Genomic DNA, 56,868 nt, shown 5'->3' on the forward strand with positions numbered 1-56,868 from the left:
AGCGGCAGAGACACTGGCCGCAGAAGGCACCCCGATGGATGATCACCGGGCGAGTGCGAAATATCGGACCGCGATGCTGCGGTCCTCATTGGAACGCTTCTATGCCGAACAGGAGGCAGCACGATGAGCCACCTCTCACAGCGACCCACCGACCCCATCGTCGGCGAGTCCCATCACCACGAAAGCGCCTTCGGTCACGTCACCGGAGCGGCCCTCTACACCGATGACCTCGTGGGACGCCTCGCAGGAGTCCTCCACGCCTATCCCGTGCAGTCCACCCAGGCGCACGCGAAACTGGGCAAGGTCGACATCGAGCCCGCCTATCAGGTGCCCGGAGTCGTCCGCGTCATCACCGCGGCAGACGTCCCCGGAGTCAACGACCAGGGCGTCAAACACGATGAGCCGATGCTGCCCGTCGACGAAGTGATGTTCTTCGGCCAGCCCATCGCCTGGGTCCTCGGCACCGACTTGGAGGCGGCGAAGGCCGGAGCCGCGACAGTGGTCGTGGACTACGAGCCACTGCCCTCGCTGGTCACTGTGCGTGAGGCGATCGATGCGCAGAGCTTCCACGGTGTCCAGCCCGTCATCGACAAGGGTGACGCGGACGGCGCCTTCGCCGATGCCGCGCACGTCTTCGAAGGCGAGTTCGAGTTCGCCGGACAGGAGCACTTCTACCTCGAGACCCAGGCCTCACTGGCCCACGTCGACGAGAGCGGACAGGTCTTCGTCCAATGCTCGACGCAGCACCCCACCGAGACCCAGGACATCGTCTCCCACGTCCTCGGAGTTCCCGCCCACGAGGTGACCGTGCAGTGCCTGCGCATGGGCGGCGGCTTCGGCGGCAAGGAAATGCAGCCCCACGGCTACGCCGCACTCGCGGCCCTCGGCGCGAAGCTCACCGGTCGCCCGGTGCGCCTGCGACTCAACCGCACGCTCGACATCACCATGACCGGCAAGCGCCACGGCTTCCACTCCTCGTGGAAGATCGGCTTCACCGACGAGGGCAAGATCCTCGCCCTCGACGCGACGCTGACCGCCGACGGCGGGTGGAGCCTCGACCTGTCCGAGCCCGTGCTCACCCGCGCCATGTGCCATATCGACAACGCCTACTGGGTGCCCAACATCCGGGTGGCCGGACGCATCGCGAAGTGCAACAAGACTTCACAGACGGCCTTCCGCGGATTCGGCGGACCCCAGGGCATGCTCGTGATGGAGGACATCCTCGGCCGAGTCGCCCCGAAACTGGGACTCAGTGTCCGCGAACTGCGCCGCCGCAACTTCTACTCCGCCGGCCAGGACACCCCCTACTACCAGCCCGTGCGCCATCCCGAACGGATGGAAGCCGCCTGGGACCAGCTCCTGACCTCCGCCGAGGTGGAGACTCGGGAAGCTGAGATCGCCGAATTCAATGCCCGGAACGAGAACGTCAAACGCGGGCTCGCTCTGACCCCGGTGAAGTTCGGGATCTCGTTCAACCTCACCGCCTTCAACCAGGGTGGGGCCCTCGTGCTCGTGTACAAGGACGGTTCCGTCCTCGTCACCCACGGCGGCACCGAAATGGGGCAGGGCCTGCACATGAAGATGCTGCAGGTCGCGGCCACCACCCTCGGTGTGCCCCTGTCCACGGTGCGGCTTGCGCCCACGCGCACGGACAAGGTTCCCAACACCTCGGCGACGGCGGCGAGCTCCGGCACCGACCTCAACGGCGGTGCGGTCAAGGACGCCTGCGAGCAGATTCTGGGCCGCCTGACGCAGGTCGCCGCCGGGATCCTCGGGGCTCCGGCACACGAGGTCAGCGTCAGCCGCGGCATCGTCAGCGCCCTGTCATCGAAGAAGACGGTGACCTGGGAAGAGCTCATCAATGCCGCCTACTTCCAGCGGATCCAGCTCTCGGCCTCCGGGTTCTACCGGACCGAGGGACTGCACTGGGACCTGTCGCTGATGACCGGCGAACCCTTCAAGTACTTCGCCTACGGCGCTGCCGCGAGCGAGGTCGAGGTCAACCGCTTCGACGGCTCCTACCGGCTGCGCCGCGTCGACATCGTCCATGACGTCGGGGACTCGCTCTCACCGCTCATCGACTTGGGCCAGATCGAAGGCGGCTTCGTCCAGGGCGCCGGGTGGCTGACCTTGGAGGACCTGCGCTGGGACGAATCTGACAAGCCCAGCCGGGGACGCCTGGCGACCCAGGCCGCAAGCACGTACAAGATCCCGAGCTTCTCCGAAGCACCCGAGGTCTTCAACGTCTCGCTGCTGGACAAGGCCCACGAAGAGGGCGCGGTCTACGGTTCGAAGGCCGTGGGTGAACCCCCGCTCATGCTCGCCTTCTCCGTCCGTGAGGCCCTGCGCGATGCCGTGGCCGCCTTCGGTGAGCCAGGCCGATCCGTGCAGCTGAACTCGCCGGCCACGCCCGAATCCGTGTTCTGGGCCATCGAATCGGTGCGCTCGCCAGTCGCCAGCGATGCTTCCGTGCCTGGTGATGCTGCGCAGGGGAGCCCAGAAGGCATCAGTGTCCCGTCATGACCTGGATGGACACAGCAGCCGAGCTTCGCAGGGCTCGAGTGCCGGCCGTCCTCGTCACTCTCGCCTCGGTCCGCGGGCATGCCCCGCGTGAGGCCGGCGCGAAGCTGATCGTCACCGCCGATGACCTGCATGGGACCATCGGCGGCGGCAATCTCGAGATGACGGCCGTTACTCGAGCCCGCGAGATCCTCGCGGCCGAGTCGGACTCCGAACCGGAGATGCTCACGCTGCGGCTCAACGACAAGGCACCGGCCAAGTACGGACGTCAGTGCTGCGGGGGAGAGGTCAGCGTTCTGCTCGAACCGCTGCCCGTTCCCGCCTCGGTGGCGATCTTCGGTGCCGGCAACATCGGACTCGAACTCACCCGGATCCTGGCCCGCCACGACATCGACGTCCACGTCAGCGACTCCCGTCCCGAGCACCTTGAGGAGCTCGACCGACTGGAGCCGTCAGTGGCGCAGATCCACCGCGAGTTCGCCGTCGTCGGCGAGGAGGTGCTCGTCGGGCTGCCCGCGGGCGCCCACGTGCTCATCATGACCCACGACCACGCCGAGGATCTCCACCTCTGCGATGCCGCACTGACCCGCGGCGACCTCGGCTCCATCGGCCTCATCGGGTCGAGCGCCAAATGGCAGCGCTTTCGGAAGAATCTCGTTGCCGAGGGCCACACACCCGAGACCGTCGACACCATCGACTGCCCCATCGGCCTCCCAGACCTGCCCGGCAAGCAGCCAGCGACGATCGCGCTCAGCGTCGCCGCCGACCTCCTGCGCCGCATGGGCTGAGCCTCTCGACAGACCGACTTTTTCACCTTTCAAGGAGTACCCCTATGTTCATCTACCGCGCCCGTGTCTTCGACACACCGACCGACCCCTTCAGCGGGGGAAGCCTGCGCTCTGAGTCAGACGTCGCACTCGTCGTCGATGACGGACTGATCATCGCCCGCACCGATTTCGCGAGTGCGACCGCGGACCATCCCGACGCCGAGGTGGTCGACCTCCGTGCTGGTGTCCTCATCCCCGGACTCATCGACACCCACGTCCACTACCCGCAGATCCGTGCCATCGGCTACCTCGGCAAACCCCTGCTCGACTGGCTCGACCACTGCGCCCTGCCCGAAGAGGCGAAGCTGGGCGATCACGACTATGCCTCGGCCCTGGCCGGCGAGTTCCTCACCGGACTGACCTCGGCGGGGACCACCTCGGCGATGGTCTTCGGTTCGCACTTCGCCACCGCGATGGACACCTTCTTCACCCAGGCCGCCGAGGTGGGTCTGCGGATCACATCGGGACTGGTCACCAGCGACACGATCCTCCCGGAACCGCTGCTGACGAGCGTGGAGAGATCCGTGTCCGAGAGCCAGGACCTCATCGATCGTTGGCATGGGAAGGGCCACCTTCGGTACGCGGTGACTCCGCGCTTCTCGTTCTCCGCCGGTCAGGAGCTGCTGGCGGCCGGCGGGCAGCTGGTGGCCGACAACCCGGGCATCTGGGTGACCTCGCACCTCAACGAGAACCGCGACGAGATCGCCGGTGTCGCCGAGAAGTTCCCCGAGGCACTCGACTACCTCGACACCTACGATCGGGCCGGCCTGCTCAATCGGCAAACGATCCTGGCCCACAACGTCCACCCGAGCGACCGCGAACTGGCACGGATGGCTGAAGTGGGGGCCGCCTCGGCGCACTGCCCGACCTCGAACTCGAACCTGGCCAGCGGTTTCTTCCCGCTGCGCCGACACATCGAGGCCGGGGTCCGTGTGGCACTGGGCTCCGACGTGGGCGCGGGAACCGGATTCTCACTGTTCAAGGAGGGTGTCCAGGCCTACTTCATGCAGCAGCTCGATCCCTCCGGCGGTCTGCCGCTGAGTTCGGCACATCTGCTGCACCTGGCCACTGCGGCCGGCGCCGAGGCACTGGAACTGAGCGACCAAGTTGGGGACCTGTCCGAGGGCAAGCGCTTCGATGCCGCCTACATCCAGCCGACCGAGGGTCAGCCCCTGGCCGTGGGGCTTGAGCACGCCAGCAGTGATAACGACGCTCTGGCGAAGATCTTCGCCATGGGGACCCCGGCCGACATCGCCCAGGTGTGGGTCGACGGTCGGCTCGTCAAGGGCTGAGGATCAGCGGTGGTTGTCTGAATCGCTGGTGACCACCTGTTTCACGCTGGCGGTGTCGACGATGTCTCCGCAGTCGATCGCGGCTTGGATCTCCTCGGCCTGCTCATCGGGTACGAGCGGGATCTCCTCGCCGTCGCAGTCGACGAACTTCCCATCGATGAACTGATCGCCCTCGCGCAGATCCTTGAGGTTCGAGGGCGTGAGGAAGCGTGCCGGTTTCGCGGCGTAGACGGAAGCGTTGGTCGAGTTGCCGAAGCGCAGCTCGTTGAACAGGAGGTTGAGCAGCACCGCCATGATCGCGGCCGAGGAGATTCCCGAGTGGAAGATCGTCTGCACCCAGGACGGAAAATGCTCGTAGAAGTCGGGCTTGACCACGGGGACGAGGGCGAAGGCGAGGGACGCGGAGACGATGATGAGGTTCATATTGCCCTCGAACTTCACCTCCTTGAGGTTGCGGATGCCTGATCCCGACACGGTTCCGAAGAGGATGAAGCCGGCGCCGCCGAGGACGGGCATCGGCACCGCAGCGACGACCTGACCGAGCACGGGCATGAGCCCCAGGAGGATGAGGATGACGCCGCCCGCGGAGACGACGAAGCGGGAGCGGACTCCTGTCAGCGCCACGAGGCCCACGTTCTGCGCGAAGGCCGATTGGGTGAAGGAGCCGAAGAAGGGTGCGATGACCGAGGAGGCCATGTCGGCGCGCAGGCCGGCCGCGACCCGCTTCTTGTCGACCGGGGTGCCGATGATCTCGCCGACGGCCAGCACATCGGCCGCGGTCTCGGTCTTGATGACGAGGATGACGATGAGCATCGACCCGATCGCTGCGAGGTCGAAGGTCGGTGCGCCGAAGGGCAGCAGACCCGGGATCGCCACGGGGGCACCCTGCCCGACCTCGGAGAAGTCGGTCATGCCCATGGCGGCACCGATGCCCGTGCCGATGATGAGACCGAGCAGAATCGACAGCCGCGAGATGGCGGCCGAGCCGACCTTGCTCAGCAGCAGGATGACGGCGAAGGTGATGAAGGCCAGGGCGATGTTCTGCACTGAGCCGTAGTCCGCAGCGGCCTCATCGTCGCCCATGGCCCAATTGGCGGCCGTCGGGATGAGCGTGAGTCCGATGGCAGTGATGACCACCCCGGTGACCACGGGTGGGAAGAAGCGGATGATCCGCGCGAAGAACGGGGCGACGACGAAGCCGATGACGCTGGCGACGATGACCGCGCCGAAGATGTCGCTGAGACTGCCGCCGCCGGTGAGAATGGCGAGCATCGTCGCGACTCCGGCAAAGGAGACGCCCTGGATGAGCGGCAGCTTCGACCCGACGAGGGGAAAGCCGATGCTCTGGATGAGTGTGGCGATGCCGCCGACGAAGAGGCTGGCGGTGACCAGCGCGACGAGCTGATCGCCGTCGACTCCGGCCGCCTTGCCGATGATGAGGGGCACCGCGATGATGCCGCCGTACATCGTGAGGACATGCTGGAGCCCGTAGGCGAAGAGCTTGGGCACAGGGAGCCACGCGTCTTCGGGTCGCTTGGACCCGGGCGGGAGGGACTTCGTCGTCGAATTCTCGGTCATATCTCAGCCTTCCGGAGTAAGCCTCATTACTCTTCCGTATCGTGGATTCGATCTTCCACAAAGTGTGATCTCCACTACGTTCTGCCTCTTTTTCTGCGAAGTCAAATAAGGGATTCGGGTAGCTGATTTCGAATTTCGGGGCAAGTTGTCGGCACTCCGCTGCCGTCGAGAATTTCTGAGTATTCCGCCTCGGTGGGTTGACCTCGTCTCAGTTGCCTGCCTATGCTTGATTTCATCAAACGGAAATGAGTTTCCACAATACGGAAAACATGAATCCACACTCGCAGCGACGCGAAGGAGAATCCCATGACGACATTCGATTTCACCAATGCCGACAGCTACATCCTCAACTGCTCCACCCTGCTCACCGAGCTGCCCGTGATGGAGCGGGCGCAGGCGGCCAAGGATGCCGGCTTCAGCCAGGTCGAGTTCTGGTGGCCCTTCGACGGCAACCCGAGGCCCACCTCGGCGGAGGTCGATGAGTTCATCGCCTCACTCGACAAGGCCGGAGTCGAACTCAAGGGCCTGAACTTCTGGGCCGGGAACATGGCCGCCGGCGACCGGGGCATGGTCTCGATCAAGGGCGCCGAGGCCGACTTCGCGGCCAACGTCGACATCGTCGTCGAGATCGGCCGTCGCACCGGCTGCCGCGCCTTCAACGCCCTCTACGGTCTGCGCACCGAAGGCCAGACGCCCGAAGAGCAGGACGAGGTGGCCGTGGCCAACCTCAAGCTCGCCGCCGACGCCGTGGCCGCCATCGACGGCACCGTGCTCGTCGAACCCGTCTCCGGAGCCGAGGACTACCCGCTCAAGCGCGCCTCCGACGCCGCCGCGGTGGTCCAGCGGGTCCGTGCTCAGGGCGTTGCCAACATCGCCGTCCTCGCCGACTTCTTCCACATGTCGATCAACGGCGACGACGTGGCCGCGGTCATCGAGGCCGACGCCGCGAAGTTCGGACACATCCAGATCGCCGACGCCGCCGGCCGCGGAGCACCCGGAACGGGCGAACTGCCCCTGCAGGACTGGATCAACCGCTCCTACGAACTCGGCTACACCGGCTCCATCGCCCTCGAATACAAGCAGGATCGCGCCACCGCATTCGAATGGCTCGCGAACTGAAACCGTCTCCACCTCCGACATTCCTCACCAGATAGGACACGAACATGAGCAAGACAATCGCATTCATCGGACTCGGAATCATGGGTCTGCCGATGGCCAAGAACCTCGTCAGCGCCGGCTTCACCGTCCGCGGCTACAATCGCTCGCCCGAGAAGGCCGCCGAGCTCGCGAAGGCAGGCGGTCAGGCCGCAGGCACCATCGCCGAGGCGGTCGACGGTGCCGATGTCATCATCACCATGGTCCCGGACTCGCCCGACGTCGAAGACGTCCTCACCCGTGAGGACGGCATCCTCGCTCACGCCAAGTCCGGCGCGTACTGGATCGACAACTCGACCATCCGCCCCGACGTCGCCAAGAACCTCTCCGCTCAGGCAGCTGAGAAGGGGCTCAAGCCTCTCGACGCACCGGTCTCCGGTGGCGAAGCTGGCGCGGTCAGCGGTGCGCTGTCGATCATGGTCGGCGGAGACCAAGCCGACTTCGACGCCGTGGTCGATGTCTTCGATGCCGTCGGCAAGACCATCGTCCTCGTCGGACCCTCGGGCTCGGGGCAGACCGTGAAGGCCGCGAACCAGCTCATCGTCGCCGGCAACATCGAACTCCTTGCCGAAGCAGTCGTCTTCCTCGAGGCCTACGGAGTCGAGACCACCTCGGCGCTGCAGGTCCTCGGCGGGGGACTGGCCGGATCGAAGGTTCTTGAGCAGAAGGGCCAGAAGATGCTCGACCGCTCCTTCGATCCCGGGTTCCGCCTGGCACTGCACCACAAGGACATGGGCATCGTCACCGCAGCTGCCCGCGAAGCCGGCGTCGCGATCCCACTCGGATCGGCCGTCGCCCAGCTTGTGGCCTCGACCGTCCAGCAGGGCAACGGGGGACTCGACCACTCGGGTCTGTTCACCGTCGTCGAGCAGCTCTCGGGCAAGAAATAATCCCCACCACTATCCGGACCGGCGACAGCGTCGTCGCCGGTCCACTGAACTTCGGTCCTTGACTGGGCCACTGAAACGAAGGAAGAACAATGACACGTATGCGCGCAGTTGACGCAGTGGTGCTCATCCTCGAAAAGGAAGGCGCCACGGAAACATTCGGCCTGCCGGGCGCGGCCATCAACCCGCTGTACTCGGCGATGAAGGCCCACGGCGGAATCCGCCACACACTGGCCCGCCACGTCGAAGGGGCCTCCCACATGGCCGACGGGTACACACGGGCAGCGGCCGGGAACATCGGCATCTGTCTCGGCACCTCGGGACCGGCCGGCACCGACATGATCACCGGACTCTACGCCGCAGCCGCGGACTCGCAGCCCATCCTGTGCATCACCGGACAGGCTCCCGTCGCGGTCCTCGACAAGGAGGACTTCCAGGCCGTGGACATCGCCTCCATCGCGAAGCCCGTGACCAAGATGGCCAAGACCGTGCTCGAGGCCGGTCAGGTCCCCGGGGTCTTCCAGTCGGCCTTCCAGCTGATGCGCTCGGCCCGTCCCGGACCGGTGCTCATCGACCTGCCGATCGATGTCCAGCAGACCGAGATCGATTTCGACATCGACACCTACGAACCGTTGGTGCCATCGAAGCCGGCGGCAACCTCGGCGCAGGCGGAGAAGGTCCTCGACCTCATCGCAGCGGCGAAGCACCCGCTCATTATCGCCGGCGGCGGCATCTTCAACGCCGATGCCGCGGACAAGCTCGTCGAATTCGCCGAGGCGACCTCGATCCCGGTCTCGCCGACCCTGATGGGCTGGGGCGCGATTCCGGACGACCACCCGCTGCAGGCAGGCATGGTCGGCATCCAGACCCACGTGCGCTACGGCAATGCCTCGTTCCTGGAATCCGACCTGGTCATCGGCATCGGCAACCGCTGGGCCAACCGTCACACCGGTGACCTGGGGGTCTATCGCAAGGGCCGGAAGTTCGTCCATATCGACATCGAGCCGACCCAGATCGGGCGCGTGTTCTCACCCGACTACGGTGTCGTCTCCGATGCCGGAGCCGCCCTCGATGCTCTGCTCACGGCCGCACGCGGTCGCAGCGGCGGCGCGAGCCTGCCGGACTTCACCGGCTGGGCCGGCGAGTGCACGGATCGGAAGTCCACCGAGCACCGCAAGACCAACTACACGGACATGCCGATCAAGCCGCAGCGCGTCTACCAGGAGATGAACGCTGCCTTCGATGAGGACGTGACCTATGTGTCGACGATCGGCCTGAGCCAGATCGCCGGGGCGCAGATGCTCCACGTGTACAAGCCGCGCCACTGGATCAACGCGGGTCAGGCCGGACCCTTGGGCTGGACCGGACCGGCCGCGCTGGGTGTGGCGAAGGCCAAGCCGGATGAGACCGTGGTCGCGCTCTCCGGTGACTACGACTTCCAGTTCATGATCGAGGAGCTCGCCGTCGGTGCGCAGCACAAGATCCCGTACCTGCATGTCGTCGTCAACAACTCCTACCTAGGCCTGATCCGTCAGTCACAGCGCGGCTTCGACATGGACTACGAGGTGTCGTTGGCCTTCGAGAACATCAACTCCTCGGGTGAGGCCGCGAGCTACGGCGTCGACCATGTGGCCGTCGCACAAGGCTTGGGCTGCAAGGCGCTGCGCGTCGAAGACCCCGAGCTCATCGGCGAGGGGCTGCGGGTGGCGAAAGAGCTCATGAGTGAGCACCAGGTGCCAGTGGTACTCGAGGTCATCCTCGAGCGCGTCACGAACATCTCGATGGGGGCCGCCCTCGACGCGATCAACGAGTTCGACGTCCTCGCCCAGACTCCGGCAGATGCGCCCACCGCGCTGACGCCGATGGGTGAACTGGCCGCGGCGAAGTAGTTGGGGCGCGGCCGGCGCGGCGCGGTTCAGTAGCCGCGCCAGATGTCGGCTGCACCACATTTGGTATACCATAGTCCCGGGAGCGTCGGAGGGTTGGTTCCGACACTCCCGGGACTTGTCTGACATGCTTGGCGAGACACGTCGCAGCAGACATCGGGCATCGATGCCGTGGAAACGACCGGGATCGATGCCGAGCAGAGAACTTGGCCTGCGGGCCGATGAAACGAGGAGGATGCATGAACGTCGATGACGCCGGTACACAGGGTCCTGACCAGGACTTCGACCTGATCATTCGGGCACAGCGGGCAGTTCTGCCCGAGGGCGTGAGCGCGGCCGAGATCGGCGTTCGTGCGGGCAAGATCGTCGAGGTCGCCACCGGGGGAGCGGTGCTCAGCGGTGCCGCCTCGGCGGATGCGAAGGTTGTCGACGTCGATGAGTCGCAGGTTCTCCTGCCCGGGCTCGTCGATTCGCACGTGCATGTCAATGACCCGGGCCGCAGCGAATGGGAAGGCTTCGCCAGTGCCACCCGCGCCGCAGCCGCCGGCGGGGTGACGACGATCGTCGACATGCCGCTGAACTCCCTGCCGCCGACCGTCAACGTCGAATCCCTCGACATCAAGCGCGAAGTAGCCGCATCCAAGGCATTCATCGATGTCGGCTTCTGGGGCGGGGCGATCCCCGGCAATACCGGTGACCTCAAGCCCCTCTTCGACGCGGGCGTCTACGGTTTCAAGTGCTTCCTCGAAGACTCGGGAGTCGATGAGTTCCCACCGCTGGAGCCAGATGAGCTGCGCGCCGATCTGGCCGAGCTCGCGAAGTACGACGGCCTGCTCATCGTCCACGCCGAGGACCACTCGGTCATGGCCGAGGCCCCGAAGAACTCGGGCCGCAAGTTCAGCGACTTCCTCGCCTCCCGCCCGCGCGAGGCCGAGAACGTCGCGATCGCACGGGTCATCGAGGCCGCCCGCGAGACCGGTGCCCGCGCCCACATCCTGCACCTGTCATCGGCAGATGCGCTGCCGCAGATCGCCGCGGCCAAGGCCGAGTGCGTGAAGCTCACCGTTGAGACCTGCCCCCACTACCTCGTGTTCACCGCCGAGGAGATCCCGGACGGAGCGACGACGCACAAGTGCTGCCCGCCGATCCGTGAGGAATCCAACCGCGAGGCCCTGTGGCAGGGCCTGGTCGACGGCACGATCGACTGCATCGTCTCCGACCATTCGCCCTCGACGGCCGAACTCAAACTGCTCGACACCGGCGACTTCGGGGCAGCCTGGGGCGGAATCTCCTCGCTGCAGCTGGGTCTCTCCCTTGTATGGACCGAGGCTGCCAAGCGCGGCATCGACCTCGCCGAGGTGGTGGCCTGGATGTCCAGTGCCCCCGCCTCCGTCGCTGGAGTGGAGAACAAGGGCGCGATCGCACTCGGCAACGACGCGGACTTCGCAGTCTTCGCTCCCGACGAGGAGTGGACGGTCGCAGCCGCCGAGCTCTACCACCGCAACCAGATCAGCGCCTACGACGCCCGCACCGTCCGCGGCGCCGTCAAGCAGACGATCCTCCGCGGCGCCCCCGTGAACTTCGACGAGCCCCAGGGCCACCTCCTCCGCGCCCGCTGAGGCGCGCCTCGCAAGGGGCTTCATCGTTACAGCAACCTTCCGGGCGCTGAGCAACCTTTAGCGGGGTTGCTCAGCGCCCGGAAGGTTGCTCAGTTTGATGACGCGAAGCATTCGGGTTGCTGAGGTACGAAGTTGTTGCTGACGATACGACCACCTCTGTGCACAGGTTTATCCACAGAATCGCGGAATATGTTGCTGTTTGCTGTTGAATGATGCAATTTAGTTGTTATGTATGCGCACATCACCGCCGCACGTCTGGTTCGCTTGGGATTCTCTCGAGAGGAAATCCGGCGAGCGCTGCGCTGCTGCCTGCGCAGGGTGGCGCGAGGCCGATATGTCACCGAGTTCGTCTGCGCTGATGCAGCTCATAGCGAGCTTTGGGAATCGATCAAGAGCGGTTCCAGCAGTGAGTTCGTCCAATTCGGGGATATCCGGGACCAGGTCGAGAGACTCAAGGTACTTATCCGGGCTCGAGCAGAGCATCTTCAGGAGGGTCTGCTCAGTCGGAGTACTCCACGTGGAGGAGAAATCTTCAGCCACCTGTCCGCAGCGCTCATCCATGAACTGCCCGTGAGCTCCCTCAGCGAGCATCGGGTGGAAGTTGTACGGCCAAAGGTCAGCCGCACTTATACCAATCTGCGGGTCCGGCGTCGTTTGATACCTCAAACCCAGATGGTCAAGATCGGCATATATGCAGTGACCTCACTGGAGCGGTCGCTCATCGACGTAGCGCGTGACTATCCGCTGAGCGTCTCAGTGCCGATGCTCGACCATGCTTTGCGCTGTGGCTCTGCAGATCTCGACGATGTGAGGACGGTTGTCTCTGCCTGCGTTGAGATAGAGGGTTCGCGAAATGTGGAGAACGCTCTTGAGCTAGCCGACGGTCGTCGGGAATCCGTCGCCGAATCGGTCTGTGCTGTGCGATTCTACGAGTTCGGAATTGTCGGATTCCTCCCACAGGTGAACATCTTCGACACTGCCCGGAACTGGTTGGGACGAGTCGACTTCTGCCATGAGAAGGCCAAGATCATCGTCGAGGTCGACGGAATGGGTAAGTACGGACTCGGCTCCGGGGATCCGAAGAAGGAGATCGAGAAGGAGAAGCTGCGGGAGTCGGCCCTCAGCGCCGCGGGCTATCTGGTGATCCGGTTGACCTGGAGGCAGCTCTACCGATCAGAGCTCTTCCATCACATCCTCAATGCAACTGCCACGCGGCTCTCGTCGAACTGAGCAACCTTTCGGGCGCGTAGCAACCTCGCTAAAGGTTGCCAAGCGCCGGGAAGGTTGCTCAGCCGTGCAAGAAGAGCTGGCGTCAGGCGCCGAGCTTTTCGCGGAGGCGGGCGACGTGGCCGTCGGCGTCGACGTTGTATTCGACGTCGGAGAGGGTGCCGTCTTCGGCGATGACGAAAGTAGAGCGCAGCGTGCCTTCGAAGGTGTTGCCGTTGATCGTCTTCTCACCAAACGATCCGTAGGTCTGCGCGAGTTCTGCACCCGGGTCAGAGAGCAGTGGGAAGGTCAGCTGCTGGTCGTCCGTGAACGCCTGCAGTGCCTCAGCGTCGTCGGGGGAGACCCCGAGCACCTGGAATCCTGCAGCGGCCAGGGACGAGAAGTTGTCGCGGAAGTCGCAGGCCTCTGTCGTGCAGCCGGGTGTTGCGGCCTTCGGGTAGAAGTAGAGGATGACCTTCTGCCCGGCGAAGTCCGCCTTCGAGTAGGTCTTTCCGCTGGCATCGGCCAGGGAGAAATCCGGTGCGGTCTGTCCGACTTCGAGCTGTGTCGCCATGATGATGCGTCCTTTCGTAGATGACTGCTTGTGATGGTGATGGTCAGTTCTGTTGCGCGCCCGCGACGCCTGCGCGCGTACCTGCGACCACGAGCGCGCACGCGTGAGCGGCGGTGGCTTCGATGAGCTCCTCGGCGCGGCCGGAGAGCTCGGCAAGGTCGGCCGGGCCCTGCGCGATCGACAAGGCCGCGGTGATTCCTGCGGCACGGCATTCGGCGGGGCTGAGGGCGACGCGGCCTGCGACGACGATGATCCTCGCCGAGGCGGGGGCATAGTCGCGTACGGCCGCGACGACCTTCCCACCCAGGGACTGGGAGTCGAAGGATCCTTCGCCCGTGAGCACGATGTCGGCGGCGGCCAGGGCCTCGGTCAGCCCCACGGCCTCGGCGACCATCGTCGACCCGGGCACCACCTCGGCGCCTACTAGGCTCGTCAGAGCCAGCGGGATTCCCCCGGCGGCACCGAAGCCAGGCGTCGCCGACAGGGACTTCGCCTCGGCCGGGGAGCCGGCGAGCACCTCGGCGAGGTGGGCCAGGCCGGAGTCGAGGACGGCAACGGACGCGGCATCGGCGCCCTTCTGCGGACCGAAGACCGCGGCAGCTCCACGGGGGCCGGTGAGCGGATTGTCGACGTCGACGGCGATGCGCCAGCGGACCTGAAGGGCACGCGGATCCAGCGCTGAGGCATCGACGGCGGCCAGGGCCGACAGCCCACCGCCACCGGGAGCGATGGGGGCACCGGAGGAGTCAGTGAAGGCTGCGCCCAGGGCCATGGCGATGCCGACGCCGCCATCGGTGCTCGCCGAGCCCCCGATGCACAGCAGGATCTCTTCGACCCCCTGGTCCAGGACGTGGCGGGCGATGAGGCCCACGCCGTAGGTGTCGGCGCGCTCGGGTGCGAGGGCGACGTCGGAGACCTGGGGGAGGCCGTTGGCCTGAGCGGCCTCGATGACCGCGGTCTTTCCATCGGCGGAGATGCCGAACAGGGCGGTCGTCGGCCGACCGAGGGCATCGACGACGTCGACCGATCGGGCCGGGGTGCCCCACACGGCGAGCAGTGCGTCGAGGGTTCCCTCGCCGCCGTCGGCGAAGGGCAGGTCGGTGATCTGCGAGTCGGGGAACACTTGGCGGGCACCGCGAGCCAAGGCGGCGGCCGCGGCGGGGGCGCTGGCCGAACCCTTGAAGGAATCGGGCGCGCAGACGATCGTGGGTGCTTCCATACTCATGACGTCATTCAACCTCATTGTCGAGAAAACGATGGCCAAGTGCCCAGAACGCGGACTGCGCGTGGGACTCTTCCACCACTATCCGCTTTGTGGAATAACTTTTCCAAATTCAACAGGAAAGTGCCTTCAGCGACAACGCCAGGAATTTGACTTAGCGCGAACCTGGGGTCAAACTCGAAGCAGTTAAATGGAAATAATCTTCCGTGATGTGAAACACATTCTCAGTGCTTGAGCATCTCGATTTTCTCAGGAGGTCAATGTGGACCTAAGCGAGTTCAATCAGCTGTCGACCGACGATGCCCGTACGACCCTGCGCCCGTGCCTGGACGTCGACCGGTGGATCGACGGGGTCGTCTCCGCACGCCCGTTCTCCAGCGTGGAAGCCGCCCTTGAGGCCGCCCGCACCAGCGCCGCCCCACTGACCGATGACGAGATCAATCAGGCCATGTCCCACCATCCCCGGATCGGTGAGAAGGCTGAAGGCTCGTCCGCCGAGGCGGCCCATTCCTCCCGTGAGCAGGCGGGCCTGGGAGCCCTTGACGGTGACGTCCAGGAACGTCTCGCTGCAGGCAACGCCGCCTACGAAGAGCGCTTCGACCGCGTCTTCCTCATCCGCGCAGCCGGTCGCAGCCCCGAGGAGATCCTCGCCGAGCTCCAGCGCCGCATGGCCAACACCGACACCGACGAACTCGCCGAGGTCGGCGAGCAGCTGATCCAGATCGCCGCACTCAGACTCGAAGGAATCCTCGCATGAGCTTCATCTCCGCCCACGCCCTCGACTCCACACTCGGCACCCCTGCCGCCGACCTCGAGGTCACGCTCTACTCGGGCACCGAGGTGCTCGCCAATGCCCGCACCGACGGCAACGGTCGTGTCTCGGAATTCGGACCGGACCACCTCGGCGCCGGTGATTATCGGATCGTATTCGGTACCGGTGCCTACTTCGAGGCTCAGAGGCAGGATCATTTCCACCCCCAGGTCACGATCGACTTCACGGTCAAGGCGGGCGAGGCGCACTATCACATACCATTGTTGCTGAGTCCGTTCGCGTACAGCACCTACCGCGGCAGCTGAGCGGGCAGCACCACCCATAAGACATCAGGGGAAGCAGGCCCCCTGCAGGATCATGATCCTCAACAAACCGCCGAAGTTCGCTGGGTTCGACGCCCGGCAACCTCGCAAATCAATTGGTCACAGCGGCCATGTCGGACTCGGTGACGAGGCCGGCGCGGTTGCTGGCATAGCAACAGGAGCAAGAAGATGAGCAAGGTGAAACTGACAACGAATCAGTACGGCAAGGCGGAGAACCGTTTGATGAGGGTCTACCGTGACTCCGAACGTCACGAGATCCGCGACCTCAACGTCACCTCCCAGTTGTGGGGCGACTTCGAGACCGCACACACCGAGGGCAACAACGAACACGTCGTCGCCACCGACACCCAGAAGAACACGGTCTTCGCCAAGGCCAAGGAACTCGGAGTGACCTCACCCGAACAGTTCCTCCTCGGCCTCGGTGAGCACTTCACCTCCAGCTTCGACTGGGTCACCGGCGGACGCTGGGCAGCCGAAGAGTACGGCTGGTCGCGCATCAACGACCACAACCACTCGTTCTACAAGTCGGCACCCGAGACCCGCACCGCGGTCCTGACCCGCGACGGCGACGCCAGCACCCTGATCTCCGGCTTCTACGGACTCACTGTGCTCAAGACCACGGAATCAGGATTCGTCGGCTACCCGAAGGACAAGTACACGACCCTGCCGGAGACCGACGACCGCATCCTCGCCACCGACATCGCGACCCGTTGGATCTACAACACCACGGATCTCGACTTCGAGGGCGTGTACACGAAGGTCAAGGAGATCATCCTCGACTCGTTCACCGACCACTACTCGCATGCCCTGCAGCACACCCTGTACCAGATGGGTGAGAAGGTCATCGAGGCTGTGCCGGAGATCGACGAGATCCGCTTCTCCTGCCCGAACAAGCACCATTTCCTCTACGACATCGAACGCTTCGGACTGGAGAACCCGAACGAAGTGCTCATCGTCGCTGATCGCCCCTACGGGTTGATCGAGGCCACCTTCACCCGTGACGGTGTGGAGGAGAACAAGGACGCCTGGGCGCAGATCGCCGGCTTCTGCTGATAATTTCCATAGTCGGGTCCACGGGAAGCACCTTCCCGTGGGCCTGACGTGTTTGAGAGGGAGAACTATGACCCAGGACACAACCTCGGCGATCCCGAGGGGAACCGGTGACGAAGAGATCGACGAGTGGCTCGAGTCCTGGGAGGGGCTTGTCAACCAGCGTGGAACCCTGCGCGCGGCCGAGATCATGGAGGCCCTGCGCCGCCGTGCCGCATCGAACTCGGTGGCCCAGCCGAAGGTCACGACCACGGACTATGTGAACACGATCCCGGCCGATCAGGAACCTGCCTACCCGGGCGATGAGCGCCTTGAGCGCAAGTACCGCAAATGGCTGCGCTGGAACGCCGCGATGCTCGTCCACCGGGCCCAGCGTCCCGAGATCTCCGTCGGCGGACACATCTCGACCTACGCCGGTGCCGCGACCCTCTACGAGATCGGGTTCAACAACTTCTTCCGCGGGCAGAACCACCCCGGCGGCGGCGACCAGGTCTTCTTCCAGGGCCACGCCTCACCCGGCATGTACGCCCGGGCCTACCTCGAGAACCGTCTCGGTGACAAGCAGCTCGACGGCTTCCGACAGGAGGCCTCGAAGGCACCTGACGGCCTGAGCTCCTACCCGCACCCACGCCTGATGCCCGACTTCTGGCAGTTCCCGACTGTGTCGATGGGCCTGGGACCGATCAACTCGATCTACCAGGCACAGATGAACCGCTATCTGCACAATCGCGGCATCAAGGACACCTCCGACCAGCGCGTCTGGGCCTTCCTCGGCGACGGCGAGATGGACGAACCGGAATCACGCGGTGCACTCCAGCTGGCCGCGAACGAGGGCCTGGACAACCTCACCTACGTCATCAACTGCAACCTGCAGCGACTCGACGGACCCGTGCGCGGCAACGGCAAGATCGTGCAGGAACTCGAAGCGGTCTTCACCGGCGCCGGCTGGAACGTCATCAAGGTGCTGTGGGGTCGCGAATGGGACGCCCTGCTCGACGCCGACCACACCGGCTCGCTGGTGCGGATCATGAACGAGACGCTCGACGGTGACTACCAGACCTTCAAGGCCGAGTCCGGCGGGTTCATCCGCGACAACTTCTTCGGTCGTTCACCGGAGACGAAGGGCCTCGTCGAGCACCTGAGCGACGACGACATCTGGAACCTCAAGCGCGGCGGCCACGACTACCACAAGGTCTTCGCCGCCTACCAGCAGGCAGTGAACACGACCGGCAAGCCGACCGTCATCCTTGTCCAGACGGTCAAGGGCTATGGCCTGGGCACGACCTTCGAGTCGCGCAACGCCACCCACCAGATGAAGAAGTTCACCGCCGCCGACGTCAAGGCCTTCCGCGACCGGATGGACATCCCGATCACCGACAAGGTCATCGACGAAGACCCCTACGCGGTGCCCTACTACCACCCGGGCAACGACGCTGAAGAGATTCAGTACATGCTCGAAAAGCGGAAGTCACTGGGCGGGTTCCTGCCCAACCGGAAGCCCGAGAACAGCAAGAAGACCCTGCCCGCGGTCTCCGACAAGGCCTTCTCGCAGACGAAGAAGGGCTCGGGCCACCAGCAGGCCGCGACCACCATGGCCTTCGTCCGCCTGCTCAAGGACCTCATGCGGGAGAAGGGCATCGGCAATCGGATCGTGCCCATCATCCCTGATGAGGCGCGCACCTTCGGTATCGACGCGTTCTTCCCGACCGCGAAGATCTACAACCCGAACGGGCAGAACTACCTCGCCGTCGACCGCGAGCTGTTCCTGTCCTACAAGGAAGCGACCTCGGGTCAGCTGCTCCACGTCGGCATCAACGAGGCCGGTGCCGCGGCAGGCTTCACGGCCGCCGGCACCGCGTACTCGACGCACGGCGAGCCGATGATCCCGATCTACGTCTTCTACTCGATGTTCGGTTTCCAGCGCACCGGCGACGCCTTCTGGGCCGCCGGTGACCAGATGTCCCGCGGGTTCATCATCGGCGCCACAGCCGGTCGCACGACGCTGACCGGTGAGGGACTCCAGCACGCCGACGGCCACTCGCCGGTGCTGGCCGCGACCAACCCGGCTGTGCGGATCTACGACCCGGCCTTCGGCTACGAAATCGGGCACATCATGCGCGATGGCCTGCACCGTATGTACGGCGAGCACGACCTCGGCGACGACGCCCGCAACGTCATGTACTACCTGACCGTGTACAACGAGCCGATGCTCCAGCCGGCCGAGCCGGAGGATGTCGACGTCGATGGGATCCTGCGCGGGATCCATCGCGTGGCAGAAGCCGGCACCGGCGCCGAGGCTGGGGCAGGGGATCGCCCGCAAGCTCAGCTGCTCGCGTCCGGAGTCGCAGTCCCGTGGGCCCTTGAGGCCCGTGGTCTGCTGGCCCAGGAATGGGGAGTGGACGCGGCTGTCTGGTCGGTCACCTCATGGGCCGAGCTGCGCCGCGACGCTCTGAAGTGCGAGGCCGAGAAGCTCGAGAACTTCGAGGCCGAGCCGCGTACGCCCTATGTGCGTGAGCGCCTGGGCTCCGAGGCCGGGCCGATTGTGGCAACGAGTGACTTCGACTCCACGCAGCCGGACCTCATCCGGCCGTTCCTCAAGCAGGACTTCGCAACCCTGGGTGCTGACGGATTCGGGTTCTCCGACACGCGTGCAGCAGCGAGGCGCCACTTCAAGATCGACGCCCACTCGATGGTCGTGCGCACCCTGCAGCTGCTGGCCGACCGCGGCGAGATTGCCCGCTCCGTACCCGTCGAAGCGGCGAAGAAGTACCGCCTGAACGAGGTCAACGCAGGAACCTCAGGCTCAGCCGGAGGCGATTCCTGAGAAAGCAGCTCACTTGTTGGCTGATCAGCCTGGGCTGCTCAGCCTGAATGAGGCGAGACAGCGCCGGAGCTCCGAGCCGACTGTGTGTGCACAGGGGGCTCGGAGCTCCGGCGCTGTCGCGAGGGCGGAAGGGGTGGCCCAGTGCATTCCGCGGCTGGAGAGTCTGGCTCAGGCGCCACGGCGCATGTCGTCCGAGATCGCCTCGGCGGCTGAGCGCAGCAGCGGGATGGCGCGATCTGAGAAGGCCTTGTCGACGCGGCTGATGGGTCCGGACACGGAGATGGCCAGGGGAGCGGGCGCCTCGGGGATCGACATTGCGAAGCAGCGCACACCCAGCTCCTGTTCCTGTTCATCGATGGAGTAGCCGCGGTCGCGGATGCGCTCGAGCTCGGTTTCGAGGTCGTCGACGGTGCCGATGCTGTACTGCGTGGGGGTGGGCATGCCCGCAGTTGTGACGATGTGACGTACCTGCTCGGGATCGAGCCCGGCGAGCATCGCCTTGCCCACTCCGGTGTCGTGCATATGGGCACGGCGGCCCACCTCGGTGAACATGCGCATCTGGTGCTGCGAGGCCACCTGGTCGACGTAGACGACCATGTCGCCGTCGATGGTCGCGACGTTCGCGGACTCGCCGAGCTCGTCCACGAGGGTCCGCAGGTAGGGACGGGCGATGGCACCCAGCTGGGCGCCGGCGAGGTTGCCGAGGCGAATGAGGCCCGGTCCCAGCGCATAGCCGCGGTTGGGCAGCTGACGCACCACGCCGAGGTTGACCAGAGTGTTGAGCAGGCGGTGGATCGTCGGCAGGGGGAGGCTGACCTCGGCGGCGATGTGGCTCAGGGTTGCCGACCCCGAGGAATTCGCGATGCATTCGAGGAGTCCGAAGGCGCGCTCGACGGATTGGACGCCGCCCTTCGTCTGGCGGATCGCAGGGGCCTTCGTGTCATTGCTGGTCATCCCAGTTCCTCTTCCTCGTCCATAGAAATTCGTGTTCGCGGATATGCCGGACAGGCTCGACGCTGAGTGCCGCCGGCTGAAAGCGCTGATCGCTGAGCAAGGGATCGCTCAGCGAAACTGTCACTCAGTCTAGACCTGAAATGGAAGAAAGTTTCCGCTACAGAGCATTCTAGCTAGATTTTCCACTATACAGAAGATATTATCCGTAATACGGAAAAGACTTATCAGAGAGGATAACTCCCATGGCTGTTCCAAGCCCCGGATACTCAATCACTCTTCGCGTGGAGACCGCAGTCGGTCGGACATCGACGTCCGATCTCGTGGCCGCCGCCGCTGCAACCGGTGCCGCGATCACCGCCCTCGACGTCGTCGAGTCCACCCCGCATACGGTGATGATCGACGTCAGCGCCGATACCCGCGATGTCGCCCACGCCGACGAGGTGGCGGCCGCGCTCGGCGCGCTCGACGGCGTCGAGGTCCACAAGGTCTCCGACCGCACCTTCCTGCTCCACCTCGGCGGCAAGCTCGAATCCACCCCCAAGGTGCCGCTGCGCAACCGTGACGACCTCTCCCGCGCCTACACCCCGGGTGTGGCGCGTGTGTGCATGGCCATCGCGGAGAACAAGGCCGATGCCCGCAGGCTCACGATCAAGCGCAACACCGTCGCCGTCGTCACCGACGGCACCGCGGTCCTCGGCCTCGGCGACATCGGCCCCGAAGCCGCGATGCCCGTGATGGAAGGCAAGGCCGTCCTGTTCAAGCAGTTCGCCGGTGTCGACGCCTGGCCCGTGGCCCTGGATACGAAGGACACCGAGGAGATCATCTCGATCTGCAAGGCCATCGCCCCGGCCTACGGCGGCATCAACCTCGAGGACATCTCGGCACCGCGCTGCTTCGAGATCGAGGCCAGGCTCCGTGAAGAGCTCGACATTCCCGTCTTCCACGACGATCAGCACGGCACCGGCATCGTCACGCTGGCCGCGCTGAAGAACGCTCTCAAGGTCGTGGGCCGCAAGCTCGAGGATCAGCGCATCGTCGTCTCCGGCGTCGGTGCCGCCGGCAACGCGATCATCCGCCTGCTCCAGGTCGCCGGTGCCAAGAACATCATCGCCTGCGGACGCAACGGTGCGATCGGACCGAACTCGACCGTCGACACCGAGCACAAGGTGTGGCTGCAGGCCAACACGAACCCTGAGGGCTTCGAGGGCACGCTCAAGGAGGCCGTCGCGGGCTCTGACGTGTTCATCGGCGTCTCGGCCCCGAACGTGCTCGACGGCGCCGACATCCAGGCGATGAACAAGGACGCCCTCGTCTTCGCCATGGCCAACCCGGATCCCGAGGTCGACCCCGCCGAGGCGCTCAAGTACGCGGCCGTCGTGGCCACGGGACGCAGCGACTACCCGAACCAGATCAACAATGTGCTGGCCTTCCCCGGCATCTTCCGCGGACTCCTCGACGCCGAGGCCACCGACATCGACGAGAACATCATGGTCGCCGCAGCCGACGCGATCGCCTCGTGCATCCCGGAGGAGGAACTCCACCCCGGCTATGTGGTGCCCTCGGTCTTCGACCCAGAGGTGGCGACGAAGGTGGCGGCAGCAGTTGCGGCAGTCTCCTCCTGAACATGGACCGGTCTCCTGAAACGGGAGGCCGGTCGACGTTTTATGAGAGACAATGTGGAGAGACCAGTCCTCCCGCGCAACGATGCTACGAAAGAGAATGTGAAATTGGATCAATCAACGTTGACCGACATCGATTCACTCCTGGCGGACACTGACGAGCTGCTGAGCACTCGCTATCCCGGCGACCGTGACGTCCGGCAGCCCGTGCACACCGTCTACGTCCCCGGGTATCTGTCGAGCCCGTCGCTGCCCCGTGAGTGGGGTGCGCAGGCGCTCGACTGCGTCGAAGCCAACGGCGGGATGGTCCAGCTGGCCGAACGCGTCATCATCGCCTCCCGTAAGGAGACGGTGGCACCCGACAGCCAGACGATGCCCAATCTGCACCAGGTCGCCCGGGAAGCAGAGATGCTCGCCGAGGCGGTCACCACAAAGCTGGCCACCGAACCGATCGAAGACCTGCGGCTGGACTTCGAAGACGGGTTCGGCAACCGGGGCGACGCGACCGAGGACGACTGCGTCCGCCAGGCCGCACGCAATGTGATCGCGGGCCTGGAGGAGACGGGTGCACCGGCGTTCTTCGGCATCCGGTTCAAATGCATGGAGGCCGAGACCCGGGCGCGCGGTCTGCGCACCCTTGACCTCTTCCTCGCCGAGGTGATCGCCGCCCACGGATCCCTGCCGACGCAGTTGGTGCTCACGCTGCCGAAGGTGAGCACTGTCGCTCAGGTGTCCGCCATGGTCCTCGCCTGCCGAGCGCTTGAGGCCCAGCACGGTCTCGCCGAGGGCTCGATCACCTTCGAGGTGCAGGTCGAGACCCCACAGCTCATCCTCGGCGCCGACGGCACCGTGCCGCTGGCTCCGGTCCTCGACGCGGGAGCCGGGCGCATCACCTCCCTGCACTACGGCACCTACGACTACTCGGCTTCGATGGGCGTCGCCGCCGCCTACCAGGCGATGGATCACCCCGTGGCCGATTTCGCGAAGAACCAGATGATGCTCGCGGTCGCCGGCACCGGCGTCCACCTCTCCGACGGGTCCACGAACATCATGCCCCTCGGCGAGCCCGAGGAGATTCATCGCGCCTGGAGCCTGCACGCCGGACTGGTCCGCAGGCACCTCAAGCGCGGCATCTACCAGGGTTGGGACATGCACCCGCATCAGCTGCCCACCCGCTTCCTCGCCACCTTCCGCTTCTACCGCGAAGGCGCGGAGCGGGCGGCGACCAGGCTGCGCAACTACGTGTTCCAGGAGGACTCGGCCGTCCTCGACGAGCCGGCGACGGCACGGGCACTGGCCCGCTACCTGGGCCGCGGGCTCTCGTGCGGCGCCCACACCGAGGAATTCGTGACCGGCCGGACGAAGATGTCGATCGAAACACTCAACCACATCGCCGCCACCGGCGCGGCCGAGTGACCTGACCAGCCCCGATCTCAAGGAGACACCACACCCATGACGACGACCGACCCCTACACCTACTTCGCGCCCACCGGCGGGCACCCGCCGCAGACGGACCTTCTGACTGACCGCGCGATCGTCACCGAGGCGTACACCGTGATCCCGCGCGGCGTCATGCGCGACATCGTGACCTCGAATCTGCCCGAATGGACGGGGACCAGGTCGTGGGTGCTGAGCAAGCCGGTGGCCGGGGGAGCGGTGACGTTCTCCCAGACCATCCTCGAGGTCGCTCCCGGCGGCGGCTCGGAGAAGCCAGAACCGCAGGCCGAGGTCGAGGGGTTCATCTTCCTCATGGCGGGAACGCTCGAGATCACCCACGAGGGCCAGGCCCACACCCTGACCGCCGGCGGCTACGGATTCCTGCCTGCCGGTTCGACGTGGAGCGTGAAGTCCACCGGCGCCGAGGCGGCACGTTTCCATTGGGTGCGCAAGCGCTACCAGCCCGTGGCCGGGCTGACCCCGGAGGCCAAGTTCGGTCAGGATGCTGACGTCGAGCCCGCCTCGATGCCGGGCACCGACAACCGGTGGCGCACGACGCGTCCCCTGGATCCGGACAACCTGGCCTACGACATGCACGTGAACATCGTGACCTTCGAACCCGGTGCCGTGATCCCCTTCGCCGAGACCCATGAGATGGAGCATGGTCTCTACGTGCTCGAAGGCAAGGCCGTCTACCGTCTCAACGGCGACTGGGTGGAGGTGCAGGAAGGTGACTTCATCTCGATGCGCGCCTTCTGCCCGCAGGCCTGCTACGCCGGCGGACCGGGCCGCTTCCGCTACCTGCTCTACAAGGACGTCAACCGCCAGGTCGAGCTGTGAGGCACTGACTCACTCATAGACGCTGACACACGAAGAACGGCGGACCGCAGGGTCCGCCGTTCTTTCTGTATCCAGCTGTTGTCAGCTACCAGTCGTCAGCCGATCAGATCAGCTTGAGGGTGCGAGCCGTGTACTCGGAGAGCTCCTTGAGCAGTGTCTCGTCATCGGCGAGGCTGCGGCCCAGCGAGGGAACCATGTCCTTGATCGCAGGCTCCCAGCTGCTGTACTGGCGGGGGAAGCAGGTCTTGAGCAGGTTGAGCATGATCGACACTGCCGTCGATGCACCGGGGGAGGCGCCGAGGAGAGTAGCGATCGAGCCGTCGGCCGAGGAGATGAGCTCGGTGCCGAAGCTGAGCACTCCGCCCTTCTTGGGATCCTTCTTCATCACCTGCACGCGCTGACCGGCCTGGATGAACTCCCAGTCGCTGGGGTCGATGTTCGGGATGAACTCGTGCATCGACTCGAAGCGGGCCTTCTTCGACGAGGCCAGCTCGGAGACGAGGTAGGTGACGAGGTCGGTGTTGTCCTTGGCCACGTTGAGCATTGTGGGCAGGTTGTTTCCGCGCACCGAGAAGGGCAGATCGGTGAAGCGTCCGCCCTTGAGGAACTTCGGAGAGAAGCCGGCGTAAGGGCCGAAGAGCAGGTAATCCTTGCCGTCGACGACACGGGTGTCGAGGTGAGGCACCGACATGGCAGGAGCACCGAAGGAAGCCTGGCCGTAGACCTTGGCCTGGTGACGGGCGACGAGATCGGGGTTCGAGGTCCGCAGGAAGATGCCGGAGACGGGGAATCCGCCGTAGCCGCGGCCCTCGGGGATGCCCGACTTCTGCAGCAGCGGCAGAGCACCGCCGCCAGCGCCGTTGAAGACGAACTTCGCATTGATCTTATGGGTCTCGTGGGAGAGCAGGTCCTTGACGGTGACGACCCAGCCGTCGGAGGAGCGTTCCAGGTCGGTGACCTGGTGGCTGGTGCGGATCGTGGCACCCTTGTCGCCGACGTAGTTGAGCAGCTGGTGCGAGAGCGAACCGAAGTCGACGTCCGTGCCGATCTTCGTGCGCGAGATGCCGTTGACCTGACCGGGTCCGCGGCCTTCGAACATCAGCGGCAGCCACTCGGCCTGGGTGGCCGGGTCGTCGGTGTACTCCATCTCGGAGAAGAGCGGATTGCGCACCATCTGCTCGTAGCGGTTCTTGATGTAGTCGCGTCCCTTCTCACCACGGCCGTAGCTGATGTGAGGGACCTGGTTGATGAAGGACTTCGGCTCTGCCAGGACGCCGTTGTCGACGAGGTGCGACCAGTACTGGCGGGAGTGATGGAACTGCTCGTTGATCTGCGAGGCCTTCGCGAGATCGACGTGGCCGTTCTCGTCCTCAGGAGTGTAGTTGAGTTCGCACAGGGCGGCGTGGCCGGTGCCTGCGTTGTTCCAGGGATCGGAGCTCTCCTCGGCGACATAGTCGAGCTTCTCGTAGACCCGGATATCCCATTCGGGCTGAAGTTCGGTCAGCATGGCACCAAGAGTGGAGCTCATGATGCCGCCGCCGATCAAGACAACGTCAACCTTTTCCTGCGTTGAGGGCATTTCGACTCTCATCCTTCGTCACTGACTACATGTATTCGACTCACAGACTACTCTTCGCCACACGCGAACCAGTAACCCGCCCCTGCGTACAGGAGTCCCGTGCGAGCAACCTCACAGCCGGTGATCGTCCGCAGTCACACGCATTTTCCGACCATTCGGACGTTTAGCGCGTGGACGCCTTGTGTCGCCCGCCACAGGATGTGCAAATATGGGCACATGTCGAATCGCTTCCTGCTTCGTGATGCCCTGGCCGAATTCCCGCCGTATGTGCCGGGCAAACCCCCGACCACCACACCGGGTCTGAAACCGTACAAACTGTCCTCGAACGAGAACCACCTGGCACCGCTGCCGGTCGTCCTCAAGTCGATCACCGACCCCGGGCAGGTGCCCGCGAACTATCCCGATCCGAAGTCGACGAAGCTGGTCGCCGATATTGCGGCCCACCTCGACGTCGATGCCTCCGAGATCGTGCCCGGTGCCGGGGCCTCGGAGATCCTCTCCGCGCTGACGAACATCACCCTCGAAGCAGGCACCTCGGTGGTCTACCCCTGGCCCTCCTTCGAGATGTACCCGATCCTCGCCTCGGCGCGCGGTGCCGAGAAGCGCCCCGTGCCGCTGCTCGAAGACGGCCGGCACGACTTCCCGGGCCTCGTCGCCGCCATCGACGACACGACCCGCCTCATCCTGCTCTGCTCGCCCAACAATCCGACCGGCCTGTCGATCTCGACGGCCGAGCTCGACGGCTTCATGGCCGAGGTCCCTGCCGAGGTCATCGTCGTCCTCGACGAGGCGTACTTCGAGTTCGCCTCCGACGCCGAGGTGGTCGATGGGATGGCCGCCTACCGGAAGTTCCCGAATCTGGTGTTGGCACGCACCTTCTCCAAGGCCCATGGCCTGGCTGGCCTGCGGGTGGGCTTCGGCGTCGCCGATCCGACGATCGCGACCGCACTGCGCCAGGTCATCGCACCCTTCAGCGTCACCTCGACGGCTCAGGTCGCGGCCGTAGAATCACTGTCGCGCAACGACGAGGTCCTCGTCCGGGCCAAGGACGTCGCGGCCACTCGTGACCAGTTCGCACAGGATCTGCGGAATGCGGGACTCACCGTCACCGACTCGCAGGGCAACTATGTGTGGGTCAGCCTGCCCGACGATGACGCACAAGACTTCGAAGCTGCCTGCGCAGCCCAGGCCGTGGCCGTGCGGAAGCTCAGCGGCGGGGTGCGCATCAGCATCGGACCCGATGAAGCTCTCGACCGGGTGCGCGAAGTGGCCACGAAGTTCGCAGCCTCGCGGACCGCATGAGTGTGACAGCCGAGATTCCGACCCAGGACCTGGAGGCTCGGCTGAGCCCCGGCGCGCTGGTCACCGACAGGGACGTCATCGACAGCTACGCCTCCGACAAGGCCCTGTTCTGCCCGGCGGGCCAGGCCCTGGCCCTGGTGCGGGCACGCACGGTCGATGACGTCGTGGCAGTGATGTCCTTCGCCACGCAGCACCACATCCCCGTCGTCACCCAGGGCGCACGGACCGGCCTGTCCGGTGCCGCGAACGCCGTCGACGGCGGCCTCCTGCTCAATGTCGCAGCGATGGATCAGGTCCTCGAGATCGACGAGGTGAATCAGACCTGCCGCGTCCAGCCCGGCGTCATCAACCAAGACCTGAAGACGGCGCTGGCCGAACACGGACTGGCCTACCCGCCCGATCCAGGGTCGGTGGCGATCTCGACGATCGGCGGCAATGTCGCCACGAACGCCGGTGGCATGTGCTGCGTGAAGTACGGCGTGACCAAGGACTATGTGCGGGCCATGACCGTGGTGCTCGCCGACGGAACCGTGACGAAGCTGGGCCGTCCGACTGCCAAGGGTGTCGCCGGTCTCGACCTGGCGGCCCTGTTCGTCGGGTCCGAAGGCACCTTGGGCACCATCGTCGAGGTGACTCTGGCCCTGAAACCGGCACTGACGCAGCCGATCACCGCAGTGGGAATCTTCCCCGACACCGCATCGGCCGGACGCACCGTCACCGAGTACATGGGGTCGGGGGCGAATTTGTCGATGCTGGAGTTCATCGACGGTCCCAGCGTGGCGATGATCAATGCCTACGGCGACTTCGGTCTGCCGGACGATGTCGGTGCACTGCTGCTCGTGCAGTCCGATGCCAAGGGCGCCGGGGCGATGGAGGAGCTCGAAGCCTTCCGCCGGGTCGCGGAGTCCAACGGCGGCTCCGAGGTCTTCGTTTCCGACGATCCTGCCGATTCGCAGATGCTCGTCGCAGCCCGCCGAGCGGTGGCCCCGGCGATGGAGAAGTACGCCCACACTCGTGGTGGGGGAGAGCTCGTCGATGATGTGTGCGTGCCGCGCTCCGCTCTCGGGGAGTTCTTCGAACGCCTGGCGCTCATCGATGCCCGCTTCGACGTCGAGGTCGCCACGGCCGGTCACGCCGGTGACGGAAACATGCATCCTTCGGTGGTCTTCGACGCCGGGGACGAGGCTCAGGTCAGCCAAGCGCAGGAGGCGTTCGCTGCGATCATGCAGCTGGGCCTCGATCTGGGTGGGACGATCACGGGGGAACACGGTGTCGGATTCCTCAAGCGCGAGTGGCTCGGACGCGAACTCGATGCCGGAGCCAGGCTGATGCACACCCAGATCAAGAACGCCCTTGACCCGCTGGGGATCCTCAATCCGGGGAAGATGTTCGGCGTGTGACGCTTCGTGACCGCTGATGACTTCGTCACGGTGTGGCGGCAGGAGTTCGCACTAGCGTTCTGAGCACCTAGGAAAGGACTCAGCAATGACGCTTCGCCAACTCCCCATCCTCGACCTCAGCCTGTCTGAGGATCCCGCGACCGCCGAGACGTTTCGAGCAGACCTGCGCAGAATCACGCATGAGATCGGATTCTTCTACCTCGTCGGCCACGGTGTCCCCAACGAGGACTTCAGCGCAATCATCGAAACAGCACAGAAGTTCTTCGCTCTCCCCGAGGATGAGAAGCTGGCGATAGAGAACATCAACTCCCCGCATTTCCGCGGTTATACGCGCACGGGTGGCGAACGCACACGCGGCCGCGTCGACTGGCGTGAGCAGATCGACATCGGGCCCGAACGCGAACCGGTGACGGAACCTGAACACGACTATGACAATCTCACCGGCCCCAATCAGTATCCGCAGTCATTGCCACAGCTGCGGGAGGTCACTGACGCCTGGCACGCCCAGCTCACGGAGGTCGGCAATAGGCTGCTGGCTCAATGGGCGCTGAGCCTGGGCCAGGAGGCCGATCACTTCTTCGCTGCCTTCGACCGCGACCCGGAATCATTCATCAAGATCGTCCGCTATCCGGCAGCCGAGAACGAGGACGTGACCCAAGGGGTGGGCGAACATCGTGACGGCGGTACTCTCACTCTGCTCTACCCGCAGCCGGGCACCACTGGCCTGCAGGTGCTGACAGATGACGGCTATATCGATGCGGATCCGATCGACAATGCCTTCATCGTCAATATCGGCAAGCTCCTCGAGGTCGCGACGAACGGGTATCTTAAGGCGACGGTCCATCGGGTGCTGCCGACCAAACCAGGCGAAGACCGGATCTCGATACCCTTCTTCTACAACCCTGCTCTGAGCAGTCATCTGCCGCCGGTTGAACTCCCGCCGGAGCTTGCCGCCGAGGCGCGTGGAGTTTCTGTCGATGAACTCGACGCGCTGCACGCGGTCTATGGGCAGAATGCGTTCATGTCGCGTCTGCGCTCACACCCGAACGTCGCTGAGAAATACTACGCGCAGCACATCGCGAACTGAGATGCTCAGAGCTGCGGCACCGAGTCGGCGAGACCGGCGATGTCGGCCGGTGTCGTCCGGCAGCAGCCGCCGATGATGCGAACACCGGCCGACACCCACGGTGCCAGGGTCGACGGGCTCGTGTCGAAGGCAGAGTCCTCGCGCCATTCCATCGTGGCCGCATCGTAGGTCTCACCCGAATTCGGGTAAGCGATGAGCGGGAGGTCCGTGGCGCTCGCCAAGGCCGCCAGCGCGGGGGCCACGAGTGACGGCCGGACGCAGTTGACGCCGACGGCGCGGATCATTCTCGAGTCAGCAACCGCCTCGGCGAGGTCGCTCAAGGGTGTCCGGTCGGCCATGTGAGAACCATCGGCGAGGTCCCCCTGGTCAGCCAGGGTCACGCTCAGCCACGCGGGAATCCCGTACTCATCGGCCAGGCCTGCGAGCACTGTGATCTCCGGCAACGAAGGCTGTGTCTCGATGGCCAGCAGGTCGGCACCGGCGTTGACCAGAGCCTCGATTCGGGGACGGTGGAAGGCGGCGAACTCCTCGTCGCTGAGGTGATAGTCGCCGGTGTACTCGGCGCCGTTGCCCAATGCCGCGCCGTAGGGTCCGACGGACCCGGCGACGAGGGCATCACCGGCCCCAGCCGCGATCTCGACGCTACGTGCGATGAGACGCAGACCCTCCTCGGCGGGGATCGATGCCCGCTCGAACCCCAAGGGGGTCGCCTGGTAGCTGGCGGTCGTGACGATCTGGGCACCGGCGCGGATGAAGTCGGCGTGCACCTCGGCGAGGGTGTCGGGGGAGTCCCGGAGCAGAGCCGCCGACCACAGCTCGTGGCTCAGATCGATGCCGCGGGACTCGAGCGCGGTACCCAGGCCGCCGTCGATGACGAGAGGGTCGCCCGAGCGCACAGCAGCCTGGAGCAGGTGGATGAAGGTCTGACTCATGCTCCCAGTTAAACTGGTCGCGTGACCCGAATCGAATCCTCCGCAGAATCTGAGACAGCGCCCATCAACGACCGCTCCCGATTCGGGTTCGAGGTCGGCACCCGCCTCGACGAAGGTGGTCGCACCGGCGTCATCCACACCCCGCACGGGGACATCGCAACGCCCGCGTTCATCCCGGTCGGCACGAAGGCCACGGTCAAGGCCGTACGCCCCGACGAGGTGGCCGAACTCGGCGGCCAGGCGGTGCTCGCCAACGCCTACCACCTCTACCTGCAGCCCGGCTCTGACCTCATCGACGAGGCCGGAGGACTGGGGAAGTTCATGAACTGGCCCGGCCCGACGTTCACGGACTCGGGCGGATTCCAGGTGATGAGCCTGGGCTCGGGGTTCAAAAAGGTCATCTCGATGGAATCGACCGGCGAACAGAACGATGATCTCGTTGCCGTCGGCAAGGAACGCATGTCGAACGTCGACGACGACGGGGTGACCTTCAAGTCCCACCTGGACGGGACCATGCATCGTTTCACCCCCGAGGTCTCCATGCGGGTCCAGCACGAACTCGGCGCGGACATCATGTTCGCCTTCGACGAGCTGACGACCCTGGTCAACACGCGCGGCTACCAGGTCGAGTCGCTCGAGCGCACACGGCAGTGGGCCCTGCGCTGCATCGAGGAGCACCAGCGCCAGACCGCTGCCCGCACGCACCGGCCCTACCAGGCACTCTTCGGTGTGCTCCAGGGTGCGCAGTACGAGGACCTGCGGCGCAAAGCCGCACGCGATCTGGGCGGGATGGACTTCGACGGCTTCGGCATTGGCGGCGCCCTGGAGAAGGAGAACCTCGGCACCATCATCCGCTGGGTGTGCGAGGAGCTGCCGGAGAACAAGCCCCGCCACCTGCTGGGCATCTCGGAACCCGATGACCTGTTCGAGGCGATCAAGACCGGTGCGGACACCTTCGACTGCGTCTCGCCCTCACGAGTGGCCCGCAACGCCGCGATCTACACCCGCGACGGCCGCTATAACCTGACCGGGGCGAAGTACCGCAGGGACTTCGGGCCGCTGGATCCCGACTGTGCCTGCTACACGTGCCAGAACTACTCGCGGGCCTACCTGCGGCACCTGTACAAGGCCAAGGAGATGCTCTTCTCCACCCTGTGCACCGTCCACAACGAGTACTTCGTCGTCAACCTCGTCGCCGAGATCCGACAGTCGATGATCGACGGTCGCTTCGCCGAACTCGAAGCCGAGGTGCTGGGCCGCTACTACGCCAAGAAGGCCTGAGCGCGGCTAGGCGGTCGTGCTGCCGTCGGGCAGCTCGTAGCTGGGTTCGTGCTTCTTCACGAGCTTGATCACCCGATAGGTCACGGGCATGAGGATGACTTCGACGGCGACCTTGTAGACGAAGCCGAAGACGATGTAGTTGATGAAATCGAGTCCGGGGATGACCCCGGCGAAGGCGATGACGCAGAACAGCAGAGTGTCGACGAACTCTCCGACCCCGGTAGAGGTGAGCAGGCGGACCCACAGCTTCTGTTCGCCCATGCGCTTCTTCACAGCCACGAGCACATACGAGTTCAGCAGCTGGCCGAAGAAGTAGCCGACTAAGGACGCGGCGACGATGCGCGGGTAGAAGCCGAGGACGGCGGCGAAGGCGTCCTGGTTCTCATAGCCGGGTCCCGGGGGTGAGATGAGGACGAGCCAGAACACGAGAGTCGCCAGGATCTGGAGTCCGAAACCGGTGATGACGGCCTTGCGGGCGGCTTTGAAACCGTAGACCTCGCTGATCACATCGCCGAGGATGTAGGCGATGGGAAACAGGAATGCACCGCCGTCGGTGACGATGGGTCCGAAGCCGATGACCTTCGTCGCGGAGATGTTGGAGATGATGAGCACCGCAGAGAACACGGCCAGAATCACCGCATAGTAGCGTCCTCGGGAGGAGGCGAAGGCCGCCAATCTGCCCGCAGCGCTCAGCGCCTCCGGGCCTCCAGTGCTCGGCTCGTCCGAGCCCTCAGGCTTCGGCACCTTCTTCGACAACAGTGATTTCCTTCCCTCCGGTGATCGCCAGCAGCTGCTCATACGTCAGCGGCATCATCGAGTTCGGTGTGCCGGCCGCAGCCCAGAGAACAGGATAGTCCTTCAGCGCCACGTCGACATACGTGGGGATCGGCTGCGGATGCCCGCATGGGGCGACCCCGCCGATGACCTGCTCCGTCGCGGTGCGCACCAGATCCTTATCGGCCCGATCGAGGGAGCTCAGCCCGATGAGTCCGGCCACGTAGTCCGTGTCCACGCGGTGGCGACCGGAGGTCATGATGAGCACCGGTTCGCCCTCAGCGGAGAAGATCAGGCTGTTCGCAATCGCTCCGACCTCCACGCCGACCTTCTCCGCCGCCGAGGCTGCGGTAGGGGTGGCATCGGTGAAGAGTCTGATCTGTGGTTCGATTCCATTGGCTTCGAGGACCTGGGAGACCGCCGCATGGTTGCGGTGCCCCTTCGGCTCGGCGGCATCGACCTCGGTGGGCTCTTCGGCCGGTTCCTCGGCGGGCGCCGATTCTTCCACCGGCTCGGCCAGTCCGCGCCTGCGCAGCAGGGGTGCGACATCGGGGCGGGTGCCGAAGAAGCGTTCGATCGCACTCATCGGGTCGATCGAGTAGCCGGGGGCCAGGATGGCCTCACGGAAGGCATCGCCGGCTTCCCGGTTGAGTCCGCCCTGGGCCTCGAACCATTCGCTGACCCAGGCTGCGATGACCTCCGAGTAGAGGTAGGAGTAGTAACCGGCGGCATAGCCGGAGGCGAAGATGTGGCCGAAGTACGTGGTGCGGTAGCGGGGCGGAACCAGGTCGGTGAACCCGGCTGCGGCGAGTACCTCGGATTCGAAGGACAGGACGTCGGTGATGTGCTCACCGGCCTCCAGCGAATGCCAGGAGAGGTCGAGCATGGCCGCGGCCAGATACTCGGTCGTGTCGAAGCCTTGGCCGAACTTCTCACTGTCGATGAGAGCGGTGACCAGGGATTCGGGCATCGGCTCGCCCGTCTCCACGTGCTTGGCGTAGTGGGGGAGGACCTGCGGGTGGAAGCGCCACATCTCATTGAGCTGGGACGGGAATTCCACGTAGTCGCGAGGCACAGCTGTCCCGGCTGTCGACGGGTAGGTCGAGTTCGCGAACAGGCCGTGAAGGACGTGGCCGAATTCGTGGAAGAGGGTGTTGAGCTCGGTGGGGTTGAGCAGCGTCGGTCGACCTTCGCCCGGCTTGGCCAGATTGAGCGAGAGTGTGACCACGGGCAGGTGCCCGGTCAGCCGTGAACTTGTCACCAGCTCACCCATCCATGCGCCGCCGCGCTTCGTGTCCCGGGAGTAGGGGTCGAGGAGGATGAGTCCCAGGGTGCGTTCATTGGCGTCGGTGACCTCGAAGGTCCGCACATCCTCGTGCCAGGCGGAGACAGTCTCGCGTGGGGCGAAGGTGACTCCGTAGAGACCCGTGGCCGCGCGGAAGACGCCTTCATTGAGGACGGTGTCGAACTCGAAGTACTTGGCGACCTCATCGGCGTCGATGTCGAATTTCTCGGCCCGGTACTGCGCCAGACGATGCTTGACGTCCTCGGGTGCGACATCAGTGAGGCCGTAATGGTCCTTGACCTGTGCCAGCTCCTCGGCCAACTGTGCATTGGCCGGCGCGATGAGCGAGGACACGATGTCTGCGGCCGCATCCGGGCCACCGGCGGTCTGATTGTCGATGGCAAACGACGAATAGGACGGGTATCCCAGCAGCTTCGCCTGCAGTGCTCGCAGCGCCGTGGTGTCGGCGACCTGAGTCCGGGTGTCGCCCTCACCGCCGCGGGCACCGCGGGAGGTCGAATTGTCCAAGACTTGTTTGCGGGTCGCAGCCGATTCCAGGGATTCGAGGACAAGCTGCTGGGTGAAGTTGTTCAGCGGCAGCAGGTACCCGTCGGTGCCTCGCTCGGCGGCCCGATTGGCCGCGGCCGCGACCTGGTCCTCGCTGAGTCCGGCCAGCTGCGCCTTATCGTCGAGATGGACGGCAAGCTCCCTGGTGTCCTTCTGCAGGGCACGGGAGAAGGAGGTTCCTAGGGTCGTGAGCTCGGCCGCGATGGTGGACATCTGGTCGCGCTCTTCCGCACCGAGGCGGGCTCCGGCACGCACGAACTCCTCGACGGTGAGCTCCTGCTGACGCTTGTCCTCGGGGTTGAGATCGGTCGATGGTACCTGTTCGATGCGGTGGAAGAGATCGACGTCGAGGAAGATCCGGGTCCGTGCCGCGGACAGACGATCCCACACCTCGGCGACGGCATCGGCGAATTCGGGACGGAGATGATTCGACTCCACGGCGCTCACCACGGCCGAGATGCGGGCCATGGGAATGGTCGCGGATTCGAAGCGCACGGTTGTCGACACGAACGTCGGCTCGTTCTCATCACCGATGATGTCTTCGACCTCGGATCGCGCGAAGTCGGTGGCCGCCCTGACCGCAGCGATCAGTGATGCCGGAGTGACCGCGGAGAAATCGGGCAGTGAGAAGTCGCCCTGTGGGTCGAGGAAGGCCTCCCAGACATCGATGCTGTTCGGATCGGAGCTCATCGTCGACGTACCACTTTCTACACGGTTGAAGGATTGTGCCAGGTCTCGCCCTCGATCCTAACGCGTGAACACGCTGAAGCGCATGGTCGCTGGTTACACTTGTCACCATGGGCAAAGGGCAGGGAAAATCGCTGACTCTCAACAGCGCATTCCGGGTCGGCTTCACCGGAACGCTCGGTGTGGGACTCGCCTTCGGGCTGATCACGGCCCTGCAGTCCGTGGCGACCGTCATCATCTACATCGGTCTGGCCCTGTTCCTCGCGCTCGGACTCGAACCGATCGTGCTGTGGCTGGTCGAGCGCAGGCTGCCCCGGTCCCTGTCGGTCGTCCTCGTCGTTCTGGCCTTCCTCGCCATCGTCGCGGGTGCTGTGCTGCTCATCGCCCCTGCCGTCATCAGCCAGATCCAGCAGTTCATCGGTGATCTTCCGGACATCGTCGCGAGCCTGGCGGCCACAGGGTGGGTCGCCGACCTCGAACAGAGATTCACCGGAGCGGTCGATCTCGACAAGATCTTCGCCAACCTCGGCGAGTGGGCATCCGACCCGAAGAACGTGGTGTCGCTGGGCGGCGGGGTCGTGTCCATCGGAGCCGGCATTATCAGCTTCCTCGCCGGCGTCGTCATCGTCGTCATCCTCACCATCTACTTCGCCGTGACGATGCCGACGATCAAGTCGGCCATGCTCTCCCTCGTCGCTGCGAGCTCCCGACCGACCGTCGAATCCGTCACCGAGGAAGTCACCCGATCCATCGGACGCTACGTTCTGGGTCAGGTGTCCTTGGGCATCGTCAACGGCGTGTGCTCGGCGATCTTCCTCACCATCATCGGTGCCCCGCTGCCGGCGCTGTTGGCGTTCATCGCGTTCCTCGCCTCACTCATCCCACTCGTCGGCCCGATCACCGGTGCGATCATCATCACCGGATCCTGCCTCATGGTTTCTCCGGGGCTGGGGATCGCCGTCGGCATCTACTACCTCGTGTACATGCAGGTGGAGGCGTACCTGCTCAGCCCCCGCATCATGAAGACCGCGGTCAATGTGCCCGGTGCGCTCGTCATCATCGCGGCCATCGCCGGCGGCACCCTGGGCGGAGTCCTCGGGGCCGTGGTCGCTGTGCCCGTGGCCGCCTCGGGAATGATCATCATCCGCAAAGTCGTCGTGCCTGCGCAGGACGAGAGGTAGCTGCTAGTCCTGGTCGTCGGTGCTGTTGCGGCGGTTGCGGACGATGAGTCCGATGATGTACCTGACCAGGTAGTAGGTCACGAAGTAGGCGACGGCGGCGACGACGACGGCCGCCAGCAGATCTCCGTTGCCCATCGCGGGCAGGCCGAGGAACACCGCGACCGTGAATGCCGCGAGATAGGGAATCAGGCGGAGAACCGGGCTGTCGACATCGCTCATGTTCGTCAGCGTACCAAGTGCCGGTCCGCTCGCCGAGGTGGGCGCTAGGGTTGAGGGTATGGCACAGACACGATGGAGTGCAGTGAGAGATGATCAGGTGCCCGACGATGTGGATCGTCTTCTGCTGACTGTTCCGGAGTGGTTCGGCAGGCCGGAATCCAACGCCGAGTACGTCGATGATGCACGAACCATGGAGACCTGGACGGTGCGAAACGAGGCTGGCGAGGTCGTCGGGGTCACCCTGGTGTCGTGGCATTTCGATCACTGTGCCGAAGTCCATTTCACGGTTGTCGACCGATCGGAACATGGGACAGGGGCCGGCACAGCAATGATGCGAGCGATTGCAGTCGATGTGCGCAGACGGGGCGCCACGCTGCTGCAGGTGAAGACGTTGGGGGCTTCGAACCCCGATCCCAACTACGACCGAACACGACACTTCTACCAGAAGGTGGGATTCTTCCCGCTCGAGGAGATCGACCTGTGGGATGAGCAGACGCCCTGCCTGATCATGGTCATGCCGTTGGTATGAGCCCGCGTCGTTCCCGGTCAGAGGAGACGACAGAGCGACTTGGGTTCATCTGCTGAGACGTGACTGTAGTATAGGAAACCGCATGATATGTGTCACACATCACAGATGGGATGAATCATCATGGTGCTCCTGCAGAAACCCTCCCTGGTCTCGAAGATCTTCGCCGAATTCCTCGGCACCTTCGTCCTCGTCTTCGGCGGCTGCGGCGCGGCCGTATTCGCCGCGAAGGTCGTCGGTGATGACGGCCTCAACATGGGCATTGGATTCCTCGGTGTCGCACTGGCCTTCGGCCTCACCGTCGTCGTCATGGCCTACGCCGTCGGACATGTCTCCGGCGGACACTTCAATCCAGCAGTGACACTGGGCTGCGTGCTTGCGGGCAGGACCCCAGTGAAAGACGCCGTGCCCTACTGGATCACGCAGTTGGTCGCCGGCATCGTCGCCGGTGGAGTCGTGCTCCTCATCGCCTCGGGCAACCCGGACTATTCGCTAGCGAAGGATGGGCTGGCGACGAACGGCTATGGAGAATTCTCCCCGAACGGATTCTCCTTGCTCAGCGTGCTCATCGCCGAGTTCGTCCTCACCGCCATCTTCCTCTACGTCATCCTCGGGACGACCGACGACAGGTCCCCGGTCGGAATGGCACCTCTGGCGATCGGCCTCTCACTCACACTCATCCACCTCGTCGCCATTCCGGTGTCGAACACTTCGGTCAATCCGGCGCGTTCCTTCGGTGTCGCGGTATTCGCCGGTGGAGACGCGCTCGGTCAGGTGTGGGTGTTCTTCCTCGCACCGCTCGCCGGTGCCGCCGTCGCCGGACTCACCTATAACCTTCTGTTCCCGAAGGCTGTCGAAGTTCCCATCACCGAGGGCGGATGACACTGCCAGAAGACGCCACCATGCAGGAGGCCAGAGACTGGGTCGAACGCCAGCAGGGTCGTCATGCAGAGGGAACCGGCTCCTCGTTCACGATTGCGCGGCGAACCGAAGAGTTCGCGATCGGTCACTGCGGTCTCTGGCTGAAGGATCTCGACGAGGGGCAGGCGAGCGCCGGATATGCCGTTGCACCGTCCGAGCGTGGGCGCGGCTATGCGGCCGAGGCACTCGCGGCCCTGACCGAGTTCGGGTGGACTGTACCGGGAGTACAGCGGATCGCCCTATTCATCGAACCGTGGAACATCGCATCGATTCGCACCGCCGAACGGGCAGGCTATGTTCGCGAGGAACTCCTGGTCAGCCATCAGCTGGTCGGCGGCGAATGTCGCGACATGATCCTGTATTCCTCGGTACGACGGGGCCACTCCAGGAGGTGATGAACCCCATGGCCGACTTGCTCGATATGGACTACCCCTTCACCGGCCGATGGCTGGTTCAAAACAGTCCCGCCGACCGGGTGCCGAGCCACGGCACGACACTCTTCGCGACCTCATACGCAATCGACTTCGTGCCGGTCGATGGCTCTGGGAGATCGGCGCCCTTCACCTTCGGCTCCCTCCTCCGTCCGGAACCTCCGGAGAGCTTTGTCGGCTTCGGCCGCCCGGTGCTCTCTCCGGTCGCAGGAACTGTCGTGGCTTCTCACGACACTGAGCGTGATCATTTCTCGTACCGCGGTGTCCCGTCGATCGGATACTCCCTGACACAGGCCCGGCGTGTCGGCGAGGGCTGGCGTGCGCTCGCCGGCAATCACGTCATGATCCGGTGCGACCGCGGTATAGTCTCGCTCTGCCATCTCCAGCATCTCAGCACACGAGTTCGGGCGGGACAGCACATTGAGATCGGCGAAGAGATCGGCCGGTGCGGAAACTCCGGCAACAGCACGGAACCGCACCTGCATGTCCAAGCGATCGACCGCGTCGACATTGAGCACGCTGTGGCTACGCGCATTGCGTTCAGAGGCGCATTGCCGTCGAATGGTTCGGTTGTCTCGCGGTAGTGCGCTCGAATGAGAACTCGCCTAGTACGACCGGCTGATCGGAATCATCCTTGTGGCTTGATGCCGGGCACTGAAGAATGTGCCCATGGCCGACAAGAATCCGGATTGGGGCTTCGACAGATCGCTGGTGATCAAAGCGCCGGCTGCCCAAGTCTGGCCGCACGTGGCAGACCCGATTCGATTGAGCAGATGGTGGTGTCCGCCGCCGACAGTGTCGAGATCACCCTGCCACCTCATGGCGGGGATGGGAGGGTGACCATCGTGCATTGCTTTGACGACATTCCAATCGAACGCCGAGGCGAAGCGCGGGACTTCTGCGCCGACGGGTGGGACTTCAGCCTCGAACTCCTCCGGCGAAATATACTCAGTACCGATGAGAACCAGCGTTATCGTCTGTCGTACCTGGTGCCGAACGCATCCCGTATGAGAACGGCGAACATCTCCGTCATACGGACTGCGACACTCGCATGCTCAGCGATGAGGTCGGCACCCTTTCCACCGAGAGCTGCGCGAACCGGCTTCAGCGCTGAGGCTGCCGGATCAGCTGCTGCAGCACGCAGCAGCTCCAACCGCCTGGACCTGGAGGTGCAACCGAGTTCGAACAGCGTCCAGTGGAACAGGTGCATGAGGCCGGTGTCACGGTCGAAGCCGCGATGAGTGGACAGCGATGACTCCTCGTCCGCGGTGAGCTCGAAATCGCGGTGGAGCGAGAGTCCGAAATCCGTGAAGATCAGTCTGCCGCCGTGGATGAGGATATTTCCCGGATGCACGTCGAAGTGGTGGAATCCCTGCTTCTCCATCCACGCCGTGGCATCGATGATCTGGCCCACGGCCTCAGCGAACACTGTCGATCCGCTGCCTTCGGCCACGCTTCGGCGCACCCACGACCCCAAGGTCACAGGCACATGTTCAAGGAAGAGCACCACACTTGTGGGCGCGGACGACATCTCGGCGAGCTTCGTCTCAACGTGCGGCCACGAGGTGCCCCATCGGTGTTTCGGTCCGTCTCCGTCGAATTCGCTGAGGTCGGATTCGCACGGAAGATCGACGACTCTCCACCCGAGCAGAAGCGGAAAGAAGTCTGCCTCCCCGGAGCGGACCCAATCGGAGGTGAGCGTGTGTGTTGCCAGCTCGCGCCCGACACCATGCGCCGGGCTCCCGATCCCATAGTGGCTGACAAACGGCAGTCCAGCGTGATTGCGGGTGGCGGTCGGATCCGACGCTTCGCTGTGTGTGAGTGGAAGCTGCTTGATGAAGACAGGAGTTCCATCGATCTCAGCAGTTCTCGTGGTTCCACCGATGCCGACCCCTACTTTCTCGGCGGCGTCGACGAGCGCACATACCTGTGAATCATCGAGTCTGTGGATCTCGGCAGAGATTCTACGGGCACTTTCCACGCGCGCAGTCATGACATTACGCTGAGGCAGATTATGTTTCCGGGTGATCTCTCGCCTGCTCTTGTGAAGAGAGCAGAGAGCGATTCGCAATCAGCAGGAGAGAACGGTCGGACATGCATGGAGTCATTCTCTCAACTTCACCTCGAAATCGTGCAGGCTATTGTTCGCAGACTCTCTCCACCCTAAGGTGAGAGGACACGGACACATCCGCTCCGCGCAGTCGACCACGACCATGCACTGCACGCGAAACTATGCGTGCGATGCGAGCGGATGGACTCACACGAAGGAGTGTCATGGCAGTCTACTCAGCACCCGGTACCGAAGGTTCGCTCGTCACGTTCAAGTCGCGCTACGAGAACTACATCGGAGGGGAGTGGGTGCCGCCGAAGAACGGCGACTACTTCGACAACATCACTCCCGTCACCGGACAGGCATTCACAGAGATCCCCAGCTCCACCGCCGACGACATCGAAACCGCCCTCGATGCGGCCTGGGCAGCAGCACCTGCTTGGGGGAAGACCTCGGTGACCGAGCGCTCGAACATCCTTCTGAAGATCGCTGATCGCATGGAGGCGAATCTTGAGATGCTCGCGGTCGCAGAGACCTGGGACAACGGCAAGGGCATCCGCGAACCACTGGCCGCCGACATCCCACTGGCCATCGACCACTTCCGCTACTTCGCTGCAGCGATCCGGGCCCAAGAAGGCGGCCTGTCGCAGATCGACGACGACACCGTTGCCTATCACTTCCTCGAACCGCTCGGCGTCGTCGGACAGATCATCCCGTGGAACTTCCCCATACTCATGGCCACGTGGAAGCTGGCACCGGCGCTCGCCGCAGGCAACTGCGTCGTCCTCAAGCCCGCCGAGCAGACTCCGGCCTCGATCCTCATCCTGGCTGAACTCGTCGGCGATCTGCTGCCACCCGGTGTCCTCAACATCGTCAACGGCTTCGGAGTCGAGGCAGGCAAACCTCTGGCCTCGAACAAGCGGATCAAGAAGATCGCGTTCACCGGTGAGACCACGACCGGTCGTCTGATCATGCAGTACGCCTCGCAGAACATCATCCCAGTCACCCTGGAGCTCGGCGGCAAGTCACCGAACATCTTCTTCGAAGACGTCCTCGCCGCCGACGACAGCTACCGCGACAAGGCGCTCGAAGGCTTCGCGATGTTCGCACTCAATCAGGGCGAAGTCTGTACCTGCCCGTCTCGCGCTCTCGTCCAGGAGTCGATCTTCGATGACTTCGTCGCCGCTGGTGTCGAGCGTGTGCGAGCGATCAAACAGGGCAATCCACTCGACACCGATACCCAGGTCGGCGCGCAGGCCTCGAATGATCAGTACGAGAAGATCATGTCGTACCTGCAGATCGGCAAGGACGAAGGCGCCGAGGTGCTCATCGGCGGTGACAAGGCCGAACTCGAGGGCGACCTCTCAGGAGGCTTCTACGTCCAGCCGACCATCTTCAAGGGCTCGAACAATATGCGGATCTTCCAAGAGGAGATCTTCGGTCCTGTCGTAGCGCTGACCTCGTTCAAGGACTACGACGACGCCATCACCACCGCCAACGACACGCTCTACGGTCTGGGGGCCGGCGTCTGGGCCCGCACCGGCAACATCGCCTACCGTGCCGGCCGTGACATCCAGGCAGGCCGCGTCTGGGTGAACAACTATCACGCCTACCCGGCACATGCCGCGTTCGGCGGATACAAATCATCGGGAATCGGCCGAGAGAACCACCTGATGATGCTCGACCACTACCAGCAGACGAAGAACCTGCTGGTCAGCTACTCGGACAACGCGCAAGGATTTTTCTGATGAGTGAATCTACACAGACCGCGGCGCTGGAATCAGCACCGACCATCGACGGGGAGGAGAAATCGAGAGTGGCCATGACACAGGCCGCTGTCGACCTCCTCGGCGATCTGGTCGCCAAACACGGCCAACTGATGTTCCACCAATCGGGTGGCTGCTGCGACGGGTCCTCGCCGATGTGCTTCCCCGAAGGCGACTTCCTGACCTCGGAGGCTGACGTTCTCCTCGGCCACTTCGAACTGCCCGTCGATGACGCAGAGAAGGCGGGCCTCGACTTCTGGATGTCGGTCGAGCAGTTCGAGTACTGGAAGCACACCCACCTCACGATCGATGTGGTCCCCGGACGAGGCAGCGGCTTCAGCGTCGAGTCACCGACAGGCAACCGCTTCATCATCCGGTCCACCCTCATGGACGTCGGCTGAGATACCGCTAATCCTCGCCGAGGTGGCGCTTCGGTGCCGCACGGACGTGGGCTCTCTCGCCCTGCTTGCCGACGAGGCTGAGGAACTCGACGGGCCCTGCACTGGTGGCGCCGAACCAGTGCGGGGTGCGGGTGTCGAACTCGGCTGCCTCGCCGGGTTCCATGATGAGATCGTGCTCGCCGAGGACGAGGCGAAGGTTGCCGTTGAGGACGAAGACCCAGTCGTAGCCCTCATGGCTGCGCAGCTCTGGCGTGGCCTCATCCGAGCCTGTCGGCAGCACGAATTTATAGGCCTGGATGCCCCCTGCCCGACGCGTCAGCGGCAGGATCGTCCGGCCGTCGCGAGTGGGCAGGGGCCGCAGATTGATGCGCGGATCCCCGGTCGGGGGCGCGTCGACGAGTTCGTCGAGAGTGGCCCCGAACGCTCGCGCCAAGGGCAGGAGCTGTTCGAGACTGGGACGGCGGTGCCCGGCCTCAAGGCGCGAGAGCGTGCTGATCGAGATGCCGGTCTCTTCGGACAGATCGGTGAGAGTGATGTCGCGGCGCTGCCGTAGCTGCTTCAGCCGTGGCCCAACAGCATCGAGAGTGCGGTCCATGAGTTCATCCATGCCCCTTATTTTGCCATTCGGCAAAACTGTTTGCAATACTGCGAATAGGTTGTCACCATCGAAGTATCGGAGCGCCGCAGCGGCGACTCCACATACTTTGAGAGGACCAGGACATGGCAGAGAAGCAGAGCGCGATTCGAGACGTCGTGATCGTCGGAGCCGGTGCGGCCGGACTCAGCGCTGGCCTGACCCTGGCCCGCGCACGCCGGAGGGTGACAGTCATCGATGCCGGCCACCCGCGCAATGCTCCGGCCGACGGGGTCCATGGGCTCCTCGGACTCGAAGGCATCAGCCCCGCAGAGCTGTTGACCCGAGGCCGAGACGAAGTGCAGAGCTACGGGGGCGAGATCATCGACGGCCAGGTCACCGAAATCAGCGGCGAAGTCGACAGGTTCACAATCACCGTGGACAACGGCGAAGAGATCGTCGGCAGACGGCTGCTCATGGCGACCGGCCTCGTCGACGAACTGCCCGAGATCCCGGGCGTGCGCGAACAGTGGGGTCGTGGCGTCCTTCACTGCCCCTACTGCCACGGATGGGAGGTCCGCGACAGTCGCATCGGCATCCTCGCCACCAGTCCGATGGCCATCCACAAGGCCTTTCTGTTCAAGCAGTGGAGCCCTCATGTGATGCTCTTCTCCGGAGACCAACAGCTGAGCGAGGAAGATCAGGTCAAACTTCGCGCGCTCGACATCCCAGTCATCGACGGGGACATCGACAGCCTGGAGATCACCGATGACACGCTCACGGGTGTGCGTCTGGGTGATGGACAGGTCATTGCCGTGGATGCTGCAGTCGTCGCTACGCCGATGGTTGCCCGCACCGAACTCTTCGCAGGGATCGGGCTCGAGCCCACGGCCCGTCCTGCTGGGGCTTTCATCGAAACCGAAGCCTTCGGGCAGACCGCGGTCCCCGGCGTCTGGGTGGCCGGCAATGCTACCGACATCGGAGCGCAGGTCAGTGGTGCGGCAGCGGCCGGTGCGCTCGCCGCACAGCACATCAACACCGACCTCATCTTCACCGACCTCGATCGCGCAGTGGCGCAGCACGAGACCGAGCAGGCACAGGAGGCAAGCTGATGACACACTCATTCGACAAGACCTACTGGGATCAGACCTGGACCGGTGAACGCGCCCCAGCGATGAGCTCAGGCGATCCGAACCCCCACCTGATCAAGGAGGTCAGCGGACTCGAATCCGGAACCGCACTCGACGCCGGCTGCGGTGCCGGAGCAGAGGCCATCTGGCTGGCAGCTCAGGGCTGGGATGTCACCGGAGCCGACGTTGCGAATGCAGCACTTGACCACGCGAAGGACCGCGCTGCGGTCGCCGGAGTCAGTGACCGGGTGCGCTGGATCCAGGCCGATCTCTCCAGCTGGGCGCCGGAGACGCAGTACGACCTGGTCACCACCCACTACGCGCATCCGGCAATGCCTCAGCTGGACTTCTACGGGCGCATCGCGGATTGGGTGGCACCCGGGGGAACACTCCTCATCGTCGGCCACCTCCACCACGGCCATGGCGACTCTCACGGCGATTCTCACCCGCCGGCAGTAGCCTCAGCGACTGCCGACTCGATCACTGAGCGTCTCGATCGAGTCGTCTGGACCGTCGTCACCGCCGAGGAATCCCAGCGCACCATGGCAGGACCCGGTGGCCGCACAATCACCATCGACGACGTCGTGGTGAGGGCAGTGCGCAGCCGCTGAGCCGCGTCACTTTCCGGGTGCGAGCACCTCGGGTTCGCCGAGGGAGAGCATGAGGCGGTTGGCCCAGTTGAAGAAGGCTGCGCAGTTGAGTACGTCGATGATGTCGCCATCGTCGAGGCCGGCCTCGCGCAGTGCATTGACATGCGCAGGACCGAACGCCTGCGGGGTCAGCGTGAGAGCCGCGGAAGCGTCGACGACAGCGTCCCAGACAGCATCGCCGAGGTTCGACGGCGTTTCCACACCCGTGTCGAGCAGCGTCTGCACCAGGTCCCGGCGACCCGACTCCTCCGTGGCCCGGTCCGAGTGGATCGAGGCGCAGAACAGGCACCCGTTGAGACGTGAGGCCACGGTCGCGGCCAGCTCACGTTCGGCCCGGCCGAGCCCGTCGGTGGTGTTGAAGAAGATGTCGAGGTCGGTCAGTGTTCGTGCCCGCAGGGCCGCCGGATCCCTGGCCAGGAGCCGGAAGTAGGGGTTCTTCGCCCGCCCCGCCTCGATGAGTGCCTCGCGCTGGACATCGGTCAGGTCCGCCTCGGCGACGGGGGAGATCCAGGGCACCCAGCCCAGCCCGGACTGCTGGAACAGCTCCGGACGGGTGAGCCCGGGATAGGTGCTGACGCGCTCGCCGACCCGGGCCAGAGCCTCGCTGCCCTTCGACGAAGCGGCAGAGTCCCTCGCAGAGGTGGCCTCGCCGTCACCGTCGCCCGCTTCGGGCGGTTCGTCCGAGACCGGGGGCAGGGTCGTCGCCGGTGCGTGGACCAGGGCAGTGAGTCCGGTGCTGATGCGGATCTGGAAGTTGAGGAATGACACGAGCTGCGCGAGCGTGACGATCGAGTCTTCGTCCCAGCCGGCGTCGAGGAGCAGCGCCATGTGTTCGGGACGTGAGTCGCGGGGATGCAGAACTAGGAGATGGGCGAATTCGAGGCCGGCGGCCAGCTGTGCGCCCAGCACCTCGCTCGACTTCTTCTCCACACTCAGCCAGGGTCCCGGGACGTTCTCGGCCGCCAGGGCAGCCGATTCGAAGGTTCCGTAGGGGCCGCGCACGGTCGAACGGGAGTCGAGTTCGAGCAGCACCTCATCGAGGAGTTCGGCGATCTCCCAGGAGGCGACCTCGTCTTCGTCACGGAGGAGGTCACGGTAGAACTCCTCGGCCGCGGGCGCGCCGAGGAGGCCGGCCGTGAATGCGGCGACGGCATAGCGGTCACGGTGGGAGAACCCACCGGTCTCAGCTGGTTCGAGCAGCGCTTCGAAGCTGAGCTGGGCGTTGTCCTTGGCCTGTGCACGGTGATCGCGCAGCTTGTCGAGGGGGTCCTGTGCGGCGATTCCGGCGAGGGTGTTGATGATGTCGGTCATGTCAGGCCGCCTGTTCCGTCGTGAGCGTCAGTCCCAGGGCCGGGGCCACCTCGGTGGCCAGGAGTTCGATGGACCGCAGCGTCGTCTCATTCGTCGCCGGCACCGAGTGTACCTGGAAGCTGACGTCGGTGGCCCGGTTCAGCACACGGTCTGTCGCCAGGCGTTCGATGACCTGCTCGGGGGTGCCGAGGTAGGTGTCGGTGGCGATGAGCAGCTCGTCCAGGCTCAGCCCCGAGGTGTCATAGCCGACGAGGCGATCTGCCTCGGCCCGCAGCGCCGGTTCGGTCCGGGCGCGGAGTTCGGGCAGCGCTGCGGCATCGGCGACGACGGCCGTGCGCGATGCCAGGATTCGGGGCTCCACACCGGAGGGAAGGTTCGCCAGGTAGGTGTCGATGACCGGCAGCTGCACCTCGTCGAGGGTTGCTTCGGGCTTGTCCTGGGAGCGGGGTTGGGTGCGCGAGAGCATGAGGCCATCACCGGCGGCACCGGCAGCTCCGGATCCGCCGGAGGAGAAGGTGGCCTGCCAGAGGCGCTCGGAGAGCCGGGTCGGTTCCGGATAGAGCGCATGCCCGGTCTCCAGGGACTGACCTGCCAGCAGAGTCTTCAGTGCCGCGAGGTTGTCGGCGAAGACCTCACGTCGTTGATCGAAGCTGGTGCCGAAGGCGGGGAAGGACTTCGGGTTTCCGCCCGAACCGAGCCCGATCTCCAGGCGTCCCCCGGAGAGCACGTCGGTGACCGCAGCGTCTTCGGCCACACGCACGCCGTTCTCCATGGGCAGGGTGATGATCGCCGTGCCCAAGCGGATCCGCGAGGTCTGGGCTGCCGCATGGGCGAGGAACACGAGTGGGGAGGGCAGGCCGCCCTCGGTCGCAGAGAAGTGGTGCTGGGCCACCCACGCGGAGTCGAAGCCGTGGGCCTCGGCCGCCTGGATCTGTTCGAGTGCGAACCGGTAGCGCTGAGCTGCCGGGGCGTCCTCGAGCAGGCGGGTGAAGAATCCGAGCCGGGGACCGGTGGAACTGTTCGTCATCGTGTCAGTCTCAACTTTCTGCTGCGGTGAGCAATGTGGGTGTCGAAGCGGCGCTGTCTCCGTTGCCGTGGAGCATCACGGGGCGGGGGATCGCATCGAGGAGGGTGCGCGTGTACTGAGTCTGCGGGCGAGCGAAGAGGTCCTCCGTCGGTCCGTTCTCCACCAGTCGTCCCTGCGACATCACCGACACGGTATCAGCGATCTGTCGCACGACAGCGAGATCGTGGGAGATGAAGACATAGGTCAGTCCCAGGTCAGATTGGAGATCGTCGAGGAGGGTCAGAATCTGGGCCTGCACGGTCACGTCGAGGGCCGAGACGGCCTCATCGAAGACGACGAGCTCAGGGCCGGCGATGAGGGCCCGCGCGATCGCCACCCGCTGCAGCTGACCGCCGGAGAGCTCGGCCGGTCGGCGCTCGCCGAACTCGGTAGGCAGGGCAACCCTCTCCAGGGCCTCGGCGACGAGGGTCGGTCGCGAATTCCGGGAACCGATGCGGAAGTTGCGCAGCGGTTCGGTGAGTATCTGGCCGATGGTGTGCTTGGGATCCAGTGCCGAGTACGGGTTCTGGTGCACGAGCTGGACCGTGCGGCGGAAGTCGCGCAGGCGGGCCCGCTCCGCACGACCGCGCAAAGAGTCATCGGTGTCGAAATTGCCGACGCGGATGCGACCGGACTGTGGGGTGAGGAACCCGGCCAGGGCCTTGCCCGTCGTCGTCTTCCCTGAACCGGATTCGCCCACGATGCCGTGGGTGGTGCCGCGTTCGACGTGCAGTGACACGTCGTCGATGCCGATGACCTGATCATCGTTGCGGGCATAGACCTGAGTCAGGCCCTCGACCGAGACGAAGGGGGCCTGCGCCTCGGCGAGTGCGGCGGTGGATGTGGCCTGTCGGTGGGTCTTCGTCTTCAGCGCCGGGGCGTCGGCAAGCAGCCGCGAGGTGTAGTCGGTGGCAGGCCGGGAGAAGATCTGAGCCGCCGGTCCGGCCTCGACGACGCGTCCGGACTGCATGACGACGACCTCATCGGCGCGTTCACCGGCGACGGCGAGGTCGTGGGTGATGAAGAGGACGCCCATCTCGGTCTCTGCGCGCAGCTCATCGAGGAGATCGAGGACCTGCTTCTGCACGGTCACGTCGAGGGCCGAGGTCGGCTCGTCGGCGATGAGCAGTCGTGGGCGCAGTGCGATCGCGGAGGCGATGAGGACTCGCTGGCGCATTCCCCCGGAGAGCTCATGCGGGAACTGATCGGCGCGCATCTGTGGCCGATCGATGCCGACTCTGGTCAGCAGTTCGATGACCTGGGCACGGGCAGACTTCCGATCGGCGCGCTTGTGGATCCGCAGCGCCTCGGCGACGGATTTGCCGATGGTCTGCAGCGGATTGAGTGAACTGCCGGGGTCCTGGGGGACGTAGCCGATCTGACTGCCGCGGATCCCACGCCAGCCGCTGGTTCCCAAGCCACCGAGATCGACTTCACCTAAGTGGATGTGCCCGCTCGTGATCTGCGCGGACTCCGGGAGGAGGCCGATGGCGGCATTCGCGGTCGTGGACTTGCCGGACCCGGACTCGCCGACGACCGCGGTCATCGACCCGGCGCGCACGGCGAAGGTCACGCCGTCGACGGCCGGGGCCGAGGACTGGGAGTAGGCGACACTGAGATCCTGCACGGACAGCAGGGGTGCGGACTCGGTCATGATGTCACCTTTCTCAGGGTGTTGCCGATTTGGTGGGTGGCCAGGACGATGGCCATGACGACGAAGCCGGGCAGCACGGTCAGCCACCATGCGGTGGCGACGAAGTTGCGGCCCTCGGCGATGATGAGGCCCCATTCCGGTGTCGGCGGGGGAGTCCCGTAGCCCAGGAAGCCCAGCGTCGAGATCTGGAGGATCGCGGATCCGATCTGGAGGACGGCCAGGGACAGCACGGGCGAGATCGAGTTGGGCAGGATATGGCGGACGAGGACGGAGAAGAAGGTGCCGCCCGAACCGTAGGCCGCGGCCACGAAGTCGCTGGTGTTGATGCGCACCGCCTCTGACCTCGACAGTCGTGCGAACTGGGCGATGGCCGTGACGCCGACGGCGATGGCCGCGTTGATGGTGCCGAAGCCCAAGACGACGACGATCGAGAGGCTGAGCAGGATCGCCGGGATCGAGAGCAGCACGTCGATCAAGCGCATGAGCACATCGTCGACCCAGCCGCGGCGGGTGCCGGCGATGAGCCCGATGGCCGTGCCCACGATGAGTCCGACACCGACAGCCACGAGTGCTGCGAGCAATGACTGTGACGCGCCGTAGACGACGCGGGCGTAGGCATCACGTCCGGTCTGGTCGGTGCCGAACCAGTGGTCGAGGCTGGGGCCAAGCAGCGCCGGAGTGGTGCCGCCGTCGTTGGGGTCATGCTGGGTGAAGAGTCCGGGGAAGAGCGCCCACATGATGGCGATGAGCAGGACCAGGGCCGAGACGATGGTGGCGGGGCCGATGTTCGCGCGGGTGCGGCTGCGTCGCTTCGCCGGAGAGCCCGGCTTACCGGTGCCCGAGGTGGGGGCAAGACTGCTGATGAGGCTCATGAGTGGGTGTCCTTGTCGTCCCAGTCGAGATCGACCCCGACGCTGGCCGCGGTCGTCGACAGTGCCCGGCGAGTGGGTTCATCGGCAGGCTTCTTCCCCGCCGAGGCGGCCCCGGGCTGTGTGCGCAGCCGGACGTCGATGACGGGGTAGAGGAGGTCGACGATGAGGTTGATGGTCACGTAGGCCAGGGTCGCGATGACGACGACGGCCAGGAGGATCGGGTTGTCGCGGTGGGTCACGGCCTGGGCGGTGATCTGGCCGATTCCGTTGCGCCCGAATACGGTCTCGGTGACCACGGCGCCGGCGACCAGTTCACCGAAGACGAGGCCGATGATCGTCAGGCCCGGCAGGACGGCGTTGCGGGCGACGGTGTGGACGAGGATCCACAGCTCACCGGCACCCTTCGCCGAGGTGACCTTGACGAATCCGGAGGCCTTGACGTCGGTGATGGAGCGGATGAGGACCTGCGCGATGGGGGCCGAGAGCGGCACCGCCACGGTCAGGGTTGGGAGGACGAGCGCCTCGGCGGGGCCGGGTGAGACCACGGAGACGAACCCGAGCTGGAAGGAGAAGATCTGGATGAGCAGGATCCCCAACCAGAAGACGGGAATCGAGATGAAGAGGCTGGGCACCGAGTCGAGCAGCTTCCGCAGCCAGGCGAAGGGCCCGTAGGTTGCCAGCACCGCGATGACAACGGCCAGGACCAGGGCGGAGACGAACCCGGACAGGGCGAGCACCGCGGTCGAGGGCAGGGCCGCGGCGATGATCGTCGACACCGCGGCACCGGTCTGGACGGAGAAGCCGAAGTTGCCGGTGAGGAACCCTCCGAGGCTGAGGAAGTAGCGGCTGATCCACGACTCATCGGCCCCGGTCTCGGTGCGGATCTGCGCGATCTGGTCGGGAGAGAGACCCAGTGCAGGGTCGGCGAATCTGGCGGTGACACCGTCGCCGGGAATGAGGCTGAGCAGGATGAAGGCCGCGGTGAACGCGAGCAGCAGCACGAGCAGTGCCTGGCCCAGGCGCAGGAAGAGGTAGCGGATGTCGAGGATCATTTCTGCCCTGCCAACCATGTGCTGTAGAAGTCGGGACGGCCCACCGGTTCGGTCGTGAAGCCGTTGACGCGGCGGCGGAAGGCGAAGACCTGCGGCTCTTCGAAGAACGGCAGCACATAGGCGTTCTCGACGAGGTAGTCCTGAACTTTCTCGGCGGCCTTCTGCCGGTTCTTCGTCTCGGGCTCCGAGGCGAGTTCATCCAGCAGGCGGTCGATCTCGGGGTCGATGCTTCCGTCCTTCGCATCGTCGCGGTCCTTGCCGTTGAGGAAGACGTCGCGGTTGACCGAGGAGTAGTTGGAACGCAGATTGTCGAAGTCCGCGCGCGCGACCATCGAATGGTAGATCTGGACCGTGTCGAGTTCGAGGGCATCGAGGGTCTGCTTGGACTGGTCACCGGGGTTGATGGACAGACGCACGCCCACGTGACGCAGCTGCTGCTGGATGAGGGTCTGCACCTCGTTCGAGCGTGGCTGCGGCAAGGCGATGTTGACGCTCAGTGCCAGGACCTGGCCGTCCTTGGTGCGGAACCCGGCGGAGTTGCGCTCGGACCAGCCCGCCTCGTCGAGGAGTCGGTTGGCTTCCTCGGGATCGTGGACCCAGGACCCGGACTGGTCCTTGTAGCCCATGGCGCCCTTGGCCAGCAGGCCGGTGGCCAGCGGGTAGTTGGGGGTGAAGAGCTTGTCGACGATCTCCTGCCGGTCAACGGCGGCGATGATGGCCTGCCTGACCTTGAGATCTTCCAGTAGTTCGTGCCGGAACCGGAAGTTGACGCTGTTGTTGATGCCGTTCGTGGCCTTCGCATAGAGGCGCAGACCCTGCTCGCTCACGCGCGATTCGTCGGGAGCCTGGACGTCGCGGACGCCATCGGCCTGCCCGGAGAGCACGGCGCCGATGCGCACCGAATACTCGTTGTTGGCCAGGTAGTCGATGCCGTCGAGGTGGGCCCGGCCCTGGTGCTTCAGGTGTGGTGGGGCCCAGTCGTAGTCCTCACGGACCCGGACGGAGAGTTTCGTCCCGATCGTCTCGTCGGTGATGTGGAAGGGACCGCAGGTGTGGATGCCGGTGGCACCGCCGGGGCCGAAGCCCTCGGCGTCCAGAGCCAATGTCGAATCGGCGAGGAGACCCGCGTTCATCGTCGACGTCGCCTGCGCGAAGCCGGGGGAGGGTGCGCTGAAGTGGAAGCGGACGCGTTTGTCGTCGAGGACTTCGCTGCGCTCGTAGTTCGAGATCTGCTCGGAGACCGGCAGGGTGCGAGCCTCATCGCCTCGTCCGAAGAGATCGAAGTTCGCCGCTACGTTCTTCGCCGTCAGCGGTGAACCGTCGGAGTAGGTGACACCGTCGCGGATCGTGAAGGTGAACTTGGTGGCATCGGCGTTGATCTCAGGCAGTTCGGTGGCCAGCCAGGGGTAGAGGTCGAGGGTCTTCGGATCCTGCCACAGCAGGCGGGCGGAGATGTTGTTCATGATGCCGCCGTTGGGATAGAACCCGACCGAGGGCGGGTAGAGCAGCGTCCACGTCTGAGGCTCGAAGTACGTGAGCACCCCGCCCTGGACCGGGTCGCCGCCCTCGGGCAGCGGAGCATCATCACTCGGCGTGCAGGCGCTGAGCGTGATGAGAGTGCCCAGTCCCAGCCCGAGGCTGAGGAAATTGCGTCGGCCGTAGGTCCGGCCGGGGCTCGCCGAGGTGGAGGGACGGAGGTCCGTCATGGAATGTGGTCCTTTGTGCAGATGAAACCGAGATCGGGGGTGGGTCGGGTGCTCAACCAATTGTTGATATAGCTCAACAATTGGAGCTGGTGAGCCTCTTGAGATCGATGTGGAGCCGACGCCACAGCATTCGGCCCTCTGGTTGTGTCTGCATGCTTTGAGTTAAGCGCATCGGCATGCAGAGCGTCAATTCGATCGCTTAACATTGAGTCATGTTGCTGCCTTGGAATTTCGATCATCTCGTCATTGCCGTGCCGAATCTCGCCGAAAGTGTTGAGCAATATCACAACATTCTCGGCGTGGAGCCTATTCCCGGTGGTGCCCATCCGGGGCTGGGGACGGCCAATGCGCTGCTGGGCCTTGAGTTCGGCGACGAGTCTGGCGATGAGCACCGCGACATCTATTTGGAGATCCTCGGACCCGACCCGGAGCAGGATCCCGAGCTGGCAGTCGCGCGCCTGGCCGGTATCACCCGGCCCACGGTGCAGCGCTGGGCCATCCACCCGGACGACTTCGACGGTCTCGTCACCTCAGCCGCACGAGCGAGCGAACCGCCCGTCGACCTCGGCGAGGTTCATGACATGACCCGCCGCACCCCTGCGGGCACTCTTCTGGAGTGGAGGCTGACGAGGCGGACACCGCTGGCGCTGGGCGGAATCCAACCCTTCCTCATCGATTGGCAGGACTCTCCGCATCCTGCGCGCCAGGCGATGCCCTCGGTTCACCTCGAACGGTTCTGGGCGTTGAGCCCAGATGTAGACACAACATCCAGAGTTCTGCGATCCTTGGGGGCTACCATCGAGGTTGAGGCAGGAATCACAGAAACCCTGCACGCCACACTGAAAGGTCCTGGTGGATCATGGACGATCTGAGTACGATTCCCGCCAATCTTGACCACCTCATCATCACGGTGCCCGAGCTCGAAGCCGGGGTCGCCGAATTCGAGCGCCTCACCGGAGTCAAAGCAGTGGCCGGGGGACGACACCCGGGCCGAGGAACCGCGAACTACCTGATAGGTCTCACCCCTGCTGGCTGGCCCGAAGGTGCTCACACTTACCTCGAGATCCTGGGTCCCGACCCGCAGCAGGAAGCGCCAGCCGATGGCACCCTGCCGTTGGATGCCCATCTGGCGCAGGGCCTGACCCTCCAGACCTGGGCCATCCACCCGCACGCCTTCCTCGCGAAGGTCGCCGGAGCGAACACCGAAGGAATCGACTTCGGCGAGGTCCGCGACATGTCCCGCGAAACTGCCGAGGGGGAGCTGCTCGAATGGCGTCTGACCTCGCGGTCTCCGCTGCCGAGCAAGGGAACGCAGCCCTTCCTCATCGACTGGGGCGAGTCGACCCACCCCGCCGAGGCTGCCCTGCCGTCGGTCGAACTCCTCGAGTTCTCCATCGAATCCCCGGACGCCGAGGAGAGCCGCCGTGCCCTCGATGTGCTCGGTGCCGGTGATACCCAGGTCGTCGAAGGCACGGAGCATCGGCTGCATGCACGCCTGCGTGGTCCCGGCGGTGTCCTCAAGTTCTGAGCGAAAGTTCTCAGTGGAGCGGTTGTGAAACGCTAGACTCGACAGAGTGTCGCCAACTCCTCGCATTTCACAAGGTCCACTGCACTCAAGTCGATCGTTGCTGGGCTCCTCGCAGCGGCTGAGGTCAGCCTCGGCGGTGGTTGCTGCATCCCTGCTCATCGGACTCAGCGGCTGCGCAACCGACTCGGATCAGGAGACCAGGCCGGCACCGTCCTCGAACGAGACGGTCGCGTCCGGCGAGGGTTCCGCCTCTGCCCAGCCGAGTGAGTCGGCGTCGCCGACGAAGTCCCCGGCACCCAGCAAGTCTGCTGAGCCGGACGTGGAATCCGCCGGTGCCGCCGGTGTCAGTGAAGACGACATCGATATGCAGGGCAGTGGCGAGTGGGACCGACCGAAGAAGGAGACCGGACCGAACCGGGACGAGGGCTCAACGTTCAAGGTCGCACTGCGAGTCGAGGACAATCTGCCCATCGACGTCGATGAGGCGGGCGCCTTCATCAACAAGACGCTGCAGGACAAGCGCGGCTGGCAGGACTTGGACGATGTGTCGATCAAAATGGTCGACGAGGGTGAGGATGCGATGATCTCCATCGCCAGCCCCGACACCGTGGACTCGATGTGCCTGCCGCTGCGCACCCTGGGCAAACTCTCGTGCCGCAACGGCAACAACGTCATCCTCAATGCCAAGCGCTGGGTGTCTGCCACCGATGAGTTCGACGACATCACCCAATACCGTCAGTACCTCATCAACCACGAGGTCGGTCACGCACTTGGCCACAGCCATGAATCGTGCCCGGGGCCCGGCGAGACGGCCCCGCTCATGCAGCAGCAGACCAAAGGCCTGCAGGGCTGCGAGCCCAACGGCTGGCCTTCGAAGGGCTAGTCGGGAAATCGGGACGGCACTCGGGAATAAGACCACCTCCTTCGTCGTTGATTGAGTCGTATAGGCTCAACTTTCGACAGGAGATCAGATTGGCTACGTTCTTCGGATCCGCCGGTTCTGGCGGAGATTCATTCGACGAGTTCCTTGCCCGTTTTCTGCAGGGACAGCAGGGCGCGCGCCAGGGGCGCAGCGTCGACATCAACAAGCTGCTGAGCAAGCGCAGCCACGAGGTCATCGACAACGCCGCTGACTATGCCAGAGAGCACGGTCAGGCGGAGGTCGATGCCCTGCACATTCTGCGCACCATGGCAGAGACCGAGCCCGGAGTCTCGGCGATCCGTCAGGCCGGAGCTGACCCGGAGCAGGTCGCCCGCGCCGTCGAAGACCGTCTGCCCGCATCCTCAGACACCAAGCCCGAAGGGGCACTGACCCTTACCGGTTCCGGTCAGCGCGCGCTCCTCGACGCCTACCAGGTGGCACGGGCGTTCGGTTCGACCTACGTCGACCCGGAGCACCTGTTCTTCGCCTTCGTGCTCAACCACGAGATGCCAGCAGGCCGCATCCTCGCCCAGGCGGGCGTGACACAGGAACGGCTGCAGGCCGGAGCCGAAGCCGCCGAGGCAGGCGACCCGCAGGGCGGTCCCGGAGCGGGCCAGCCGGAGGAGACCATGCTCGAGCGTTTCGGCACGGACCTCACGGCACTGGCAGCCGACGGTGAACTCGACCCGGTGATCGGACGCGCCGAGGAGATCCAGGAGACGATCGAGATCCTGGCTCGCCGCACCAAGAACAACCCGGTGCTGCTCGGTGAGGCCGGCGTCGGCAAGACCGCGATCGCCGAGGGACTGGCTCAGGCCATCCACAGCGGCGAGATCCCAGCACAGCTCTCGGGTAAGCGAGTCGTCGCACTCGACCTGCCGGGCATGCTGGCAGGCACACGCTACCGCGGTGACTTCGAGGAACGCCTGACCGGGACCCTCGACGAAGTCGCCGAGGACGGCGAGATGATCGTCTTCATCGATGAGCTCCACACCCTCGTCGGTGCCGGCGGCAACGGCGAATCCAACTCGATGGACGCCGGCAACATCCTCAAGCCCCGGCTGGCCCGTGGTGATCTGCACCTGTTGGGTGCAACCACGCTCAAGGAATACCGCACGATCGAGAAGGACTCGGCCCTCGAACGTCGGTTCCAGCCGGTGCGCGTGGGGGAGCCGAACATCGAAGATGCCGTGGCAATCCTCGACGGACTCAAGGACCGCTACGCCGAGCACCACAATGTGACCTACACGCCCGAGGCGATTCGCGCGTCGGTCGAGCTCTCCGATCGCTACATCAACGACAGGTTCCTGCCGGACAAGGCGATCGACCTCATCGACCAGGCCGGTGCTCGACTGTCTCTGCGTCGTGGGCCCAAGGTCGACACCCAGGCCCTGCGCACGGAGATCGAACGACTCGAGACCGAGAAGAA

Annotated in this window: 51 protein-coding genes (2 of these 51 running past the window's edge); 33 read left to right on the plus strand and 18 right to left on the minus strand. The window is 64.9% G+C overall.

The features are described 5' to 3' along the window. The 4 genes in view from BAUR9175_RS06200 to guaD are tightly spaced (at most 44 nt apart) and all read left to right on the plus strand, a layout consistent with a single transcriptional unit that may run on beyond the window. A protein-coding gene (locus BAUR9175_RS06200) for a xanthine dehydrogenase small subunit (protein ID WP_101583263.1) crosses the window boundary here: on the plus strand, nucleotides 1-127 show its 3' portion. Its footprint begins 1,361 nt before the window's first position; the window shows 127 of its 1,488 coding nt (coding positions 1,362-1,488); the start codon falls outside the window, past its left edge; it ends in the stop codon at nucleotides 125-127. Beyond that, nucleotides 124-2,523: a xanthine dehydrogenase molybdopterin binding subunit gene (gene xdhB, locus BAUR9175_RS06205; RefSeq protein ID WP_101583265.1), complete on the plus strand. Its 2,400-nt coding sequence runs from the start codon at nucleotides 124-126 to the stop codon at nucleotides 2,521-2,523. The genes BAUR9175_RS06200 and xdhB overlap by 4 nt, the downstream gene beginning before the upstream one ends. Further along, nucleotides 2,520-3,308 carry a xanthine dehydrogenase accessory protein XdhC gene (gene xdhC / locus BAUR9175_RS06210; protein ID WP_180959210.1) on the plus strand — a complete coding sequence of 263 codons (789 nt, stop codon included), beginning with the start codon at nucleotides 2,520-2,522 and terminating at the stop codon, nucleotides 3,306-3,308. The genes xdhB and xdhC overlap by 4 nt, the downstream gene beginning before the upstream one ends. 44 nt (nucleotides 3,309-3,352) lie before the next feature. Beyond that, entirely contained in the window at nucleotides 3,353-4,639 is a 1,287-nt protein-coding gene (gene guaD / locus BAUR9175_RS06215; RefSeq protein WP_096158315.1) for a guanine deaminase, read from the plus strand. Nucleotides 4,640-4,642: 3 nt separating this feature from the next. On the opposite strand, the gene BAUR9175_RS06220 is transcribed toward guaD, so the two are convergent. Next, nucleotides 4,643-6,217 (minus strand): nucleobase:cation symporter-2 family protein, encoded by a 1,575-nt coding sequence (locus tag BAUR9175_RS06220; protein WP_096168446.1) that lies wholly within the window; start codon nucleotides 6,215-6,217, stop codon nucleotides 4,643-4,645. Nucleotides 6,218-6,523: 306 nt separating this feature from the next. Between BAUR9175_RS06220 and BAUR9175_RS06225 the strand changes: the two genes are divergently transcribed. From BAUR9175_RS06225 to BAUR9175_RS19335, 5 genes are all read left to right on the plus strand, one after another. After that, a complete protein-coding gene (locus BAUR9175_RS06225; RefSeq protein ID WP_096146567.1) occupies nucleotides 6,524-7,336 on the plus strand; it encodes a hydroxypyruvate isomerase family protein in 813 nt (270 codons plus the stop codon). 44 nt (nucleotides 7,337-7,380) lie between these two features. Then, nucleotides 7,381-8,262, plus strand: a complete 882-nt coding sequence (locus tag BAUR9175_RS06230) for a 2-hydroxy-3-oxopropionate reductase (RefSeq protein WP_096146568.1) — start codon at nucleotides 7,381-7,383, stop codon at nucleotides 8,260-8,262. An 89-nt stretch (nucleotides 8,263-8,351) separates the two neighbouring features. Continuing rightward, nucleotides 8,352-10,148: a glyoxylate carboligase gene (gcl, locus tag BAUR9175_RS06235; protein WP_096146569.1), complete on the plus strand. Its 1,797-nt coding sequence runs from the start codon at nucleotides 8,352-8,354 to the stop codon at nucleotides 10,146-10,148. Between the two features lie 236 nt (nucleotides 10,149-10,384). Next, complete coding sequence (gene allB, locus BAUR9175_RS06240; RefSeq protein WP_101583268.1) at nucleotides 10,385-11,764, plus strand: allantoinase AllB; 1,380 nt, start codon at nucleotides 10,385-10,387, stop codon at nucleotides 11,762-11,764. 696 nt (nucleotides 11,765-12,460) lie between these two features. Further along, the gene (locus BAUR9175_RS19335; RefSeq protein ID WP_162619313.1) at nucleotides 12,461-12,994 is read left to right on the plus strand and encodes a DUF559 domain-containing protein; all 534 of its coding nucleotides are present in this window, start codon (nucleotides 12,461-12,463) and stop codon (nucleotides 12,992-12,994) included. An 82-nt stretch (nucleotides 12,995-13,076) separates the two neighbouring features. On the opposite strand, the gene bcp is transcribed toward BAUR9175_RS19335, so the two are convergent. Next, a complete protein-coding gene (gene bcp, locus BAUR9175_RS06255; protein WP_009883242.1) occupies nucleotides 13,077-13,544 on the minus strand; it encodes a thioredoxin-dependent thiol peroxidase in 468 nt (155 codons plus the stop codon). Nucleotides 13,545-13,587: 43 nt separating this feature from the next. After that, entirely contained in the window at nucleotides 13,588-14,763 is a 1,176-nt protein-coding gene (locus BAUR9175_RS06260) for a glycerate kinase (protein ID WP_096168443.1), read from the minus strand. A gap of 265 nt (nucleotides 14,764-15,028) precedes the next feature. Here BAUR9175_RS06260 and uraD point away from each other — a divergent pair, with 265 nt between their 5' ends. The 4 genes from uraD (at nucleotide 15,029) to aceE (ending at nucleotide 19,735) form a co-directional block, all read left to right on the plus strand. Beyond that, nucleotides 15,029-15,523, plus strand: coding sequence for a 2-oxo-4-hydroxy-4-carboxy-5-ureidoimidazoline decarboxylase (gene uraD / locus BAUR9175_RS06265; RefSeq protein WP_096178939.1), 495 nt, complete (start codon nucleotides 15,029-15,031; stop codon nucleotides 15,521-15,523). Continuing rightward, nucleotides 15,520-15,843: a hydroxyisourate hydrolase gene (gene uraH / locus BAUR9175_RS06270; protein ID WP_009883239.1), complete on the plus strand. Its 324-nt coding sequence runs from the start codon at nucleotides 15,520-15,522 to the stop codon at nucleotides 15,841-15,843. Before uraD ends, uraH begins: the two co-directional genes overlap by 4 nt. A 186-nt stretch (nucleotides 15,844-16,029) precedes the next feature. Further along, entirely contained in the window at nucleotides 16,030-16,914 is an 885-nt protein-coding gene (pucL, locus tag BAUR9175_RS06275) for a factor-independent urate hydroxylase (RefSeq protein ID WP_009883238.1), read from the plus strand. Nucleotides 16,915-16,981: 67 nt separating this feature from the next. After that, nucleotides 16,982-19,735 (plus strand): pyruvate dehydrogenase (acetyl-transferring), homodimeric type, encoded by a 2,754-nt coding sequence (gene aceE / locus BAUR9175_RS06280; protein ID WP_101583270.1) that lies wholly within the window; start codon nucleotides 16,982-16,984, stop codon nucleotides 19,733-19,735. A 168-nt stretch (nucleotides 19,736-19,903) separates the two neighbouring features. Here the strand turns inward: aceE and BAUR9175_RS06285 are convergent, their stop codons facing one another. Then, on the minus strand, nucleotides 19,904-20,689 hold the full coding sequence (locus BAUR9175_RS06285) for an IclR family transcriptional regulator (protein WP_101583271.1): 786 nt from the start codon (nucleotides 20,687-20,689) through the stop codon (nucleotides 19,904-19,906). Between the two features lie 242 nt (nucleotides 20,690-20,931). Here BAUR9175_RS06285 and BAUR9175_RS06290 point away from each other — a divergent pair, with 242 nt between their 5' ends. The 3 genes from BAUR9175_RS06290 to BAUR9175_RS06300 all read left to right on the plus strand — a co-directional run bounded on the left by BAUR9175_RS06290 (nucleotide 20,932) and on the right by BAUR9175_RS06300 (nucleotide 24,585). Continuing rightward, nucleotides 20,932-22,311 carry an NAD-dependent malic enzyme gene (locus BAUR9175_RS06290; protein ID WP_101583273.1) on the plus strand — a complete coding sequence of 460 codons (1,380 nt, stop codon included), beginning with the start codon at nucleotides 20,932-20,934 and terminating at the stop codon, nucleotides 22,309-22,311. 105 nt (nucleotides 22,312-22,416) lie between these two features. Then, nucleotides 22,417-23,724: a DUF6986 family protein gene (locus BAUR9175_RS06295; protein ID WP_101583317.1), complete on the plus strand. Its 1,308-nt coding sequence runs from the start codon at nucleotides 22,417-22,419 to the stop codon at nucleotides 23,722-23,724. A 36-nt stretch (nucleotides 23,725-23,760) separates the two neighbouring features. Further along, the gene (locus tag BAUR9175_RS06300) at nucleotides 23,761-24,585 is read left to right on the plus strand and encodes a bifunctional allantoicase/(S)-ureidoglycine aminohydrolase (RefSeq protein ID WP_101583274.1); all 825 of its coding nucleotides are present in this window, start codon (nucleotides 23,761-23,763) and stop codon (nucleotides 24,583-24,585) included. Nucleotides 24,586-24,688: 103 nt separating this feature from the next. Here BAUR9175_RS06300 and BAUR9175_RS06305 read toward each other — a convergent pair whose 3' ends face one another. Next, on the minus strand, nucleotides 24,689-26,164 hold the full coding sequence (locus tag BAUR9175_RS06305) for a malate:quinone oxidoreductase (protein ID WP_096168439.1): 1,476 nt from the start codon (nucleotides 26,162-26,164) through the stop codon (nucleotides 24,689-24,691). A 216-nt stretch (nucleotides 26,165-26,380) separates the two neighbouring features. Here BAUR9175_RS06305 and BAUR9175_RS06310 point away from each other — a divergent pair, with 216 nt between their 5' ends. From BAUR9175_RS06310 to BAUR9175_RS06320, 3 genes are all read left to right on the plus strand, one after another. Continuing rightward, nucleotides 26,381-27,466, plus strand: a complete 1,086-nt coding sequence (locus BAUR9175_RS06310; RefSeq protein ID WP_101583276.1) for an aminotransferase class I/II-fold pyridoxal phosphate-dependent enzyme — start codon at nucleotides 26,381-26,383, stop codon at nucleotides 27,464-27,466. After that, a complete protein-coding gene (locus tag BAUR9175_RS06315) occupies nucleotides 27,463-28,866 on the plus strand; it encodes an FAD-binding oxidoreductase (RefSeq protein ID WP_101583278.1) in 1,404 nt (467 codons plus the stop codon). Before BAUR9175_RS06310 ends, BAUR9175_RS06315 begins: the two co-directional genes overlap by 4 nt. An 85-nt stretch (nucleotides 28,867-28,951) precedes the next feature. Next, nucleotides 28,952-29,953, plus strand: a complete 1,002-nt coding sequence (locus BAUR9175_RS06320; RefSeq protein WP_009883229.1) for an isopenicillin N synthase family dioxygenase — start codon at nucleotides 28,952-28,954, stop codon at nucleotides 29,951-29,953. Nucleotides 29,954-29,958: 5 nt separating this feature from the next. Here the strand turns inward: BAUR9175_RS06320 and mmuM are convergent, their stop codons facing one another. After that, complete coding sequence (gene mmuM, locus BAUR9175_RS06325) at nucleotides 29,959-30,885, minus strand: homocysteine S-methyltransferase (protein ID WP_096160289.1); 927 nt, start codon at nucleotides 30,883-30,885, stop codon at nucleotides 29,959-29,961. Nucleotides 30,886-30,906: 21 nt separating this feature from the next. Here mmuM and tgt point away from each other — a divergent pair, with 21 nt between their 5' ends. After that, a complete protein-coding gene (gene tgt, locus BAUR9175_RS06330; protein WP_180959211.1) occupies nucleotides 30,907-32,166 on the plus strand; it encodes a tRNA guanosine(34) transglycosylase Tgt in 1,260 nt (419 codons plus the stop codon). 6 nt (nucleotides 32,167-32,172) lie between these two features. On the opposite strand, the gene BAUR9175_RS06335 is transcribed toward tgt, so the two are convergent. Next, nucleotides 32,173-32,922 carry a queuosine precursor transporter gene (locus BAUR9175_RS06335; RefSeq protein ID WP_009883226.1) on the minus strand — a complete coding sequence of 250 codons (750 nt, stop codon included), beginning with the start codon at nucleotides 32,920-32,922 and terminating at the stop codon, nucleotides 32,173-32,175. Continuing rightward, nucleotides 32,897-35,482, minus strand: coding sequence for a M3 family metallopeptidase (locus BAUR9175_RS06340; protein WP_101583280.1), 2,586 nt, complete (start codon nucleotides 35,480-35,482; stop codon nucleotides 32,897-32,899). The genes BAUR9175_RS06335 and BAUR9175_RS06340 overlap by 26 nt, the downstream gene beginning before the upstream one ends. A 107-nt stretch (nucleotides 35,483-35,589) precedes the next feature. On the opposite strand from BAUR9175_RS06340, the gene BAUR9175_RS06345 reads away from it, so the two are divergent. After that, nucleotides 35,590-36,660 (plus strand): AI-2E family transporter, encoded by a 1,071-nt coding sequence (locus BAUR9175_RS06345; protein ID WP_092103486.1) that lies wholly within the window; start codon nucleotides 35,590-35,592, stop codon nucleotides 36,658-36,660. A gap of 3 nt (nucleotides 36,661-36,663) precedes the next feature. On the opposite strand, the gene BAUR9175_RS06350 is transcribed toward BAUR9175_RS06345, so the two are convergent. After that, on the minus strand, nucleotides 36,664-36,879 hold the full coding sequence (locus BAUR9175_RS06350; RefSeq protein WP_092103484.1) for a hypothetical protein: 216 nt from the start codon (nucleotides 36,877-36,879) through the stop codon (nucleotides 36,664-36,666). A gap of 82 nt (nucleotides 36,880-36,961) precedes the next feature. Between BAUR9175_RS06350 and BAUR9175_RS06355 the strand changes: the two genes are divergently transcribed. From BAUR9175_RS06355 to BAUR9175_RS06370, 4 genes are all read left to right on the plus strand, one after another. Beyond that, nucleotides 36,962-37,408, plus strand: coding sequence for a GNAT family N-acetyltransferase (locus tag BAUR9175_RS06355; RefSeq protein ID WP_257944285.1), 447 nt, complete (start codon nucleotides 36,962-36,964; stop codon nucleotides 37,406-37,408). Between the two features lie 120 nt (nucleotides 37,409-37,528). Next, a complete protein-coding gene (gene aqpZ, locus BAUR9175_RS06360; protein ID WP_101583283.1) occupies nucleotides 37,529-38,287 on the plus strand; it encodes an aquaporin Z in 759 nt (252 codons plus the stop codon). Continuing rightward, a complete protein-coding gene (locus BAUR9175_RS06365; protein WP_101583284.1) occupies nucleotides 38,284-38,721 on the plus strand; it encodes a GNAT family N-acetyltransferase in 438 nt (145 codons plus the stop codon). Before aqpZ ends, BAUR9175_RS06365 begins: the two co-directional genes overlap by 4 nt. A gap of 8 nt (nucleotides 38,722-38,729) precedes the next feature. Beyond that, the gene (locus BAUR9175_RS06370; RefSeq protein ID WP_069601279.1) at nucleotides 38,730-39,341 is read left to right on the plus strand and encodes a M23 family metallopeptidase; all 612 of its coding nucleotides are present in this window, start codon (nucleotides 38,730-38,732) and stop codon (nucleotides 39,339-39,341) included. Between the two features lie 386 nt (nucleotides 39,342-39,727). Here the strand turns inward: BAUR9175_RS06370 and BAUR9175_RS06380 are convergent, their stop codons facing one another. After that, complete coding sequence (locus BAUR9175_RS06380; RefSeq protein WP_141322632.1) at nucleotides 39,728-40,750, minus strand: BUD32 family EKC/KEOPS complex subunit; 1,023 nt, start codon at nucleotides 40,748-40,750, stop codon at nucleotides 39,728-39,730. Nucleotides 40,751-41,031: 281 nt separating this feature from the next. On the opposite strand from BAUR9175_RS06380, the gene exaC reads away from it, so the two are divergent. Next, entirely contained in the window at nucleotides 41,032-42,555 is a 1,524-nt protein-coding gene (gene exaC, locus BAUR9175_RS06385; RefSeq protein WP_101583287.1) for an acetaldehyde dehydrogenase ExaC, read from the plus strand. Continuing rightward, a complete protein-coding gene (locus tag BAUR9175_RS06390) occupies nucleotides 42,555-42,974 on the plus strand; it encodes a DUF779 domain-containing protein (protein WP_009883215.1) in 420 nt (139 codons plus the stop codon). Before exaC ends, BAUR9175_RS06390 begins: the two co-directional genes overlap by 1 nt. A gap of 7 nt (nucleotides 42,975-42,981) precedes the next feature. On the opposite strand, the gene BAUR9175_RS06395 is transcribed toward BAUR9175_RS06390, so the two are convergent. Next, on the minus strand, nucleotides 42,982-43,581 hold the full coding sequence (locus BAUR9175_RS06395; protein WP_101583289.1) for a helix-turn-helix domain-containing protein: 600 nt from the start codon (nucleotides 43,579-43,581) through the stop codon (nucleotides 42,982-42,984). Between the two features lie 113 nt (nucleotides 43,582-43,694). Here BAUR9175_RS06395 and BAUR9175_RS06400 point away from each other — a divergent pair, with 113 nt between their 5' ends. Further along, complete coding sequence (locus tag BAUR9175_RS06400; RefSeq protein ID WP_096158330.1) at nucleotides 43,695-44,660, plus strand: NAD(P)/FAD-dependent oxidoreductase; 966 nt, start codon at nucleotides 43,695-43,697, stop codon at nucleotides 44,658-44,660. Further along, complete coding sequence (locus BAUR9175_RS06405) at nucleotides 44,660-45,289, plus strand: SAM-dependent methyltransferase (protein ID WP_009883212.1); 630 nt, start codon at nucleotides 44,660-44,662, stop codon at nucleotides 45,287-45,289. Before BAUR9175_RS06400 ends, BAUR9175_RS06405 begins: the two co-directional genes overlap by 1 nt. A 6-nt stretch (nucleotides 45,290-45,295) precedes the next feature. On the opposite strand, the gene BAUR9175_RS06410 is transcribed toward BAUR9175_RS06405, so the two are convergent. From BAUR9175_RS06410 to BAUR9175_RS19920, 7 genes are all read right to left on the minus strand, one after another. Next, complete coding sequence (locus BAUR9175_RS06410; RefSeq protein WP_009883211.1) at nucleotides 45,296-46,639, minus strand: alkylhydroperoxidase domain protein; 1,344 nt, start codon at nucleotides 46,637-46,639, stop codon at nucleotides 45,296-45,298. A gap of 1 nt (nucleotide 46,640) precedes the next feature. After that, complete coding sequence (locus BAUR9175_RS06415) at nucleotides 46,641-47,666, minus strand: putative FMN-dependent luciferase-like monooxygenase (RefSeq protein ID WP_009883210.1); 1,026 nt, start codon at nucleotides 47,664-47,666, stop codon at nucleotides 46,641-46,643. Between the two features lie 10 nt (nucleotides 47,667-47,676). Continuing rightward, the gene (locus BAUR9175_RS06420; RefSeq protein WP_101583290.1) at nucleotides 47,677-49,359 is read right to left on the minus strand and encodes a dipeptide ABC transporter ATP-binding protein; all 1,683 of its coding nucleotides are present in this window, start codon (nucleotides 49,357-49,359) and stop codon (nucleotides 47,677-47,679) included. After that, on the minus strand, nucleotides 49,356-50,231 hold the full coding sequence (locus tag BAUR9175_RS06425; RefSeq protein ID WP_083248662.1) for an ABC transporter permease: 876 nt from the start codon (nucleotides 50,229-50,231) through the stop codon (nucleotides 49,356-49,358). The genes BAUR9175_RS06420 and BAUR9175_RS06425 overlap by 4 nt, the downstream gene beginning before the upstream one ends. Next, entirely contained in the window at nucleotides 50,228-51,283 is a 1,056-nt protein-coding gene (locus BAUR9175_RS06430) for an ABC transporter permease (protein WP_009883207.1), read from the minus strand. The genes BAUR9175_RS06425 and BAUR9175_RS06430 overlap by 4 nt, the downstream gene beginning before the upstream one ends. After that, entirely contained in the window at nucleotides 51,280-52,989 is a 1,710-nt protein-coding gene (locus tag BAUR9175_RS06435) for a TIGR04028 family ABC transporter substrate-binding protein (RefSeq protein WP_009883206.1), read from the minus strand. The genes BAUR9175_RS06430 and BAUR9175_RS06435 overlap by 4 nt, the downstream gene beginning before the upstream one ends. A gap of 73 nt (nucleotides 52,990-53,062) precedes the next feature. After that, on the minus strand, nucleotides 53,063-53,167 hold the full coding sequence (locus BAUR9175_RS19920) for a putative leader peptide (protein WP_350270659.1): 105 nt from the start codon (nucleotides 53,165-53,167) through the stop codon (nucleotides 53,063-53,065). Nucleotides 53,168-53,201: 34 nt separating this feature from the next. Here BAUR9175_RS19920 and BAUR9175_RS06440 point away from each other — a divergent pair, with 34 nt between their 5' ends. From BAUR9175_RS06440 to BAUR9175_RS06455, 4 genes are all read left to right on the plus strand, one after another. Beyond that, entirely contained in the window at nucleotides 53,202-53,861 is a 660-nt protein-coding gene (locus BAUR9175_RS06440) for a VOC family protein (RefSeq protein WP_101583292.1), read from the plus strand. After that, the gene (locus BAUR9175_RS06445; RefSeq protein WP_101583294.1) at nucleotides 53,849-54,517 is read left to right on the plus strand and encodes a VOC family protein; all 669 of its coding nucleotides are present in this window, start codon (nucleotides 53,849-53,851) and stop codon (nucleotides 54,515-54,517) included. The genes BAUR9175_RS06440 and BAUR9175_RS06445 overlap by 13 nt, the downstream gene beginning before the upstream one ends. A 136-nt stretch (nucleotides 54,518-54,653) precedes the next feature. Continuing rightward, nucleotides 54,654-55,400: a DUF3152 domain-containing protein gene (locus BAUR9175_RS06450; RefSeq protein ID WP_101583295.1), complete on the plus strand. Its 747-nt coding sequence runs from the start codon at nucleotides 54,654-54,656 to the stop codon at nucleotides 55,398-55,400. An 89-nt stretch (nucleotides 55,401-55,489) separates the two neighbouring features. Further along, nucleotides 55,490-56,868, plus strand: partial view of an ATP-dependent Clp protease ATP-binding subunit gene (locus BAUR9175_RS06455; RefSeq protein ID WP_009883202.1) — the 5' portion only. 1,174 nt of this gene lie beyond the right edge of the window; only the first 1,379 of its 2,553 coding nucleotides appear in the window; its start codon is at nucleotides 55,490-55,492; its stop codon lies off the right edge, out of view.

It is taken from the genome of Brevibacterium aurantiacum, from assembly GCF_900169065.1.
GTDB classification, from domain to species: domain Bacteria; phylum Actinomycetota; class Actinomycetes; order Actinomycetales; family Brevibacteriaceae; genus Brevibacterium; species Brevibacterium aurantiacum.

Bases quoted from the DNA above. Each gene is read 5' to 3' on its own strand.
- xdhB (WP_101583265.1), top strand. From the start codon at position 124: ATGAGCCACCTCTCACAGCGACCCACCGACCCCATCGTCGGCGAGTCC.
- xdhC (WP_180959210.1), top strand. From the start codon at position 2,520: ATGACCTGGATGGACACAGCAGCCGAGCTTCGCAGGGCTCGAGTGCCG.
- guaD (WP_096158315.1), top strand. From the start codon at position 3,353: ATGTTCATCTACCGCGCCCGTGTCTTCGACACACCGACCGACCCCTTC.
- BAUR9175_RS06220 (WP_096168446.1), bottom strand. From the start codon at position 6,217: ATGACCGAGAATTCGACGACGAAGTCCCTCCCGCCCGGGTCCAAGCGA.
- BAUR9175_RS06225 (WP_096146567.1), top strand. From the start codon at position 6,524: ATGACGACATTCGATTTCACCAATGCCGACAGCTACATCCTCAACTGC.
- BAUR9175_RS06230 (WP_096146568.1), top strand. From the start codon at position 7,381: ATGAGCAAGACAATCGCATTCATCGGACTCGGAATCATGGGTCTGCCG.
- gcl (WP_096146569.1), top strand. From the start codon at position 8,352: ATGACACGTATGCGCGCAGTTGACGCAGTGGTGCTCATCCTCGAAAAG.
- allB (WP_101583268.1), top strand. From the start codon at position 10,385: ATGAACGTCGATGACGCCGGTACACAGGGTCCTGACCAGGACTTCGAC.
- bcp (WP_009883242.1), bottom strand. From the start codon at position 13,544: ATGGCGACACAGCTCGAAGTCGGACAGACCGCACCGGATTTCTCCCTG.
- BAUR9175_RS06260 (WP_096168443.1), bottom strand. From the start codon at position 14,763: ATGGAAGCACCCACGATCGTCTGCGCGCCCGATTCCTTCAAGGGTTCG.
- uraH (WP_009883239.1), top strand. From the start codon at position 15,520: ATGAGCTTCATCTCCGCCCACGCCCTCGACTCCACACTCGGCACCCCT.
- pucL (WP_009883238.1), top strand. From the start codon at position 16,030: ATGAGCAAGGTGAAACTGACAACGAATCAGTACGGCAAGGCGGAGAAC.
- aceE (WP_101583270.1), top strand. From the start codon at position 16,982: ATGACCCAGGACACAACCTCGGCGATCCCGAGGGGAACCGGTGACGAA.
- BAUR9175_RS06285 (WP_101583271.1), bottom strand. From the start codon at position 20,689: ATGACCAGCAATGACACGAAGGCCCCTGCGATCCGCCAGACGAAGGGC.
- BAUR9175_RS06290 (WP_101583273.1), top strand. From the start codon at position 20,932: ATGGCTGTTCCAAGCCCCGGATACTCAATCACTCTTCGCGTGGAGACC.
- BAUR9175_RS06300 (WP_101583274.1), top strand. From the start codon at position 23,761: ATGACGACGACCGACCCCTACACCTACTTCGCGCCCACCGGCGGGCAC.
- BAUR9175_RS06305 (WP_096168439.1), bottom strand. From the start codon at position 26,164: ATGCCCTCAACGCAGGAAAAGGTTGACGTTGTCTTGATCGGCGGCGGC.
- BAUR9175_RS06310 (WP_101583276.1), top strand. From the start codon at position 26,381: ATGTCGAATCGCTTCCTGCTTCGTGATGCCCTGGCCGAATTCCCGCCG.
- BAUR9175_RS06315 (WP_101583278.1), top strand. From the start codon at position 27,463: ATGAGTGTGACAGCCGAGATTCCGACCCAGGACCTGGAGGCTCGGCTG.
- BAUR9175_RS06320 (WP_009883229.1), top strand. From the start codon at position 28,952: ATGACGCTTCGCCAACTCCCCATCCTCGACCTCAGCCTGTCTGAGGAT.
- mmuM (WP_096160289.1), bottom strand. From the start codon at position 30,885: ATGAGTCAGACCTTCATCCACCTGCTCCAGGCTGCTGTGCGCTCGGGC.
- BAUR9175_RS06340 (WP_101583280.1), bottom strand. From the start codon at position 35,482: ATGAGCTCCGATCCGAACAGCATCGATGTCTGGGAGGCCTTCCTCGAC.
- BAUR9175_RS06345 (WP_092103486.1), top strand. From the start codon at position 35,590: ATGGGCAAAGGGCAGGGAAAATCGCTGACTCTCAACAGCGCATTCCGG.
- BAUR9175_RS06350 (WP_092103484.1), bottom strand. From the start codon at position 36,879: ATGAGCGATGTCGACAGCCCGGTTCTCCGCCTGATTCCCTATCTCGCG.
- aqpZ (WP_101583283.1), top strand. From the start codon at position 37,529: ATGGTGCTCCTGCAGAAACCCTCCCTGGTCTCGAAGATCTTCGCCGAA.
- BAUR9175_RS06365 (WP_101583284.1), top strand. From the start codon at position 38,284: ATGACACTGCCAGAAGACGCCACCATGCAGGAGGCCAGAGACTGGGTC.
- BAUR9175_RS06370 (WP_069601279.1), top strand. From the start codon at position 38,730: ATGGCCGACTTGCTCGATATGGACTACCCCTTCACCGGCCGATGGCTG.
- BAUR9175_RS06380 (WP_141322632.1), bottom strand. From the start codon at position 40,750: ATGACTGCGCGCGTGGAAAGTGCCCGTAGAATCTCTGCCGAGATCCAC.
- exaC (WP_101583287.1), top strand. From the start codon at position 41,032: ATGGCAGTCTACTCAGCACCCGGTACCGAAGGTTCGCTCGTCACGTTC.
- BAUR9175_RS06390 (WP_009883215.1), top strand. From the start codon at position 42,555: ATGAGTGAATCTACACAGACCGCGGCGCTGGAATCAGCACCGACCATC.
- BAUR9175_RS06395 (WP_101583289.1), bottom strand. From the start codon at position 43,581: ATGGATGAACTCATGGACCGCACTCTCGATGCTGTTGGGCCACGGCTG.
- BAUR9175_RS06400 (WP_096158330.1), top strand. From the start codon at position 43,695: ATGGCAGAGAAGCAGAGCGCGATTCGAGACGTCGTGATCGTCGGAGCC.
- BAUR9175_RS06405 (WP_009883212.1), top strand. From the start codon at position 44,660: ATGACACACTCATTCGACAAGACCTACTGGGATCAGACCTGGACCGGT.
- BAUR9175_RS06410 (WP_009883211.1), bottom strand. From the start codon at position 46,639: ATGACCGACATCATCAACACCCTCGCCGGAATCGCCGCACAGGACCCC.
- BAUR9175_RS06415 (WP_009883210.1), bottom strand. From the start codon at position 47,666: ATGACGAACAGTTCCACCGGTCCCCGGCTCGGATTCTTCACCCGCCTG.
- BAUR9175_RS06420 (WP_101583290.1), bottom strand. From the start codon at position 49,359: ATGACCGAGTCCGCACCCCTGCTGTCCGTGCAGGATCTCAGTGTCGCC.
- BAUR9175_RS06425 (WP_083248662.1), bottom strand. From the start codon at position 50,231: ATGAGCCTCATCAGCAGTCTTGCCCCCACCTCGGGCACCGGTAAGCCG.
- BAUR9175_RS06430 (WP_009883207.1), bottom strand. From the start codon at position 51,283: ATGATCCTCGACATCCGCTACCTCTTCCTGCGCCTGGGCCAGGCACTG.
- BAUR9175_RS06435 (WP_009883206.1), bottom strand. From the start codon at position 52,989: ATGACGGACCTCCGTCCCTCCACCTCGGCGAGCCCCGGCCGGACCTAC.
- BAUR9175_RS19920 (WP_350270659.1), bottom strand. From the start codon at position 53,167: ATGCCGATGCGCTTAACTCAAAGCATGCAGACACAACCAGAGGGCCGA.
- BAUR9175_RS06440 (WP_101583292.1), top strand. From the start codon at position 53,202: ATGTTGCTGCCTTGGAATTTCGATCATCTCGTCATTGCCGTGCCGAAT.
- BAUR9175_RS06445 (WP_101583294.1), top strand. From the start codon at position 53,849: ATGGACGATCTGAGTACGATTCCCGCCAATCTTGACCACCTCATCATC.